General features: G+C 36.8%; 57 protein-coding genes, 1 pseudogene, 1 riboswitch and 1 other annotated feature (2 of these 60 running past the window's edge). Of the genes and pseudogenes, 20 read left to right on the top strand and 38 right to left on the bottom strand.

The window, feature by feature from the left end:
- From rpsD to IEU51_RS00715, 3 genes are all read left to right on the top strand, one after another.
- On the top strand, window positions 1-288 hold the 3' portion of the coding sequence (gene rpsD / locus IEU51_RS00725) for a 30S ribosomal protein S4 (RefSeq protein ID WP_186088219.1). Its footprint begins 315 nt before the window's first position; only the last 288 of its 603 coding nucleotides appear in the window; the start codon falls outside the window, past its left edge; its stop codon occupies window positions 286-288.
- Between the two features lie 178 nt (window positions 289-466).
- A complete protein-coding gene (locus IEU51_RS00720; protein ID WP_229713769.1) occupies window positions 467-1,582 on the top strand; it encodes a thermonuclease family protein in 1,116 nt (371 codons plus the stop codon).
- A gap of 165 nt (window positions 1,583-1,747) precedes the next feature.
- The gene (locus tag IEU51_RS00715) at window positions 1,748-2,290 is read left to right on the top strand and encodes a hypothetical protein (protein ID WP_186088221.1); all 543 of its coding nucleotides are present in this window, start codon (window positions 1,748-1,750) and stop codon (window positions 2,288-2,290) included.
- Here IEU51_RS00715 and IEU51_RS00710 read toward each other — a convergent pair.
- Entirely contained in the window at window positions 2,287-3,567 is a 1,281-nt protein-coding gene (locus IEU51_RS00710; RefSeq protein ID WP_186088223.1) for an amidohydrolase, read from the bottom strand. The two genes, IEU51_RS00715 and IEU51_RS00710, sit on opposite strands and share 4 nt — an antisense overlap.
- Before the next feature lie 13 nt (window positions 3,568-3,580).
- The gene (locus tag IEU51_RS00705) at window positions 3,581-4,204 is read right to left on the bottom strand and encodes an N-acetyltransferase (RefSeq protein ID WP_186088225.1); all 624 of its coding nucleotides are present in this window, start codon (window positions 4,202-4,204) and stop codon (window positions 3,581-3,583) included.
- A gap of 65 nt (window positions 4,205-4,269) precedes the next feature.
- Between IEU51_RS00705 and IEU51_RS00700 the strand changes: the two genes are divergently transcribed.
- Window positions 4,270-4,473, top strand: a complete 204-nt coding sequence (locus tag IEU51_RS00700) for a hypothetical protein (RefSeq protein ID WP_186088227.1) — start codon at window positions 4,270-4,272, stop codon at window positions 4,471-4,473.
- Between the two features lie 11 nt (window positions 4,474-4,484).
- On the opposite strand, the gene IEU51_RS00695 is transcribed toward IEU51_RS00700, so the two are convergent.
- Window positions 4,485-5,390, bottom strand: a complete 906-nt coding sequence (locus tag IEU51_RS00695; protein WP_186088229.1) for an alpha/beta hydrolase — start codon at window positions 5,388-5,390, stop codon at window positions 4,485-4,487.
- 187 nt (window positions 5,391-5,577) lie between these two features.
- Here IEU51_RS00695 and IEU51_RS00690 point away from each other — a divergent pair.
- Window positions 5,578-6,510, top strand: a pseudogene (locus IEU51_RS00690) (C45 family autoproteolytic acyltransferase/hydolase); the annotation flags it as partial.
- On the opposite strand, the gene IEU51_RS00685 reads toward IEU51_RS00690, so the two are convergent.
- Genes IEU51_RS00685 through IEU51_RS00670 form a run of 4 tightly spaced genes read right to left on the bottom strand, consistent with a single transcriptional unit; the run spans window position 6,507 to window position 10,088 of the window.
- Entirely contained in the window at window positions 6,507-7,697 is a 1,191-nt protein-coding gene (locus IEU51_RS00685; protein WP_186088231.1) for a DUF418 domain-containing protein, read from the bottom strand. The pseudogene IEU51_RS00690 and the gene IEU51_RS00685 overlap by 4 nt on opposite strands.
- A gap of 9 nt (window positions 7,698-7,706) precedes the next feature.
- On the bottom strand, window positions 7,707-7,973 hold the full coding sequence (locus IEU51_RS00680; RefSeq protein WP_186088233.1) for a hypothetical protein: 267 nt from the start codon (window positions 7,971-7,973) through the stop codon (window positions 7,707-7,709).
- A complete protein-coding gene (locus tag IEU51_RS00675; protein ID WP_186088235.1) occupies window positions 7,966-9,111 on the bottom strand; it encodes an MFS transporter in 1,146 nt (381 codons plus the stop codon). The genes IEU51_RS00680 and IEU51_RS00675 overlap by 8 nt, the downstream gene beginning before the upstream one ends.
- A gap of 35 nt (window positions 9,112-9,146) precedes the next feature.
- Window positions 9,147-10,088, bottom strand: coding sequence for a dipeptidase (locus IEU51_RS00670; RefSeq protein ID WP_186088237.1), 942 nt, complete (start codon window positions 10,086-10,088; stop codon window positions 9,147-9,149).
- 44 nt (window positions 10,089-10,132) lie between these two features.
- Here IEU51_RS00670 and IEU51_RS00665 point away from each other — a divergent pair, with 44 nt between their 5' ends.
- On the top strand, window positions 10,133-11,491 hold the full coding sequence (locus IEU51_RS00665) for a YjiH family protein (protein ID WP_186088239.1): 1,359 nt from the start codon (window positions 10,133-10,135) through the stop codon (window positions 11,489-11,491).
- Between the two features lie 87 nt (window positions 11,492-11,578).
- Window positions 11,579-13,108, top strand: a complete 1,530-nt coding sequence (locus IEU51_RS00660) for an amidase family protein (RefSeq protein ID WP_186088241.1) — start codon at window positions 11,579-11,581, stop codon at window positions 13,106-13,108.
- Window positions 13,109-13,162: 54 nt separating this feature from the next.
- Here the strand turns inward: IEU51_RS00660 and tyrS are convergent, their stop codons facing one another.
- Entirely contained in the window at window positions 13,163-14,428 is a 1,266-nt protein-coding gene (gene tyrS / locus IEU51_RS00655) for a tyrosine--tRNA ligase (protein WP_186088243.1), read from the bottom strand.
- 342 nt (window positions 14,429-14,770) lie between these two features.
- Here tyrS and IEU51_RS00650 point away from each other — a divergent pair, with 342 nt between their 5' ends.
- The gene (locus IEU51_RS00650; protein WP_186088245.1) at window positions 14,771-17,320 is read left to right on the top strand and encodes a transglycosylase domain-containing protein; all 2,550 of its coding nucleotides are present in this window, start codon (window positions 14,771-14,773) and stop codon (window positions 17,318-17,320) included.
- Between the two features lie 106 nt (window positions 17,321-17,426).
- On the top strand, window positions 17,427-18,224 hold the full coding sequence (locus IEU51_RS00645; RefSeq protein WP_308808161.1) for an ornithine cyclodeaminase family protein: 798 nt from the start codon (window positions 17,427-17,429) through the stop codon (window positions 18,222-18,224).
- 111 nt (window positions 18,225-18,335) lie between these two features.
- Here the strand turns inward: IEU51_RS00645 and IEU51_RS00640 are convergent, their stop codons facing one another.
- From IEU51_RS00640 to acsA, 6 genes are all read right to left on the bottom strand, one after another.
- Window positions 18,336-18,821: a GNAT family N-acetyltransferase gene (locus tag IEU51_RS00640; protein WP_186088249.1), complete on the bottom strand. Its 486-nt coding sequence runs from the start codon at window positions 18,819-18,821 to the stop codon at window positions 18,336-18,338.
- An 18-nt stretch (window positions 18,822-18,839) separates the two neighbouring features.
- The gene (locus IEU51_RS00635; RefSeq protein WP_186088251.1) at window positions 18,840-19,613 is read right to left on the bottom strand and encodes a CPBP family intramembrane glutamic endopeptidase; all 774 of its coding nucleotides are present in this window, start codon (window positions 19,611-19,613) and stop codon (window positions 18,840-18,842) included.
- A gap of 336 nt (window positions 19,614-19,949) precedes the next feature.
- Complete coding sequence (locus IEU51_RS00630) at window positions 19,950-20,132, bottom strand: hypothetical protein (protein ID WP_186088253.1); 183 nt, start codon at window positions 20,130-20,132, stop codon at window positions 19,950-19,952.
- A gap of 99 nt (window positions 20,133-20,231) precedes the next feature.
- On the bottom strand, window positions 20,232-20,429 hold the full coding sequence (locus IEU51_RS00625) for a hypothetical protein (protein ID WP_186088255.1): 198 nt from the start codon (window positions 20,427-20,429) through the stop codon (window positions 20,232-20,234).
- A 57-nt stretch (window positions 20,430-20,486) separates the two neighbouring features.
- Entirely contained in the window at window positions 20,487-22,154 is a 1,668-nt protein-coding gene (locus tag IEU51_RS00620) for a formate--tetrahydrofolate ligase (RefSeq protein ID WP_186088257.1), read from the bottom strand.
- A 172-nt stretch (window positions 22,155-22,326) separates the two neighbouring features.
- Window positions 22,327-24,039, bottom strand: coding sequence for an acetate--CoA ligase (gene acsA / locus IEU51_RS00615; RefSeq protein ID WP_186088259.1), 1,713 nt, complete (start codon window positions 24,037-24,039; stop codon window positions 22,327-22,329).
- Between the two features lie 100 nt (window positions 24,040-24,139).
- Here acsA and IEU51_RS00610 point away from each other — a divergent pair, with 100 nt between their 5' ends.
- The 3 genes from IEU51_RS00610 to IEU51_RS00600 are packed head-to-tail and all read left to right on the top strand — an operon-like array spanning window position 24,140 to window position 26,578.
- On the top strand, window positions 24,140-24,772 hold the full coding sequence (locus IEU51_RS00610; RefSeq protein ID WP_186088261.1) for a GNAT family N-acetyltransferase: 633 nt from the start codon (window positions 24,140-24,142) through the stop codon (window positions 24,770-24,772).
- A gap of 24 nt (window positions 24,773-24,796) precedes the next feature.
- Window positions 24,797-25,432 carry a CBS and ACT domain-containing protein gene (locus IEU51_RS00605; protein ID WP_186088271.1) on the top strand — a complete coding sequence of 212 codons (636 nt, stop codon included), beginning with the start codon at window positions 24,797-24,799 and terminating at the stop codon, window positions 25,430-25,432.
- 3 nt (window positions 25,433-25,435) lie between these two features.
- Window positions 25,436-26,578, top strand: a complete 1,143-nt coding sequence (locus IEU51_RS00600) for an acetoin utilization protein AcuC (protein WP_186088273.1) — start codon at window positions 25,436-25,438, stop codon at window positions 26,576-26,578.
- Between the two features lie 83 nt (window positions 26,579-26,661).
- Here IEU51_RS00600 and IEU51_RS00595 read toward each other — a convergent pair whose 3' ends face one another.
- The 9 genes from IEU51_RS00595 to IEU51_RS00555 form a co-directional block, all read right to left on the bottom strand.
- A complete protein-coding gene (locus tag IEU51_RS00595; RefSeq protein WP_186088275.1) occupies window positions 26,662-27,648 on the bottom strand; it encodes a LacI family DNA-binding transcriptional regulator in 987 nt (328 codons plus the stop codon).
- A gap of 118 nt (window positions 27,649-27,766) precedes the next feature.
- A complete protein-coding gene (locus IEU51_RS00590) occupies window positions 27,767-28,129 on the bottom strand; it encodes a YtxH domain-containing protein (protein WP_186088277.1) in 363 nt (120 codons plus the stop codon).
- A 22-nt stretch (window positions 28,130-28,151) separates the two neighbouring features.
- The gene (locus IEU51_RS00585) at window positions 28,152-28,598 is read right to left on the bottom strand and encodes a DUF948 domain-containing protein (RefSeq protein WP_186088279.1); all 447 of its coding nucleotides are present in this window, start codon (window positions 28,596-28,598) and stop codon (window positions 28,152-28,154) included.
- 80 nt (window positions 28,599-28,678) lie between these two features.
- A complete protein-coding gene (gene murC, locus IEU51_RS00580) occupies window positions 28,679-29,977 on the bottom strand; it encodes a UDP-N-acetylmuramate--L-alanine ligase (RefSeq protein WP_186088281.1) in 1,299 nt (432 codons plus the stop codon).
- 8 nt (window positions 29,978-29,985) lie between these two features.
- Window positions 29,986-31,677, bottom strand: a complete 1,692-nt coding sequence (locus tag IEU51_RS00575; RefSeq protein ID WP_186088282.1) for a DNA translocase FtsK — start codon at window positions 31,675-31,677, stop codon at window positions 29,986-29,988.
- Window positions 31,678-31,686: 9 nt separating this feature from the next.
- A complete protein-coding gene (gene ytpR, locus IEU51_RS00570; protein WP_186088283.1) occupies window positions 31,687-32,274 on the bottom strand; it encodes a YtpR family tRNA-binding protein in 588 nt (195 codons plus the stop codon).
- Window positions 32,274-33,092: a DUF1444 family protein gene (locus tag IEU51_RS00565; RefSeq protein WP_186088284.1), complete on the bottom strand. Its 819-nt coding sequence runs from the start codon at window positions 33,090-33,092 to the stop codon at window positions 32,274-32,276. The genes ytpR and IEU51_RS00565 overlap by 1 nt, the downstream gene beginning before the upstream one ends.
- Window positions 33,093-33,105: 13 nt before the next feature.
- Window positions 33,106-34,098, bottom strand: a complete 993-nt coding sequence (locus IEU51_RS00560; protein WP_186088285.1) for a PTS transporter subunit IIC — start codon at window positions 34,096-34,098, stop codon at window positions 33,106-33,108.
- A 6-nt stretch (window positions 34,099-34,104) separates the two neighbouring features.
- Window positions 34,105-35,178: a M42 family metallopeptidase gene (locus IEU51_RS00555; RefSeq protein WP_186088286.1), complete on the bottom strand. Its 1,074-nt coding sequence runs from the start codon at window positions 35,176-35,178 to the stop codon at window positions 34,105-34,107.
- Between the two features lie 69 nt (window positions 35,179-35,247).
- On the opposite strand from IEU51_RS00555, the gene IEU51_RS00550 reads away from it, so the two are divergent.
- The gene (locus IEU51_RS00550) at window positions 35,248-35,541 is read left to right on the top strand and encodes a hypothetical protein (RefSeq protein ID WP_186088287.1); all 294 of its coding nucleotides are present in this window, start codon (window positions 35,248-35,250) and stop codon (window positions 35,539-35,541) included.
- Window positions 35,542-35,552: 11 nt separating this feature from the next.
- On the opposite strand, the gene IEU51_RS00545 is transcribed toward IEU51_RS00550, so the two are convergent.
- From IEU51_RS00545 to IEU51_RS00510, 8 genes are all read right to left on the bottom strand, one after another.
- Window positions 35,553-36,746: a MalY/PatB family protein gene (locus IEU51_RS00545; RefSeq protein ID WP_186088288.1), complete on the bottom strand. Its 1,194-nt coding sequence runs from the start codon at window positions 36,744-36,746 to the stop codon at window positions 35,553-35,555.
- Window positions 36,747-37,602: 856 nt separating this feature from the next.
- Window positions 37,603-38,253, bottom strand: a complete 651-nt coding sequence (trmB, locus tag IEU51_RS00540) for a tRNA (guanosine(46)-N7)-methyltransferase TrmB (protein WP_186088289.1) — start codon at window positions 38,251-38,253, stop codon at window positions 37,603-37,605.
- Between the two features lie 13 nt (window positions 38,254-38,266).
- Window positions 38,267-39,058, bottom strand: coding sequence for a phosphotransferase family protein (locus IEU51_RS00535; protein WP_186088290.1), 792 nt, complete (start codon window positions 39,056-39,058; stop codon window positions 38,267-38,269).
- 245 nt (window positions 39,059-39,303) lie between these two features.
- Entirely contained in the window at window positions 39,304-40,131 is an 828-nt protein-coding gene (gene dat / locus IEU51_RS00530; protein ID WP_186088291.1) for a D-amino-acid transaminase, read from the bottom strand.
- Window positions 40,121-41,533: a dipeptidase PepV gene (gene pepV / locus IEU51_RS00525; protein ID WP_186088292.1), complete on the bottom strand. Its 1,413-nt coding sequence runs from the start codon at window positions 41,531-41,533 to the stop codon at window positions 40,121-40,123. The genes dat and pepV overlap by 11 nt, the downstream gene beginning before the upstream one ends.
- A 101-nt stretch (window positions 41,534-41,634) precedes the next feature.
- Window positions 41,635-42,264, bottom strand: a complete 630-nt coding sequence (locus tag IEU51_RS00520; RefSeq protein ID WP_186088293.1) for a hypothetical protein — start codon at window positions 42,262-42,264, stop codon at window positions 41,635-41,637.
- A 78-nt stretch (window positions 42,265-42,342) separates the two neighbouring features.
- The gene (locus tag IEU51_RS00515; protein WP_186088294.1) at window positions 42,343-43,038 is read right to left on the bottom strand and encodes a pseudouridine synthase; all 696 of its coding nucleotides are present in this window, start codon (window positions 43,036-43,038) and stop codon (window positions 42,343-42,345) included.
- On the bottom strand, window positions 43,035-44,669 hold the full coding sequence (locus IEU51_RS00510; protein WP_186088295.1) for a putative polysaccharide biosynthesis protein: 1,635 nt from the start codon (window positions 44,667-44,669) through the stop codon (window positions 43,035-43,037). Before IEU51_RS00510 ends, IEU51_RS00515 begins: the two co-directional genes overlap by 4 nt.
- Window positions 44,670-44,750: 81 nt before the next feature.
- On the opposite strand from IEU51_RS00510, the gene IEU51_RS00505 reads away from it, so the two are divergent.
- Window positions 44,751-45,998, top strand: a complete 1,248-nt coding sequence (locus IEU51_RS00505) for a BaiN/RdsA family NAD(P)/FAD-dependent oxidoreductase (RefSeq protein ID WP_186088296.1) — start codon at window positions 44,751-44,753, stop codon at window positions 45,996-45,998.
- On the opposite strand, the gene IEU51_RS00500 is transcribed toward IEU51_RS00505, so the two are convergent.
- The 4 genes from IEU51_RS00500 to IEU51_RS00485 all read right to left on the bottom strand — a co-directional run bounded on the left by IEU51_RS00500 (window position 45,995) and on the right by IEU51_RS00485 (window position 50,952).
- The gene (locus IEU51_RS00500; protein WP_186088297.1) at window positions 45,995-46,168 is read right to left on the bottom strand and encodes a hypothetical protein; all 174 of its coding nucleotides are present in this window, start codon (window positions 46,166-46,168) and stop codon (window positions 45,995-45,997) included. The genes IEU51_RS00505 and IEU51_RS00500 overlap by 4 nt on opposite strands.
- A 502-nt stretch (window positions 46,169-46,670) precedes the next feature.
- Window positions 46,671-49,079 (bottom strand): leucine--tRNA ligase, encoded by a 2,409-nt coding sequence (gene leuS / locus IEU51_RS00495; RefSeq protein WP_186088298.1) that lies wholly within the window; start codon window positions 49,077-49,079, stop codon window positions 46,671-46,673.
- A gap of 48 nt (window positions 49,080-49,127) precedes the next feature.
- Window positions 49,128-49,299: a binding site (T-box leader), on the bottom strand.
- Between the two features lie 14 nt (window positions 49,300-49,313).
- A complete protein-coding gene (locus tag IEU51_RS00490) occupies window positions 49,314-49,775 on the bottom strand; it encodes a methylated-DNA--[protein]-cysteine S-methyltransferase (RefSeq protein ID WP_186088299.1) in 462 nt (153 codons plus the stop codon).
- Window positions 49,762-50,952, bottom strand: coding sequence for an MDR family MFS transporter (locus IEU51_RS00485; protein WP_186088300.1), 1,191 nt, complete (start codon window positions 50,950-50,952; stop codon window positions 49,762-49,764). Before IEU51_RS00485 ends, IEU51_RS00490 begins: the two co-directional genes overlap by 14 nt.
- Window positions 50,953-51,059: 107 nt before the next feature.
- Between IEU51_RS00485 and IEU51_RS00480 the strand changes: the two genes are divergently transcribed.
- A complete protein-coding gene (locus IEU51_RS00480) occupies window positions 51,060-51,614 on the top strand; it encodes a class I SAM-dependent methyltransferase (RefSeq protein WP_186088301.1) in 555 nt (184 codons plus the stop codon).
- Between the two features lie 18 nt (window positions 51,615-51,632).
- Here IEU51_RS00480 and IEU51_RS00475 read toward each other — a convergent pair whose 3' ends face one another.
- Window positions 51,633-52,442, bottom strand: a complete 810-nt coding sequence (locus tag IEU51_RS00475; RefSeq protein ID WP_186088302.1) for an alpha/beta fold hydrolase — start codon at window positions 52,440-52,442, stop codon at window positions 51,633-51,635.
- A gap of 81 nt (window positions 52,443-52,523) precedes the next feature.
- Here IEU51_RS00475 and IEU51_RS00470 point away from each other — a divergent pair, with 81 nt between their 5' ends.
- From IEU51_RS00470 to IEU51_RS00455, 4 genes are read left to right on the top strand one after another with little or no spacing between them, the layout of a single operon-like run.
- Window positions 52,524-53,027: a gamma carbonic anhydrase gene (locus IEU51_RS00470; RefSeq protein ID WP_186088303.1), complete on the top strand. Its 504-nt coding sequence runs from the start codon at window positions 52,524-52,526 to the stop codon at window positions 53,025-53,027.
- Between the two features lie 33 nt (window positions 53,028-53,060).
- The gene (locus IEU51_RS00465; protein WP_186088304.1) at window positions 53,061-54,044 is read left to right on the top strand and encodes a proline dehydrogenase family protein; all 984 of its coding nucleotides are present in this window, start codon (window positions 53,061-53,063) and stop codon (window positions 54,042-54,044) included.
- 47 nt (window positions 54,045-54,091) lie between these two features.
- Window positions 54,092-54,466 carry a FluC/FEX family fluoride channel gene (locus tag IEU51_RS00460; RefSeq protein ID WP_186088305.1) on the top strand — a complete coding sequence of 125 codons (375 nt, stop codon included), beginning with the start codon at window positions 54,092-54,094 and terminating at the stop codon, window positions 54,464-54,466.
- A complete protein-coding gene (locus IEU51_RS00455; protein ID WP_186088306.1) occupies window positions 54,459-54,818 on the top strand; it encodes a fluoride efflux transporter FluC in 360 nt (119 codons plus the stop codon). The genes IEU51_RS00460 and IEU51_RS00455 overlap by 8 nt, the downstream gene beginning before the upstream one ends.
- A 166-nt stretch (window positions 54,819-54,984) precedes the next feature.
- Here the strand turns inward: IEU51_RS00455 and IEU51_RS00450 are convergent, their stop codons facing one another.
- Both IEU51_RS00450 and metK read right to left on the bottom strand, forming a co-directional pair.
- A complete protein-coding gene (locus IEU51_RS00450; RefSeq protein WP_186088307.1) occupies window positions 54,985-55,893 on the bottom strand; it encodes a nuclease-related domain-containing protein in 909 nt (302 codons plus the stop codon).
- A 58-nt stretch (window positions 55,894-55,951) separates the two neighbouring features.
- Window positions 55,952-57,130, bottom strand: coding sequence for a methionine adenosyltransferase (gene metK / locus IEU51_RS00445; RefSeq protein ID WP_186088308.1), 1,179 nt, complete (start codon window positions 57,128-57,130; stop codon window positions 55,952-55,954).
- 86 nt (window positions 57,131-57,216) lie between these two features.
- Window positions 57,217-57,329: riboswitch (SAM riboswitch) on the bottom strand.
- 131 nt (window positions 57,330-57,460) lie between these two features.
- Between metK and pckA the strand changes: the two genes are divergently transcribed.
- Window positions 57,461-57,671: the 5' end (the start) of a phosphoenolpyruvate carboxykinase (ATP) gene (pckA, locus tag IEU51_RS00440; protein WP_186088309.1), read on the top strand. Its footprint extends 1,364 nt past the window's final position; the window shows 211 of its 1,575 coding nt (coding positions 1-211); the start codon lies at window positions 57,461-57,463; the stop codon falls past the right edge of the window.

Genomic DNA, 57,671 nt, shown 5'->3' with positions numbered 1-57,671 from the left:
ACACAACGTCAAGCACGCCAATTAGTAAACCACGGTCACTTAACAGTTGACGGTCAACGTGTAGACATTCCATCATTCATGGTTAAACCAGGACAAGTTATCGCAGTTCGTGAAAAATCACGTAACCTAGATATCATTAAAGAAGCGATTGAGTACACTAACTTTGTACCAGAATATCTTTCATTCGATGCAGACAAATTAGAAGGTACATTCGTACGCTTCCCAGAACGCAGCGAATTATCAGCTGAAATTAATGAACAACTTATCGTTGAGTACTACTCAAGATAATAAATTTATTATTTACCCACAACTTCGGTTGTGGGTTTTTGTTTGGGGAAAATTGAGGGTACACTACTTTTCTATGATTAGCGCTTTATCTGAATTAAAGGGAATACTTTAATCAGAATTGTATAAAACATTATTATCATTTATAATTATGTTTTATCATATTATAGGAGTTTTTGAGTTGAAGAGGTATAAAGGTGTTAAAAGAATTACTCTTGCTGGAATTTTTCTCGGAGGTATTGGTTTTATTACATACTTATTAGGTTTTACTGTCATTTTAGGATCAATTCTAATGGCCTTTGATGACACTGATACTATGATATCCTCTACTCTAGTCACTGAGATTAGTGAATCAAACTACAACAACATGAAATCTCACATCATACATATAAATGAGCAAGAGCGTATAGCTAAAGAGAAGAAAGCAGCCGAAGATAAACACATCACGGAAAAGAAAAATGCTGAAAAGCGCGCTAAAGAGAAAGCTGCCAAGGAAAAAGAATTAGCTGAGAAGAAGAAAAATGAGAAAGCTGAAGAGGAAAAGCGTCTAGCCGAGGCTAAGAAGAAAGAAGAAGAAGCTGCTAAAAAGGAAGCTGAAAAGATCTCTAAAGAGACTGAAAAGAATGCTTCTAAGTACATCTCTCCTGTCGGTCTTGAACAAGTGACTGTCGCGCGATTCGTCGATGGTGATACCACTCGCTTCTACTACAACGGTGAGGATGTGTCATTTAGGTATCTGTTAATCGATACTCCTGAAACGAAGCACCCTCGTGTTGGTAAACAACCATTCGGACAAGAAGCTAGCGACCGTACTCGTGAGCTTTTAAGTAATGCACAGATTATCGAAGTTGAATACGACATCGGTGAGAAAACTGATAAATACAATCGTCACCTCGCATACATATATGCTGATGGTGTCATGGTAAATGAAGTACTCGTTCGTGAAGGGCTAGCTCAAGTAAACTATGTCTACCCACCGAACACTAGACACTTAGAGCGTTTAAAAGAAGCTGAACGACTTGCTAAAAATGAAGGAATTGGAATTTGGTCACTCGACTCTCCATTCGATGATCCTTCATTCCAAGAACCTGCATCAAGTTCAAGCTCGAACAATAATAACTCAAGCAACAATTCAAATTACAATACAAACACTCCACCAGCAAGTAGCAACACAACGGAGTTTTTTCAAAACTGTACTGAGTTAACTGCTGTGTATCCCAACGGAGTGCCCTCTGACCACCCTGCATATCAAGCAAAAATGGATAGAGATAAAGACAACTGGGCATGTGAGAGATAATTAATAATGTAGTTGTTTAAATCAACTTTACTCACTAAAATGCTTGCTACATCAATGTTTCGAGTATTTTTATTTTATGTTGACTCAGTCTATCACTGTACATATGATTGAAACTTATGCATTAATTCGATATATTAAAATAATAAAAAATTAAGGTGAATTTGTATGACTATCTATATCATTCTCATAATTTTATTTGCACTCATCTCCATCGCCTTCTTCACAGTAATGATACGAGATGCTTCTCGTGGACTAAGATCTGCTCGTTTCATGTTTTACTTTTTAGTAAGTTTCATGATCATGATTCTTTTCATGGGACTCAATATGCAAAATAAATTATTTCAAAATCCAGGTGAAGTCGCGGATAGTGTATTAAATGCACAAGTTCAAGAAGTAGTCTTTTCATATATTAAACAAAGTGATTATTATGAAGCGGATATGCTGAAAGTTCAAACGGATGGATATAAGAAAAACACACCTTTAAAACTTACAGATTACACCGTGACAAATATTGTAAAAAAACCTAAAGGTCAATACATCACAGTCCGTAAAAACGACAATACGTTTGTCATTTATGATCCTGCAGGAAAAAAGAGCGTGAAACTTGAACAAACCTACACATTCCAAGGTAGCCCAAGTATTTCACACCCTTTTATAATGAAACTGCATTATAAGGAAGAACCAGAAAAACGGTTCATTCTGTTTTAATCTTTATTTAACTCATTCACAATATCGATATAAGTAGAAATTGCGACACCAAGCACCGCTTCATCCACATCAAATTCTGGATGATGGTGCCCTGCTTTTAATTCATATGGGAAAGTCATGTACGTGGCTTTTCCATTATTTTTTTGCACTCTGTTAATCATATATGTCGCATCTTCTGAACCACCCGCTGGTCCTTCTTCATTCAACTGTGTGATGTAACTGTTGTTTACTGTTGCACGCTTAATCACATCAACGAGCTCATCATCACAAACTGCAGTTGACGCATTTCCCATCAAACGAATCTTGTAATCACAATCATACATAAGTGCTGCGCCTTTAATCACCGCTTCAGCTCGTTCATACATGTATTCCGTGAGTTCATCTTTTTCACCACGGACTTCACACATCATAAACGCGTAGTCGGGAATCACATTTCGTCCGCTACCCGCTTCAAGCTTACCAACGTTCAGACGCGTCGCACCATCTCTGTGTCTAGAGATCGCATTTAAATTGACAGCTGCATTACTCGCAGCAAGTAACGCGTTCTTCCCAGCGTTCGGTTCCGCACCCGCGTGCGCACTTTTACCATAAAATTCCACATCAAATTTCTTGGAAGATAAAAACCCTTTACTTTTCGCGTTAACCGTCCCGACCTTAAGTGGTACAAGACCAACGTGACTCGTAAAAAAGTAGTCTACAGTATCTAACCATCCTTTTTGAACATAGCCATTCGCGCCTCTTAAGCCTTCTTCCGCTGCTTGGAAAATGATTGTGTACTTCCCTTTTAACTCATCTTTGTTCGTATCTATATATTTTAATAGTGCGACTCCAATAGATGCGTGCGCGTCATGCCCACATGCATGCATTTCTCCATCGTGTTTAGATTTAAATCCTTCAACAAATGGAATATGCGAGTCTTTTTCTGCTTCAGTAATTGGTAATCCATCAATATCGAATCTAAATCCGACGTGTGGTCCTTCAACACCTGTATCAAGTACCGCAACAATTCCCGTTTCACCGTTTCTGATTTTGTCGAGCGTGTCTTTATCTACACCGAAACTTTCTGCACGTTCACAAGCTTTTAACAACTCCGCTTCAGATGGACGACCCATCTGTGCATTGATGTCTGTTGCATCACTACCTAAGTATAAAGTGAATGAAGTGTCTTCAACCTCTTTTAAGATTAAATATGTCGTGATCATTTCTGTAAATCCAACTTCAGGATATTGGTGCAGTGTTCTTCGTAGTGTCTTTGCTTCATCAATTAAAGTTTTCATTTGTTCAGACTCCTTATTTTTTATAATATGTGATAAACCCATTCACGAATTCAGTACCGATGTAATCTTTTCCGTGTTCAAACATCCAATCGAAATCATCGAATCCTACTTCAATCGGTTCACCAACTGGGTTTTTATTATTTCTCAAATCCATGTGTAAAATATGACGTCTTTTTCCACCGTATTTGTATTTCGTATTCACAATTTTGAGTCCAAGCTTTAAAGAGTTTTTAAGGCTTGGAATATTTAACGGCATCACTGTCGCAATAAGATGGTCAAAACGATCATCTTTCTTCAACTCTTTTAGGAGTATTTCTCCCATCTTAAACTGAAACCCTTTCCCACGTGCAATTGGATGAACGAGTGCAATTTCAGAATAGATCGTGCGTGATTTATCAACACCTGCATCATCTGCTAAGTGTTCTTCTTCGTCGACTGACGGAATATAAAATCCACGCATTGCAACGAGCTTATCATCAGAATAGACACCTACAGAGTAATTATCTGTAAGAATCGTACTCATTTCCTCTCTACTGATGCGCTCTAATGCTTCTTTAACTTCCATTTGTTCGTATATCTCTTCCTGCATCTCTAGGACAGCATCCAGTGCGTCAACAGTAATTTTCACAATTTCCATAATTTCACCTAATTCATGTTTATTTTTTTGTCATAGTGGCAATATACTTAATAGGAGATGGTGTTATGTCAATATTAGTAAGAATTCACGACACCAAGAATAGTGGAAATGAATACAAGCTCTTAAATGACTCTCTCATTGAAACTCACAACAAACAAATCGTTTATGAAACATTTTTAAATCAATATACTCATCGTAAACAAGATGTCGTGCTTGAATTTATTTATCCAAATCATAAAGAATATCTACTAACATTAGAAGAACAATAGACGCATATTTTTTATGCGTCTTTTTTTATGTGTGAATTTAGCCAGTTAAATAAAAGCGGCACCCATTCTTTAATGTTCACATTCTCTCTATTTACAATTTCACTTGCCGTACTCATACCATGTTCCCCACCAGAGAATACATGAAGTTCAAACTCTACACCTTTAGAGTCTAATTCATTTGCAAAATCGAGCACGTTCTTCACATAGACTAGCCTGTCTCCTGTCGTATGCCAAATAAATGTCTTCGGTGTATCTCTCGAGATAAAGTTCTTCGGAGTCGCTTTCTGTACTAGGTCTTCCTCTAGTTCCGTACCAAAGGTTACCCGTGTTGTCATTTTTTTAAAGTTTGGATCGACTGAACCACGTTTTTCTGCAATTTTCTCATTTAGCGCATAATCTAAAATCGGGTAACCTAAAACCATAAAGTTCGGTTTCGTCCAGTAACTCTCAAATCCTGTTAGCTCTCTTAACCATTCACTATTCCAATGGACTCCAAGTGTCGCAGCTAAATGCCCACCTGCTGAGAAACCAACAATTCCGACATGGTCACTATCTACATTAAATTTATGATTATTCTCACGGATGAACTTCATCGCATTCGCCGCTTCAATCAGTGGATTTGGAAACTCTGATCCAATCACGTCACTCTCATCCAGATTCATGAGATACTGATAGAGATCATTACGTGAATATTCACCGAGAATCGTACCGACAGTAGTATAGTTTAAGATAAAAACAGTATACCCTTGTCTTAAAAATTCGTAAGCAACAGCTTCCCCTTCTCTTTTAGAAACATATAAATAACTCCCACCAGGTAACAATAATACCACTTTTTGTGGTCCATTATTTATACCTGTTTCTCCTTGATACATAGTAAGCGTTGCTGTCTTACCTAATTCAAATTGTTCGATAATCAAAATAACACTTCCTAACTTATCACTATTTTATCATGTGTTTAAAATTTCTAATAATTTAACTATACTAGATATAGAGGTGCTTACAATGCAAAATATTGAAATATTTATAGATACATTTAGAGGAAATCACTACGATTATGGTGTTTATCAAGGAGCGTCATAAAAAAACACACCCTATTTTAAAAATAGAAACTATGAATGGAAAAAACGACGTCCTAAATTCAAACTCGACTATAATGAGACAAAAGCGATATATAACGCGTTCGCTCCATTCATTTGGGATGAACTCATGGGACTTCAAGACAGTCTAAAGCTCACAGATCACGAGACGCTTCTAAATCTTGCACATTATAGAACAAACCCTCGTCCATCCGGATGTAGTGTCTATGTCGATGACACTCATTTTATTCGTAACTATGATTATCATCCAAATACATATGACGGTAAAATTAACTTTTTCGAACCAACGGACGGTGGTATAGCATCTGTTGGTCCGGTGTCTCGTGTGACAGGAAGAATGGACGGTATAAACGCATATGGATTGTCACTGGGATACAACTTCATGAATCGAAAAGAACCACAAGACGGATTCGTGTGTTTTATCATCGGAAGGTTTATTCTAGAGCTATGTAAAGATATCGACGATGCGAAACATCTATTAAGAACACTCCCTCACCGTGGCGGATTCACGTACATTATTAAAGATGCTGAAGGAAATCACACGATTGCGGAAACGAGCGGTCGACGCGTACATTTCAGTGAGCAAAATGTGTGTACGAATCATTATTTAAATCTTGAAGAAGAAAATAGACGCTTCCTAAGTGAATCAAAAAAACGTTATAATATTGTTGAAAAAATCGAGAATCCAACAAAAGAAGAGCTGCTAAACGCATTTACAAGTAAAAATATTGGTCTTTTCGTGGATAATTATAGAAGCTGGGCTGGCACAATTCATACCGTATATTATGATTCTAGTGATCTTTCGATGGATATTCGTGTAGGCTCTGGCGAATTTAATCATCTATCACTACAAGACTTTTTAGACGGTCAAAATGATCATAAAAAAATAGTCAGTATCATAGATACTGACTTAAAATTTACAAATGTCGATTGGGATTAAGTTCTCTTAATCGATATTTTTGTTTTATACGTAAAACGTCTCCATAAATATTCAAGAGGACCAAATCTGTATCTCTTCATGTACCAGCGACTAAAAATCACTTGGACAATAAAGAAAATAATTGCGATGAGTGGTAAATATATCATATCGATTTTTCCAAACAGATTAAATCCGTAGAACAAAGTGACCATAACAACAGATTGCATAACATAATTCGTTAATGCCATCCTACCTACCGGTGCAAAGAACTTATTCAAACTTTTAAATGAATTAAATAAAAGAGCGAAAGCAGACAAGTAAAATATTGCCATTAACGGTCCACCAATCGTGTTCGATATACTGACGAGCGTCATTAACGCCATATCATCTACTCTATAGCTTTGAATATATGCAGTAAATAATTTAATTGGCAATCCTAAAATTAGAGAAACCAATGCAACTTTTACTAAGAATGGTCTGATTTCTCCAATTCTCTTATAATATCCTTTTTGTCCGATATATAAGCCGATTAAAAACATCATTAACACAAGTGGTAACATAAAGAAAAGTCCGACTAATGCAATGAGTGTGTACTCACTATTGAACTTCAAAATATCGAGATAATTCCCATTTGTTGCGACTTCCATGATGCCAGAGGGTTCTAAATACGCTTCACTGAACATCAATAAATCTTGTGTTTTATACATCACCCAATATAGGAGCACGATAAACCCAGTCATTAAAACTGAAATCGTTATTGCAATTCCTAAGTTCCATTTCGGTGGCACTTTCACAAATAGCATGAGTAAAAACCCAATCAATGCGTATGACACTAAAATATCTCCGTACCAAATAAAAATTGCATGTAAGAGACCTATGATGAGTAACCCGGTCATTCTTCTTCTGAATAGACGATTCGGTGCGCTGGTTTTATCTTTCGCACGATCTAAAAAGATATAAAACCCAAGTCCAAACAGAATTGAAAACAGTGTGTAAAAATTTGCTGTAACAAAAGTGTTAATTAGAAATAACGTAAACTGATTGGCTTTACCTTGAAACATTTCTGGTAGAGAAAAAAGCGATGCAATATCTAAAAACGGGCCTGCAAAACTCATGATATTCATGAGCAATATCCCAAATATAGCGACTCCACGAATAGAATCTAACTCACTAATACGCTCATTTAGCATGATTGGTTGATGTGTCATAAAGACCTCCTAAAATGGCATAAAGTCTAAACTATTGCCTGTAATAAAGTTATAAATATAGTAAATGATAAATAAAATGATCGCAAACATGAATAAACCCACAATTGCTTTAAAAAACTTGTAAAAAATCATGTATAAAGTATAGAGTGCTAAAATCACCAAATATGAATAAAGTACGTTCGTACCTGTAAATTCCAGATTGTATACGCCACTATAATTCATGATTCCGATGACAAGAAGAGTGAGAATAAATAACACAACGAGTCGTTTAATCATTTTGAATCACACTCTCTTTCTTAAGCATTGTGGATAATATGATTCCGATAAACACGACCCCTCCACCGAGCCACGGTGCGTAATCGATACTTAAATAAGTGATAAAGATTCCGCCAAATACAGCACCCAGACCAATACCTAAGTTCAAGCTCGACATATTCCAGCTGAACACACTAGATGCACTTCCTTTTACGCTTTTCACAAGTCCCATTTGAATTGCTGGACTCGTACTCCACTCAAATACATTCCATAAGTAAAGATTGATGTAGAAAAGAATTTTAAATGGATATAAGAATGGCATGATCATCATTGTAATAAAGAATAACGTTAACATGATCATGATTGCTTTTCTCGCACCAATCTTATCGGCAATATTCCCGCCAAAATACGTCCCTGTCATTCCACCAAGACCAGCAATGAGTAGCGCTATAGATACTTCTTGTAATGAATACCCATTTTCTGTCATAAGTGGGGAAATATATCCAATCACAACAAAGTTCCCTATTAAGACCAGCAATGTAATTGAAATATAGATAATCACGTTTCTCATCGACATGATTTGATCCGTATTTTCTTCTACGATGTCTGTTTTTACATTCGGAACCATTCTACTTAAAATGACAATCAAAATCACTGCAATAAGTGCGATGATAAAAAACACAGTTCTCCATCCAAAAATTGTCCCAACAAACGTACTGATTGGAATACCAAACACGTTTGCTCCACTAAACCCGAGATAGACGAGCGCTAACATCCGTCCACGTTTATGGGGTTCAGAAATCTCAACCGTGATATCTAAAATTTTAACGATGATTACAGCTGCTGCCATAGCGGTTATCACACGCCCTAAAGCGAGTGTCATAAATCCATTGGCCATCCCGAACACAATATTTCCGATGATAAACACAATCATCGATATTAAAATTACAGGCTTATCTGGAAACTTTTGTGTCGCTTTTATTAATATTGGTCCAAAGAGTGCAAAGCTGACTGCATAGACCGTGATGAGTTGCCCTGTCAGACTATAACTCATATCTAAATTTGAACTGATTGGTTCAAGTAAACCTGATACAATCAGTTCCATAATGCCGAGTAGAAATATACTCGATGTAAATGTAACTAATATTTTCTTATTCATAAAAATTCACCGTAAATAATCGTAACATATTATATTTAACAAAATCTTTCTAAAAAGTTATCGTGTGTTAATCTTTTTGTGAATGCTTCACCGTATCGTTCAATGAGTGCATTTACAAATGTTTGATAGTGTCCTGCATGCTGTAGTCCATCAACATATTCAGTTATCCCGTCAAAGTCTGATCCGAGTCCAATATGGTTTTCTGCACCAAGTTTAACTAGATGATCGATATGTTTAAATAAATCATCATATGTAGCAGTACCTTCAGTAATAAACGGCGGGCAGAATACAATGTTAACCATTCCGCCTTTATCTATGATTGATTTAATTTGTTCATCATATAAATTTCTCGGATGATCCATGATTGCGCGCGCATTTGAATGGGTCGCAATCACTTTATCTGCATATTTTATAACGTCCTTTACACCCGCTTCATTTAAATGGGACACATCAATAAGTACGTCATGTGCATTACACTCTTCAATCACTGATTTACCAAATTCTGAAAGTCCAGCATTTCTCGACTCCCCTACGCCGTCACCGACTAAGTTACCGTTATTCCAAACGAGCCCAAGCGATAAAACACCAAGTCTAAACAATGTACGTAATTTCACTAAATCATTACCAAAAGCGTCACTACCTTCAAGTGTAAGAACTGCACCATATTCATTTTCTTTTAAGTTATTAATTTCTTTTAAATTTTTGATATGTACCATATGCTTTTGTGTTAAGATATCTTTATGAAAGCGGTCTATTTGCTCTAACGCATGTTGCCACTTTTCATTGTCTGGTAATAGAGGGGAAATAAATATCGCATAAAATTGTACTTTAACCTTTCCTTCAATTCGACGATTCATATTGGTGTCGAGTTCAGGTGAGTTTAAATAATCAAGTGAACGATCTTTATAGAGATAAGTATTGCGGAAATCCGCTTGTAGTTTTAAAAGCGCATCACAGTGCGTATCTATAATATACATATTTATAATTCTCCTTTATAATTTCATCAAGGTGGTGTGCATTAATGAATAATCAAAATGATCAAAACAAAACAGCTTCATTCGGCACTTGGCTTAAATTTTTAGTGCCATCGTTACTCGGTATCTTTATCTTCATATTCCCAATAAAAGATGCGAATGACGAGTTGACAGTACCCGTTGCACTAATCGCAAACAATATTATTGAGTTAGTCGGCGATAATACAATCAATTATATCACTGTTTCTCTCATGGTTATATCAGCCATTTTAACTGTATTTTTTTCTTACATAAAAAAATCAAATAATCATATCATCATCGATTTATTTGAAAAAGGTATTGGCTGGAATATCGTTCGTGTACTGGGAGCAATCTTTGGTGTTCTCGTGTTAATGAATGTAGGTCCGATTCAAATTATTTCCGAAGATACAGGTGGCACGGTGTTAACTGGACTTATTCCTACACTGTTTGCTGCATTCCTAATTGCAGGGTTTTTACTCCCGTTACTACTCAACTACGGGTTACTCGAATTTGTTGGAACTTTATTTAGACAATTTATGAGACCTGTATTTACTTTACCTGGACGCTCTACGGTCGATAACCTTGCTTCTTGGGTAGGAGACGGAACTATTGGTGTACTCTTAACAAGTAAACAATACGAAGGTGGTTTCTACACGAAACGTGAAGCTGCAGTTATTGCATCTATGTTCTCAGTCGTTTCGATCACATTCACAATTGTAATCTTAGATTACTTAGATCTCATGAAATACTTTGCACCATTTTACATCACAGTAATCATCGCTGGTGTACTCTGTGCAATTATTCTACCGAGAATCCCACCTCTTTCTAAGATTGAGGATACGTATTATAACGAAAATAATGATTTCACTGAAGAAATTCCTGAAGCACATAATACATTCAGCTGGGCAACGCATCAAGCTTTAATCACAGCGAAAAAAGCTTCTGGTATTGGTGGAATTGCTAAAGATGGATACAAAACAGTACTTGATATGTGGTTTGGTGTACTGCCTGTCGTAATGGCAATCGGTACACTCGGAACTATCGCAGCAGAATACACACCAATCTTCACTTGGATTGGTGCTCCATTTGTACCATTACTCGAAATGTTAGGCGTTCCAGATGCACTTCTAGTGTCAAAAACTCTATTCATTGGGTTCACGGATATGTATCTACCTACTCTAATCATTGGTGCAGAATCTGCAGAGATGTCTAAATTTATCGTAGCAGCACTTTCTATTTCACAACTACTGTATTTATCAGAAGTTGGGGGCGTAATCTTAGGGTCTAAGATTCCTCTTGGCATTGGTAAGATGTTTATCATATTCTTAATGAGAACTGCGATTTCATTACCAATCATCTTAATTGCTGCATATATTATCTTTTAATTAAACTTGCCTCCGGGCAAGTTTTTTAGTTTGTCTTAATCTCATCTATAATAGAGAGTGATCATATTTTTTATAAGGAGCTTGATTATGTCGTTATTCACACATGATGCAACGTATTATAGTAATCAAATTAAAAGGAGAGAAGTCACTGCAACCGAACTCGTTGAACGTGCGTTTAAAAATATTAAATCACTTGACGACAAGTTAAACAGTGTCATTCACATACAAGAAGCTGAAGCTTTCGAGAAAGCAAAATCTTATGATGAACACATTGTTTCATTATCAGATAAAGAACGTGCTACTCTCCCACACTTTTATGGTGTCCCAATTCTAATAAAAGACCTTGGTCAAAGTGAAGAAGGACAACCTGCAATAAATGGTTCGAAATTATTTAAAGATAATATCGCTAAAAGTACAGACAACTTTGTTCAAGCAATTATTGATGCTGGGTATATTATTGTTGGACGTACGAACGTTCCAGAATTTGGATTTAAAGGATTAACAGACCCAGAACTATTTGGTCACACGTATTCTCCAATTGGCCACGGACTTTCATCTGGTGGATCATCTGGTGGATCATCTGGTGGATCAGGTGCAGCAGTAAAAGCCGGATTTGTACCTATCGCGACAGCTGGTGACGGCGGTGGTTCAATTAGAATTCCAGCAAGCTTCAATGGTTTAATTGGATTAAAACCAACGCGTGGACGCATTGTTACAGGTCCAGATGGATATAGAAGCTGGCAAGGTGCTTCAGTAGACTTTGTATTATCTAAGTCTGTTGCTGATACATTTGAAACATTAAAACTCACGAGCAATCAAGTATTAGAATCTCCATATCTCGCACCAGATCAGTTACCTGAAACAATTACTGCAACTGATAAAAAGCTTAGAATCGCGTACTCTCATAAATCACCAGTTGGTAGTGAAATTGAACAGGATGCGATTGATGCTCTAAATAAAACTGTTGAAATCTTAAAGTCATTAGGTCATGAAGTTGTAGAAGACGCGCCTGTGGTCGACGGTAAACGCGCAATGGAGACATACTTCCAAATGAACATGGTAGAAACAGCAGCGATGTTTAAAGGCATTGAATTGTCTATTGGAAGAGATATCACTAAAGATGACGTTGAGCTCGTCTCATACGGTATGTATAAAGCAGGCGATCGCGTTAAAGGATGGCAATACGTTCATGCGTTAAATTCTTGGGATCAGTTAAGTGCACAGTATCACCAATTCCTAGATAAAAACAACTATGACTTTTTCTTAACTCCTACAATTAATGGTACATCCGTGCCAGTTGATGCATTCGATATCAATGATGATATTCGTGACCGTTTAGAACGTATCGATGAGTTAGAAGACGAAGAAGCATTCGGTATCTTTGGTGAACTATTTACTGATAGTCTGGCTAAGATTCCATATACACAACACGCGAACTTAACGGGACAACCTGCACTATCACTTCCACTTTACGAGACAAAAGATAAACTCCCGGTCGGCAGTATGTTTGTCGCACGTAAAGGTGGAGAAGCTGCACTTTTAGAGCTTGCACTTCAAATCGAAAATGCAGGATTTATTAAATCAGATATTATAGACCTAAACGAAAATCCAATTTAAGACATGAAAAAACGACGTCATTCATTGTGACGTCGTTTTTACTTTTCATTTCATTTATTTGTAGTTTACAACTGTGTATTTTCTCTTACCTCGGCGGAATACTGTAAATTCTCCATCTAACTTATCGCTATCTGAAATCACATAGTTCACATCTTGTTCACGTTCACCATTGATGTAGATGGCACCATTTGTGATGTCTTCTCTTGCTTGTCTTCTTGAAGGAGAAATGCCCGCTTCAACAATCACATTCACAAGGTTTAAGTCATCATTAGAAACCGTTGCTGATGGTGCTTCTTTCATTGCATCTCTCAGCTGTTCGGTAGTTAGTGACTTAATATCTCCACTGAATAATGCTTTCGAAATGTTTTTCGCTTCTTCTAATGCCTCTTCTGAGTGAATGAGTTTCGTCATTTCATCTGCTAAAGCATTTTGTGCTTTACGTAAATGCGGTTCAGTTTTTACAGACTCTTCTAATGCTTCAATTTCTTCTTTAGAAAGGAATGTGAAAATCTTTAAGAACTTGATAACATCTTCGTCATTTTGGTTGATCCAGAATTGGTAGAACTCGTAAGGGGACGTTTTCTCAGGATCTAGCCATACATTTCCACCTTCAGATTTACCAAATTTAGAACCATCTGCTTTAGTTACTAGTGGAATTGTAAGACCTTCAGCATCCGTGATACCATGCGTTCTACGCATTAAGTCGATACCTGACACAATATTACCCCACTGATCTGATCCACCTACTTGAATTTTAACGTTGTTATGTTGATTTAAGTGCGCAAAGTCGATTGCTTGAATGATTGTGTATGTGAATTCTGTGAATGAAATTCCTGTCTCAAGACGGGACTGGATCGCATCTTTCGCTAACAGATAGTTTACTCCAACGTGTTTACCATAGTCTCTTAAGAAACCAATTAATGAAATATCTTTCAGCCATTCATAGTTGTTCACTAAAATAGCATCCGTTTCTTCACCTTTATCAAATTCAAAGATTTTGTGTAGTTGTTTCTCAATACCAGCAACGTTTAAGTCTAATTGTTCTTTAGAGATTAAGTCACGTTCGCTCGCTTTAAATGATGGGTCACCAATCATCCCTGTTCCCCCACCAACTAAAACAACTGGACGGTGTCCATACTCTTGGAATCGTTTAAGTACTAAGAATGGTACTAAATGACCAATGTGTAAGCTATCTGCTGTTGGGTCTGTACCACAGTATAATGAAACCACTTCTTCATCTACTAATTTCTCAATATTTTCTTCACTTGTTGTCTGGTATAAAAGACCACGCCATTTCAAATCTTTAATTAATTCACTCATATTCATGTCTCCTTCTGTTTTTATCTATTAAAATTAAATATAAAAAAACACCCATACTAGACGTATGGGTGCATAACACGGTACCACCAAACTGTTTTACTCATTAAAAACGATACAAAAAATGCAAGTGTATTCATAAACGGCTATGTATGTACTCGCACCACCCGTACACTCTCTTAAACATTAGTTCGTCACTACTTCTCTTGCTGTTTCGCATTATTAAATTCTTACTTATCATATAAACTTTTACCATGTTTGTCAAACGTCTAATTTTTAGGGTAGTAGATGACTATATGAAATGCATCTAATTATGATATAATTCAAAGAACTGGGGAGGTTGAAATGAAAAAGAAAACAAACATTGTTCACAGCGTTAAAAAGCTGTTTACACATGATGAAAATAAGAAAAACAAAATCCACGGAAATACATTTAAAGAGCGTTTCAAAACGATTGGACGACGCTTTAAAGAAACTGACCATCCCTTCAGATTTATATTTAACACGACTTACGATACGATTTGGAATGTCATATTATTTACAATTCTTTCATTAACATTAGTAGGCATTCTCATTTTTAGTATAGGGCTTGGTTATTTTGCAGCGCTCGTTAACGATGACGTGAACTATACAAGTGATGAAATAAAGACTCAACTGACTCAAATTACTGAAAGTACGAACGTAACATTTGCTTCAGGAGAAAACTTGGGTACTTTAAAATCAGATTTGATTCGTGAATCTATTGCTTACGAAGACATGTCAGAAAACGTAATGAACGCACTTATTGCAACAGAAGATGAAAACTTCTATGAACATAATGGTGTAGTTCCAAAAGCATTTATTCGTGCTTCACTACAAGAACTTGCTGCGAGTGAATCTGGTACAGGAGGTTCAACACTCACTCAACAGTTAGTTAAAAACCAATTATTAACAAATGATCCAACATTCTCTCGTAAAGCATCCGAACTATTGCTCGCATTTAAAGTTGAAAAATTACTTTCAAAAGACCAAATTTTAGAAAGTTATTTAAACGCAGTGTCATTCGGTCGTAATGCGAATGGACAAAATATTGCTGGTATTCAAAGTGCTGCGAAAGGAATCTTTGGTAAAGATGCAAAAGATTTAAATATTGCAGAATCTGCGTTTATTGCAGGACTACCACAAAACCCTTATGCATATACACCATTTACACAAAACGGAGCGCTTAAATCTGAAGAAGAGTTGCAGCTCGGTAAAAACAGACAATTATATGTATTAGATCGCATGCTTTTAGAAGGTGTCATTAATAAGGAAGAATACGATGATGCTGTTGCATATGATATTTTTGGCAACTTAACTAAAGATGTTTCAGTGCCAAACCAAAAATATCCATTCTTAACAGACGAAATTGAGCGTCGTGCAATTCAAGAATTAAAATATATCTTGGCTGAAAAAGACGATGTGTCGAAGGAAGACCTAGACCTTACACCACTTCTCAATCAAAAATATACGCAACAAGCAAACGATGCGTTAAGAAATAACGGATATAAAATTGAAACGACAATCAATAAAGAAATTTACGATACAATGCAAGAGGTTAAAAATAATAACTTCTCTTATTATGGCGACAGAAGTATATATGATTCCATTGACTCAACTGGAGAAGAAGAAGACCAGACGTTCCAACATGAGGTTGGTGCTGTTCTTAAGGACAATGAAACCGGCGCAATACTTGGTTTTATCGGTGGACGTGATTACGAGAATTCCGAAATCAACCACGCAACACAAACATCAAGAATGGCTGGTTCGACTATGAAACCACTCGCTGTATATGGTCCTGGTATTGACCGTGGGTTAATCGTTCCGGATACAGTAGTGCTCGATAAGAAGTTTTCAATTTATAACCCTGTTTCAGGAACAAGTTATTCACCTGAAAACTATGACCAAAAAGAATTTGGTTTAATTTCTGTGAAACATGCGTTAACGAACTCTTATAACTTAAGTACATTACGACTCTGGTCAGATGTACGTCTAGAAAACCCAAAAGAATACCTAGATAATATGGAAATTCCATTATCTAATTCATTATTCGATGAAAATGATATTGGTATCCCTTCTCTACCACTTGGTGTAAACAACTTAACGGTTGAAGAAAACGTCAACGCGTTCTCATCATTTGCAAAAGATGGAACAATGTCAGATAGTTATATGATTACTAAGATTACAGATCCTAAAGGAAATGTCGTCTATGAGCATGAGAACGAGAAGAAAAAAGTTTGGAAAGACTCTACTGCATATCTGATGACTGATATTTTAAGAGAAACATTTAGAACAGGTTCTGCTTACCACATCAAAGATTATTACCAAGCAATAGAAAGCTCATACCCTTGGGCAACGAAAACAGGTACGTCAGAACAATTCATCGATAGTTGGATGGTTGCGTACAACCCGAAAGTCACGCTAGGAATGTGGATGGGATATGATCGAAATATTCCACAAGTGTATAGCACAGATGACGATGATCACATCACAATTTACAACTGGAGAAACTTAGCCGATGCACTCCAAAACACGAACCCTGAACTGATGGGTTACGGTACAGATTACAAAAAACCAGCATCAGTTAAGACTGAAAAATTCTGTGGTATGCTCATGAGTAAAGAAGACGACTGTAAAAATACTGAAGATAAAGTCATTGAAGGATTAGTTACTGATGATACAAAATTTAGTAAAAAGAGCGGACTAAGTGACCAATCTGTACTAGACAGAAATGGTGCTAACTTTGATGATAAGTTGAAAGCATCAGACTTAAGAGGCACTGTGACTAGGAACTATGATGAAAAATATCGCATAGGTAACTCAGTACGAATCAATCGCCCGACACCAAAGACAAAATCAAGTAATAGTAAAGACTAATAAATTGAACCGAACTCAAAAGAGTTCGGTTTTTTGTGTTTTAAAAATCAATATAAATTATCTGTATGTTTATACTTACTAAATATTACATTTAAATGATGACAACGTGATGCTCTATATGCCATCCGTTGACGTGGAGTCTTTGTATTCATCTATTAAAATCATTTCCATCTATCCTAATAATAAAGATAAAAACATGCCAGCCACTCAAGCCGTTTCTGTGATTACTGAACTAGAATCAGGACAGAATGTGGCAACGTTAGAAGCGTCGTACCTTACGATACTTCGTACGGGAGCGATGACAGGACTTGCGACAGACATTCAGTCACGTAAAGATGCTAAAGTTTTGGGAGTTATCGGTACAGGCGGAATGGCATTTGAACAAGCGCTAGGTGTTCTAGAAGTCCGTGATATTGAGCGCATTGTGCTTTTCAATAGAACAGAAGAAAAAGCACATGCGTTTAAAGAGAGATTAGAAACATTTGGAGTAACTGCTGAGATTGAAGTTGCGAATGATGTGAACGCGCTAACTAAAGTCTCAGATATTATCAACACAGCAACAAACAGTACAAAAGCAGTGTTTGATCATGAATATGTGAAATCAGGCGCACATATCAACGGACTTGGCACGTATATGCCTCATATGAGAGAGATTAACGAAGAGTCAATCAAGGTAGCGCGTCACGTCATTTTTGATGATATGGACGCTGTCATTGTTGAAGCAGGAGAATTCATCCATGCGGTAGAGACAGGAGACTTCTCATGGGAAAAACCTGTGGCGCTAAAGGATATGATCGATAAAGAGATAGACCGCAGTGACACAGATATTACAATATTTAAATCAGTTGGAACCGCATATTATGATATGTCAGTAGCAATTGGTGCGTATCAGAAGTTGAAATAAATAGAAAAACCTCCTAATTTGGTTGTAATACCAGATTAAGAGGTTTTATTTAATTTCGTTAATACATAAGTTTGAACTACTCTCATCTTTAACTATAACTATTTACATACACTATATTCCTAATTTCATTCTAAATGTTTTCAATATATGGCCATCAAAGTTGTCACCATATTCGTCTACTACTTCAAACCCTTTTTTCTTATAAAAACTTAGCCCACTATTATTCTCTTTTTCAACATCAAGATATATCGCTTTTAATTTTGTAAGTTCAGAAGTACATACTTGAAGCAATTGTGTTCCTATACCATGACCTTGGTATTCTGGATTTATGTAAATCGCACTTAGTTCACTTTCGTTATTTTCATTTAGTGATGAAAAATTAATAAATCCGATGACTTCTCCTTCAACTTCTGCTACAAACATGTTTGAATTTTTTAATCGGTATTCCATCATATCATCACTATACGCATGCTTTAAAAAGTTATCTTGTATTTCGCGAGGAATAATTCCTTCATATGTAGCATGCCAACTTTTCTTAGCAACATTCTGAACCTCTTTAATATCTTCTATACTCATTTTTCGGATTAAATACTTCATATCAAATGCCCCTATTTCTTATCCTACTATCGACGCAAATATCACATGTAAGAAAATGTCTGCCGAGAAATGTGCGATCATCGCATATTCTAGACCTTTCTTCCAGTACAAGTACCCGAACCATAGTCCTAGGAGTCCATTTAAGACGAGCGCTCTCACAACTAGAATTGTAGTCAGCTCACCAAATACTTGAGCTGTTGCTGGTAGATGTCCTAGTCCAAATAACAATGCAGTCAATACAATAGCGGTAAAGTAAACACTTTTTGGTATGCTGTTTTTATCTTTTTTAAATATCACGGCAATGATCCAAACGATAAGTGTCATCACAAATAATCGAAGCATTAATTCTTCTGTGATTCCACCATATAAACTCGCAAGTACTCCTTGCCACCAAATAGTTTCTGTAACCTGTCCGCTTGGCATCTCAATGTTTGGAGTATATACAAACACATCAAGTAATATGACTGCTAGTGAGCCGATAACAGATCCTACAACCCCAATTAACATCCATTTACCTGAGATTTTCGGAACTTCCTTTCCATACACAAACCCATCGGAAATTGGTGCGCCTAACCCTACTCTATCTTGTAATCGCACTCCAATGAGCACCATTACAAAAAGTTGAATCACTTGAGCGATTGTGTTTACTGTCATTACAAAAGATAAAGAAATACCCTCTGGAATGAGTTCACTTGTCTGTAGTGTCGTCATTGAATATGGAATTAGCGCAATGATTCCGATAGTGCCTAGTATTGTAAGTATTAAAACTAACTTGAACTTCCATTTATTCAAACGATCATCTCCTGATCTTCTTTTTATTAGTATAGCTTAATTTTAATATTTCTATAATTATCATTCGTGTATTTACTAAAATAACTTTATAATAAAATAAAAAGAAATCTCACCGGAGGATACAGCTATGAGAGAAATATTGTATTTACTTCTGTTTTACATCTGTTTTGTAGGTTTCTATGCAACACTTAATATTAAGTTTGAATTAATAACATGGGATACATTTACTCATCAAATGATAATCTTCGGTTTTGGTGGTACGCTTAGTTATTTACTCCAAGTTTTTAGAAAGAGAAATCAACAAAAAAAAGACTAGCCATAGCTAGTCTCTAATTTTTATGAATTTTTATATTTTTGAAGAAAATAGAGTCCGAAGCCTCCAATAGAGAGTGATATTACTAGTCCAAAAAAAACATTTAACCAAGATGAACCTGGTAGTAATGGAATTATAATTCCGTCCATAAGTATATATAAAGCGACTACCAAAATGATATATATATTTTCTTTTTTTTCATCCATTTTAATCACCTAACTATTTCTACGAGAAACTCTATATAATCTTTTCTTCTTATCATTTAAAAGTTCACCTTTTGAGTAGTAAATCAATTTAACTTGAACCTACTTCTTACCTTTGTCTTTCTTCCTAAGTACGTATCTCGTCCATTCTTCGTATATAACCATCATCAGTATGAATGCGCCTGCTAAGAATGTGAACACAATGATGCGTTCTTTGTTTACCATATATACAAAGATAAACCCAAGGACAAATAATAGTGCCGCATAGGAATACAATAACTTTCTACTTCTAATTCTCATAATTACCTCTGAAATTTTGAAAAAAGCATACTTCCAAAGAAGTATGCTTTTAAGATTTTAGAATAAACCAGTTGACGTACCGTCTTCTTTAACGTCCATCGCATTCGCTGATGGTACTTTTGGAAGTCCTGGCATTGTCATAATATCACCAGTAAGTGCAACTACGAATCCTGCACCAGTCTTCGCAATGAGTTCACGTACTGTAACTGTAAATCCAGTTGGTCTACCTAATTTTTTAGGATCATCTGATAATGAGTATTGCGTTTTCGCCATACATACTGGGAAGTGACCCCAACCATTGTCTTCAATCTCTTTAAGTTGTCTCTTTGCTTTATCTGTGAAGATTACGCCATCTCCACCGTATACTTCAGTAACGATTTTTTCAATCTTATCAGCGATTGGTAGTTCGTCCTCATACAGGTGCTTGAAGTTGTTTTCTGTTTCAAGTGCTTCAAGTACTTGTTTAGCAAGGTCAATACCACCCTTACCACCTTTTTCCCAAACTTGTGTAAGTGCAACTTTTACGTCGCGCTCTTTACACCAGTCTAATACGAAGTTTCTTTCCGCATCAGTGTCTGTTACAAAGTCGTTTAATGCAACAATTGGTTCTACACCGAATTTACGAGCGTTTTCGATGTGTTTTTCTAAGTTAACGATACCTGTTTTTAATGCGTCAACGTTTTCAGCACCAAGATCTGTTTTCGCTACTCCACCATTCATTTTTAAAGCACGGATTGTTGCGACTAAAACGATTGCGTTTGGTTTGAATCCACCAAAGCGTGCTTTGATGTCCATAAACTTCTCTCCACCTAAGTCAGAACCGAATCCACATTCAGTTACAACGATGTCTGAGAGTTTACGTGCTGTGTTTGTTGCAATGATTGAGTTACAACCATGTGCAATGTTTGCGAAAGGTCCACCATGAATAAGTGCTGGAGTTCCTTCCATAGTTTGTACTAAGTTTGGTTTAATTGCTTCTTTAAGAAGTAAAGTAAGCGCGCCTTCTACGCCAAGCTCACCAACCGTTACAGGTTTTTTGTCGAATGTGTAACCAAATACAATTTTCGCAAGTCTAGCTTTTAGGTCCATTAAGTCTGTTGCAAGACAAAGAACTGCCATGATTTCACTTGCTACTGTGATGTCAAACCCATCTTGACGCGGTACACCTTGAGTTGGTCCACCAAGTCCAACCACTACATTTCTTAGTTCACGGTCGTTGATGTCAACAACGCGTTTCCAAGTAATACGTCTTTGGTCAATGCCTAGTTCGTTTCCTTGATGAATGTGGTTGTCGATAAGAGCAGAAAGTGTGTTGTTTGCTGCAGTAATCGCGTGTAAGTCACCGTTGAAGTGTAAGTTGATTTCCTCCATTGGTAATACTTGCGCGTATCCACCACCAGTTGCTCCACCCTTGATACCCATGACAGGTCCTAGTGAAGGTTCACGTAATGCTACCATAACTTTCTGATCTAACTGGTTAAACGCATCAGCAAGTCCAACTGTAACTGTTGATTTACCTTCTCCTGCTGGAGTTGGGTTCATAGCAGTTACAAGAACAAGCTTAGAGTCATCCGCATTACCTTTAAGGTTTTTGATGTCTACTTTTGCTTTATATTTACCATATAGCTCAAGTGCCTCATCCGGAATGCCTGCTTTCTCTGCGATTTCACCAATTGGACGGATTGTTGCTTTTGAAGCAATCTCCTGGTCAGTTAAATGTGCCATTCTTTCATCTCCTAAAGTCTATGTTAGATAAAGCTATCTTCAATACTTATTATTACATAGTTGTATATTTTAGACCATAGAAAACGGTTTTATATTCAAAACATTTAATTATATTGGTCAATTTGTACAAAAAAAGATAAAGACACGCATGTCTTTATCTTTAAAAATAATATTAATCGTCATCCATTGAAGATAAGTCTCCGGCATCGAGATTTAATTCCCAAGCCTTAAGTACACGTCTCATGATTTTACCACTACGTGTTTTTGGAAGTTTATCTTTAAATTCAATTTCTCTTGGTGCAGCGTGTGCTGCAAGTCCAAGTTTAACAAAGTCTCTGATTTCTATTTTTAGTTCATCACTTGGCTCATAACCTTCACGTAGCGCGATGAAGGCTTTAACGATTTCACCACGGATTGGATCTGGCTTACCGATTACCCCAGCTTCTTGAACCGCTTCATGCTCTAACAGTTTAGATTCGATCTCGAACGGACCAACTCTTTCACCCGCAGTCATGATTACGTCATCTACACGACCTTGGAAGAAGAAGTATCCATCTTCGTCCACATAAGCTGAGTCACCAGATACATACCAGTCACCGATAAAGTAAGATTTATATTTCTCAGGGTTGCCCCAGATTTCTCTCATCATTGCTGGCCATGGTGCTTTCATAGCTAAGTTACCCATGCGCATTGGTGGTAATTCGTTACCGTTATCGTCAACAATTGCTGCTTCAATACCTGGTAGTGGTTTACCCATCGCTCCAGCTTTAATATCCATTGCTGGGAAGTTCACGATCATGTGTGCACCTGTTTCAGTCATCCACCAAGTGTCATGAATTCTTAGATCAAACACTTTGTCTGCCCATTTGATTACTTCAGGGTTTAATGGTTCCCCTACTGAAAGCATGTGCCTTAAGTTAGACAGGTCATATTTCTTAACTTCTTCGTCTCCAGCTCCCATAAGCATTCTGAATGCTGTTGGTGCTGAATACCAAATAGACACTTTAAGATCTTCTAATGCACCGTACCAAGCGTCAGGTGAGAATCTTCCACCGACAACTACGTTTGTTGCACGGTTTAACCATGGTCCAAAGATTCCGTAAGATGTACCTGTCACCCAACCTGGGTCAGCTGTACACCAGTATACGTCGTCTTCTTTAATATCTAAAACATATTTCGCTGAAATAAATTGTTGGACCATGACATTATGAACGTGTAATACACCTTTAGGTGCACCTGTTGAACCACTTGTATAGTGTAAAATTAATCCATCTTCACGATCTACCCACTCGATTTCTAACTCATCACTTGCGTCTTCGAATGCTTCAGAGAAGTCAACAATTTTGTCGCCCTCTTCATGTTCACCAACAACAAATACGTGCTCTAAAGTATCGATATCCGCAACAGGAATTCTTGGTAGTAAATCAGGTGTTGTTACAACTGCTTGTGCCTCTGAGTCCTTTAATCGGTCTGTGACTGCTTTTTCCATGAAAGCCTCAAATAATGGACCCACAATTGCTCCTAGTTTCACAGCGCCAAGTAGCGCAAAGTATAATTCAGGTGAACGTGGCATAAAGATAAACACACGGTCTCCTTTTTTAATATCATGCGCTTTAAAAACGTTCGCTGCTTTATTTGTGAGTGCTTTCATTTCTTTGAACGTAAATGAACGCGTTCCGTTGTCATCACGATAGTGTAATGCAACTTTGTCTCCATGACCTTCATCTACATGTCGGTCGATTGCTTCGTACGCAATGTTTACTTTTCCTGTTTCAGACCAAGAGAAGTTTCTCTCAATATCGTCCCATGAAAAGTTCTTAACCGTTGCTTCGTAATCTTTCATATTCGGATTTTGATCAACCGATTTGTAAATTTCGTGTTCCATCCAATCACTCCTATGTATACTTTGGTTATTCTCAAGAACTATTATATAATGAACTTGAATATATTATCAAAATAATTAATTTAATTACGGAGGTGATTTTTTGATTCACCCTAAAAAATACTTCAAGGAATCCTATAATATCAATGGTCTTGAGTATGTTATAGAAGGTCCAATTTCTCCAGAAAAACTTAAGACTTACACCTTTGATTCTGAATTAACAGCATTTCGTAGACCAAAAGATCAGTTCGAAGCTTTGATAGAAATTGCCGAACTTGAAGAAGGTAGAATCATCGTTGCACAAATTGAAAATCATATCGTGGGTTATGTCACGTTCCACTTCCCAGATGAATTTGAACGCTGGAGCGAAGGCAACCATCCCTTTATTTTAGAACTTGGTGCTGTTGAAGTTGCTAAAAAACACCGTGGTGCAAAGTTAGCATCAAAACTTTTAATACTCTCTGTTAAAGATGAACAAATGGAAAACTACATTATTCTCACCACTGAATATTACTGGCACTGGGATCTTAAAAACACGAAATTGGATGTCTATGAATATAAAGATATTATGGTGCGGCTTATGGCGAAAGCTGGGTTTGAAGTATATCAAACAAATGACCCCGAGATTACGAGTCATCCTGCAAATACGTTAATGGCACGTATTGGAAAAAATATTGATAATGATAAAATGATTATTTTTGATGAAATCCGTTTTAAAAATCGATTCTTTTTTTAGTTTAATTTGAAGGAGTTATAACACATGTTAGTAAAAACCATTATGACTGAAAATGTTAAAACACTTAAAGAAACTGATACAATAGAACAAGCCATGACTCTTATGAATGCTTATAACATCAGACACGTTCCTATCGTAGATGAAGATAGACATGTCGTTGGACTTGTTACTGATAAGGATATTAACTTAGCATTACCCTCGATTTTGTCACAAGAAACAAACGTCACAATGAATCATAGCCTAAAGGAAATTATGAAAAAAAATATAATATCGACGAGTGAATATGACTTTGTAGAAGAATTAGCTGTAGACTTTCATCAATTTGATTTAGGTGCAGTCCCTGTTGTAAAAAATAGAAAGCTCATTGGTATTGTTACTCAAACGGATATTATGTCCGCGTTTATTGAAATTACAGGTATGAAATATCCAGGATCTATCATCGAAATTGATGTATTTGATAAACCTGGAATTGTGCATGACATTGGTCACACAATGAAAGAACTGAAAGTCCGTATTGTATCAATCACAATCTATGATAATAGAGAAAAACCAAATCATAAAGTTGTCGTCTTAAAAGTGAATGCGATGAATCCACAGAGAGCGATTGACGCACTTGTTGAAAAAGGATTCAACGTCTTAAACCCGCATAGGATGGAATAGATTATGAAACCTTTATATGTATATAGCGATGAGTTGTTAAAATATCGCTTTAGCGATACACATCCTTTTAACCAGATGCGTCTCAAGATGACGACAGACCTATTAAAGGCTGCTGGATTCTTGAAAGATAGCGATATTGTTGACCCAAGAGTCGCAACAGAAGATGAAATTAAACTTGTACATACTGAAGATTATGTAGAAGCCGTAAAACGCGCAGGTCACTTTGAATTAACGGACGAGGAACTGATTAACTTTGGTTTAAACACAGAGGACACACCTCAATTTGAGAACATGCATGAAAAATGCAGTATGCTTGTCGGAGCAACACTGCGTGCAGTGGACCTTATTATGAATGGACGAGCTAAGAAAGTAACATCGCTTGCTGGAGGCCTTCATCACGGATTTTCAGGAAAAGCGAGTGGATTTTGTATTTATAATGACGCAGCAATTGCGTGTGAATATTTGAGACAGAACTTTAACCAACGTGTTCTTTACATCGATACAGATGCCCATCATGGAGACGGCGTACAGTTTATATTCTATGATAATAAAGATATTATGACCTACTCAATCCATGAAACTGGACGTTACCTCTTCCCTGGAACCGGCCATGTCACAGAACGCGGTGTGGATAATGGTTTCGGATTCAGTGTGAATTTACCAGTAGATGCATTTACTGAAGATAATTCTTATTTAGAAGTGTTTAAAGAAAGTTTAGAGAGAACTGCAGAGATATTCCAACCAGATATTATTGTGAGTGTAAATGGCGTAGACGCCCATTATAGAGATCCGATGACTCACCTGTCACTGACTTCTAAGAGCTATGAAGAAATTCCGAGGTTTGTAAATTATATTGCAGATAAATATGCGCACGGGAAATGGTTAGCCCTCGGTGGTGGTGGATATAATATATGGCAAGTCGTACCAAGAGCGTGGGCACAAGTGTGGCTCGCGATGAACGATAAAGAAGCACCGACAGGACCGTTGCCACAAGCTTTTTTAGATGAATACAAGCCACTGTCAAAGCTCGAATTCCCAGAAAGCTGGCAGGACGACCTAGACGACTATATGAACATACCAAGACGACCAGAAATCACAGAAAAAAATCAATTAGTGTTAGATCGAATTATGATGTATTTAGAGTAGAGAAAACATTTCTCTGCTCTTTTTGTTTTTATCATATAAAAAACTGTAAAAATTGGACAAAGCAAAACACCCCAAGCATCAGCTTAGAGTGTCGTTTCTGAGTAGTTGAATTTGTATGGAAGTTCTACGTGCGTGATTTCTGTTTCTTCTTTGTTCATGAGTTTAGTAAGAAGTCTCATACCTACTGCGCCAATATCGTAAAGAGGTACTGCAATTGTTGAGAGTTGTGGTCGCATCATGTATGCGATTCTTGTATTTGAACAACTCATGATTTCAAGGTCATCTGGTACTTTAACATTATGATCTAAAGTACCGTGAAGCACGCCTCCTGCAACTTCATCTGAGATTGAAATTACAGCGTCTACTTTGCTATCGCTATTCACAAGGTTGTCGAATAATTCAATGCCTGCTTCGTATGTTAATGCATCGTAAGTATCTATTTTAGTTGAAATACCATGCGCGTCTAATTCAGCTTGGATTCTTTCTCCAATAACGTCTTCTAAGAAGCTATGGTATCCGCTCTTCACATATACGAAGTTTTCTCTGCCGCGCTTAATCATGTCACTCACTACTTCTCCTACTGCGTCTGGATAATTAATATTAACTGTCGACATATGTTTATGTTTTGAATATCCACACATTACAATTGGATTATCGTATTGTTCAATCACTTCATGAGTTGCTTCATCTAATGAACCACCTAAGAAAATGATTCCATCCACCTGGTTAGATGAAAGTGTCTCAAATGCCTTTAATTCCTTGTTCGCATCATTATCTGTATTAGAGATGATGATTTGATATTGGTACATTTCAGATACGTCTTCCAGTCCTTTAAGTATTGCTGAATAGTATAAATCTGATAGATCTGGAATGATTACACCGATTGTTTTCGTCTTTTTACTTGCTAATCCTCGCGCTACTGCGTTTGGTTTATAGTTTAAACGTTTAATAACTTCTTTTACTCTTCTTCTAGTATCGGGTTTTACATTTGGGTTACCATTGAGTACTCGTGATACAGTTGCCATAGAAACGTTTGCTTCTCTCGCAACATCATAAATTGTAATTGCCATTCTCTTGTTCCCTCCTCTATGAAAACGGTTAATATATATAATAACAGATTTCATAGTATAATTATCAATGTTTGCACATTTGTCACAAAAAAAATTCAGCACAACGGCTGAATCTTTTTTAAAGCTTAGACATATCAATGACATTTGAGTCATGTGCTTCACTTTTAATTGCTTCTTTTTGCAATTCAAGTGTCTCGTCATCGATTTTTTTAATTCGATTAACTTCTTCAAATTCTGCTTTTTTCTGTTTGATGCTATCTACAAGTTTTTCTTTCCCATCTTCGAACATGGCTTTAGGATCGCTTAAATCATCTCTAAGCGCTTGTCCTGATTTTGGTGCAAATACTAAACCTGCTACTGTTCCAACTACGATACCAAGTAGTAAACCAAAAGAGAAGTCTCTTCCTGTTGAACTCGTATCTTTTACCTCATTGTATTCATCAATACCATGAGTGTGTAAATCTCGATTATATCGTTCCATAGAACACCCCGACCTTTACTTCTTAATAACGTGATTTAACAGTTTTGTTTTGTCTTTGACGTTGGTTCCATTTGTCTGCAATTTCCATTGCAACGTTTGACCATTGTACCACTTGAGAAATTTGTTCCTCATTTTGAGAAATATTTGTAGTGATTGAGTTTGTCACTCTATCTACTGATGTGTTTAAGTTTTGAACTGAATAGCCAACACCTTGTACAGCATCTACTACTGAATTTAATTTCTCTACTTTACCTTGCACGTCTTCTACTAAGCGGTTACCTTTGTGTAGTAAGTCTGTTGACTCGCGTGTAATCCCTTGTATTTGACCATCAAGACCATTTAAAGTGTCTGCTACATAGTCTAAATTTTTCTTAACTGAGAATAGCACAACTGACAATGCAATACATAGTACTAAAAACCCTACTGCTGCAATTGCAAGTGCAATCCATCCTAACATACTCCAATCCATATTAACGCCTCCGCTATTCTTAAATGTGTATACTATTTATTAACCTATTCATAAGGTTTTTAAACATACAATTTTGATGTCTACGAAATTAGTTCTGTAAAGTGCTTCTCATACTTCTGTATGTCCCCTGCTCCCATGAATATGATCACTGCATCTTCATGTTGGTCAAGGTCTTGTAAATCATTTTCAGTCAATAATTCTGCGTCAGGTATCAAGTTTACCAAGTCTAAACTAGATAAACTGCCTGATTGCTCGCGAGCTGAACCAAAAATATTTACGATATATGCCTTATCCGATTTAGATAAGCTTTCTGCAAATTCATTTAAAAACTTCTCAGTTCTTGAAAACGTATGCGGCTGAAACACCGATACGATTTTTTTATCTTTATATTTTTTACGCGCAGTTTCTAGAGTTGCTTCAATTTCTTTAGGGTGATGTGCATAGTCATCGACAATAATGTAATTATGAAGCTTTGTTTCACTGAAACGTCTCTTTACTCCTGTATACGTTAAAAAGGCCTCTTTAATGTTATCTAGGTTAAGTCCTTCTAAATAACATATGGTAAGTACTGCTAAAGAGTTTAAGATGAGATGATCCCCAAACATTGGAATGAGGAGTGAGTCGATATACTCACCTTTAATGTAGAGATCAAAGCGAGTTCCCTTATCAATAACTTCTACGTTTCTTGCAGTAACCTCATAATCACCGTCTATACCATATGTATAAATCGGCACATCGAGTACGATGTCTTCAATATACTGATCTCCACCATATGCAATAACCGCTTTTTTAACTTGAGATCCCATTTCACGAAATGCAGATACAACATCATGAATATCTTGGAAATAATCCGGATGGTCAAAGTCTATATTTGTAATGATTGCATAATCTGGATGATATGCTAAGAAGTGTCTTCTGTACTCGCATGATTCAAATGCAAAGTATTCAGATCCGTCTTCACCAAATCCAGTGCCATCACCGATTAAATAAGTGGTTTTCTTATCCCCATTCATGACATGCGATAAAAGCCCAGTAGTCGATGTTTTACCATGCGACCCTGTGACTGCAATTGACGTGTATTGACTCATAAATTCAGATAAGAAAATATGATATCGAATCACTTTATATCCTTTATCTAATGCTTCTTTAATTTCTTCATGGTCATCTTTAAAGGCATTGCCTGCGATATATGTGAAACCTTCTTTTATATTGTTTTTATCGAAAGGAAGAATTTTAATACCTTTCTTCCTAAGTTGGTATTCAGTAAAGACTTCGCTCGTAATGTCTGAGCCCTGTACTTCATGCCCAAGGTCGAACAAAACTTGTGCGAGCGCACTCATTCCAGCACCTTTAATACCGATGAAATGAAATTTCTCCACAATTACACCTATCTTTCATCTTCTGTTTTAGAAATATAATCAATTATATCTTGTTTTGTTTGATCTTCGGCAATCGCAAGATTCAGCCTAACTGGCCGATTTGACGTTGGGATCGTTACTAATACATCATTACCCTTAATTAGCTTATCTGTACCATCAATTACAGTAGATTTTTTATCATAGTACGAAATTTTTGTCTGTAACATGTGTAAGAGTTCGTATCTAATGCTAATTTCAGGACGTGAATGATTCAGAATTAAGTGGATACCTAACGCTTTACCTTGTTTTAAAATTTGAACAACAGCACGCATTGCATCGACGTTATTACTTTCAAATAAATCTGCAACATTATCAATATAGACAATCATTGTGCTTTTTCTTGATTCACTTTTAACACGCGTGTTGAAACTCTGTATGTTTCTTACGTGTGCGCGTCTAAATTGAACGTTTCTCTTGTTCAACTCATCTATTATATCATGAAGCGCGTCATTTTCTAGAACAGACTGTATATTTCCGATGTGTTGAGGTAACTTTTCGTAATGGTTAAGTGACAATTCATCAGCATAGATTTTAAATTGGAATTCGTTAGACGTATGATTCATGAGCATTGATAATAATACACTATCTAATACGTTTTTGTGTTGCTCAGAGTCTCCATAAATTAGGATGTGTCCTGCTTTTCTTAACTCATAACTAAAAATTTTATTATCTACAGTCTTACCGAGCACAAATTTAAAATCATTTTTTCTTAGTTTTAGACCTGAATTCATAAATACAGATTTAAAATAAATTGGATATGATTCTTTAATCGGGAACTCGATTGCGATATTTTGATTACCGAGTACTTGTGAATATATACGTACATTCGGAATTTCTAAAATTTCTTCTAAATCTCTTTTCACTTCATCGATATGGGTCAGTTTAAAATTGGGCTCGAGCTTAATGCCGTAGCGGCCGATAATGCCGTTTGACTCAAAACTTGTAGCACAACCATTAACACCAACGGTTTCTAATATCTCATTGATGACACTGAAATCGTTCGTATTGTATTTAAGAAACGACATGTCTTGCTCTTTACCAAGCATGTTGATTGGTGGCAGTGTCATTGAAGGCCCGCGTCTCTTATCTTTATTTGAAAGATCAGCTTTAAAAGGAAGAGGCGCTTTCTTCTCTTCCTCTTTCAATGTCTTATTATTTGTTTCTTGTTGTTTATCTTGTTGATTCGATTGGTTTAGAGGTGAGATCGAAGAAGATAGACGATATGAATGACCCAACTTGCTCAAGCGTTTTTGACGTTCTAACTCGCGTTTTTCACGCTCTTTTCTCTTACGTACAATCGATTCAACCAGACTAGAATTATAGTTTTTGAACTTTTCTCCATAAATTTCTTTAGAGTTTAGTTCTTTACGGTGAGGGTTTTTCGTCCCATGGATGGCTGAAGGCACACGTCTTGCTTTAGTAATCGTGTGACTCGTTGGTCGTTTCACATTTCTTCTTTCATAAAATGTGTGGTTCGAGTCGTTCTTCTTTTCTCCATCACTAATAGATTCACGTCTCACAGAGTCATGCTTGGTAAAATCAATTTTTTCACCAGTATCCCCGTCCACTTCAAATGGGAATGGAAAACTTTCTCTCTTACGTAGATTTTCTACATTTTCATTATTAAATTGACGATCTCTCTGTGGTCTATTTCGACGCATTTCACTCACCTATTCTGCTTTAAATTCATCGCCTACATTATATGATTCTGGTAATACATAAATGCCATCTTCTTCTTGAGGCAGTCCTAATTCGCGTTTTGAGCAAATCATCCCGTTAGATTCTACCCCACGTAACTCAGATGGTTTAATATATAAACCATTTTTCATTACTGCACCAGGTTTAGCTACAACAACTTTTTGGCCTTTGTCCACGTTTTTCGCTCCACATACGATCTGTAATGTTTCATCACCAACATCAACAGTTGTCACGTTAAGACGCGTTGCATCTGGATGATCTTCACGCGTAAGCACATAGCCTACTACGAATTTTGGACTTAAGTCTGGTGTAATTTTCTCACTTCCAGCTTTCTCTAAAACTGTATTAATTTCTTCTAAAGCCGCTTCATTGCCTAACCCAGAATTTAAAGTGTCTTTACTAAATTTCTCACTTGCATCAAAAATGTTCAGGCCGACTGTTTCGCCGTTGTCCTTAATTACTGTTACCCCGTCAAGGTGAGTATATTCAGGATTTGTCGCACCTTTCAACGTAACTAGGAGCACATCTCCCACATGATTTTTATTGTAAGTAAGTCTCATTATTTTCCACCTTTATTCTTATTGTAGTCGCGTGCTTTTCCTAGGATAAACACAGGTTCAAGTTTTTTACTTCTGTATGAGAATGACAGGCTCGTGATTGGTGTCAACCCTTCTGCAAAGTACTGCATCATCATCTGTGCCATAATATCGTACCCTACTTCGTTCTTCACGTCTGCAATGATCAGAACATCTTGGTGAGGTAACCCGATCATCATTTCACCTTCTAATTTTCCATGCATATCATCTAAGAATCCTTTATTTAAAATTCTAGATGCATCGTATCCATCTTGATGACTGATGAAATAGAAGTCGTTATCTTGAACTGTCTGTTTTTTCACTTCTATTGGTAATTTACTTAAATTTTTAAACGCATGAAACTTAAGTGATTCTTCAGTAAGTTCGAACTTCTCTAAACTGTCTTCACCTAAAAGCTCATACCCTGTACCAAAATCTAGTGCATAGTATATATTTGTTTCTGCAGTATGCGCTTCGATAATGAATTTCGCCCCTGTTTTCATCTCTTTAGGGAAACTCGTACTTCTCACTACAGGATAGATGTGTTCTGTAATCTCGCGACCAATCTCTTCTCTACCCATGCGTTTTAATGTTTCTGTTACATAATATATTACTTCATCTAAGAACTTTTTGTCCTTATTTACCTTATTTAAAAGTTTATTAAGCTCGATACTTACACCCTCACGATTATCTTTACGTTCAATTCGTAGAGTTTCATTTTTTCTATCGAATTTTTCGTTAAATTCGAGTGTATCTGCTTTTAATTTTTGGAGTATCAAGTCTTTCAACTGTACTACATTCATTTAAATCCTCCGCTCATTCGCTACCTAAGTTAAGCTTTTGGTCACCATCTTTAATTAATCGATATGCATAAAGCACTCTATAAAGAATATATGTGACTACCGCTGGTAATATTATATGAAATATCGCTATTAATATCCATGTTTTAACACTCGGACCCATAGCTTCAATCGCCATAATTTGTCCAACCAGTCCACTTGTTCCCATACCAGCACCTGCACTGTTATTTTCCATTGGCCAAAACACTGCCATGATTGGTGCAATTATCGCACTCGCAATTGTTGGCGGTAAAATGATAAACGGATTACGAATGATATTCGCAACTTGTAACATAGAAGTACCTACACCAATAGATACAAGTCCAGAAACACCATTATCTTTATATCCAGTAACTGCAAGTCCTACCATGTGACAACAACATCCGATTACTGCGGCACCTGCTGCCAGTCCACTAATGTCGAGCATAATTGCAAGTCCAGCACTTGAAATTGGTGCAGTTAATACCACACCAAATACAACCGCAACAAGCATACCCATTAAGAATGGATTCTGTGTTGTGGCAAAGTTAATGAACTCTCCAATTTGAGTCATGAATTTTGAAACATATGGCCCAACAAATTGGCCAATATACACACCGATCACAATAGTTAAAAATGGACTAACAAGTATATCAATCGGCGTTTTCTTCTGGTAGAGTCTAGCGATTTCGATTACTACAATCGTCGTCACGTATGCACCAGCAACGCCACCTTCTAAGTATGCTGCATGCCCAACAATTACTGATGAAAAAATGATAAGCGGTGGACTTTTAAGTCCGACCGCTATCGCCACTCCAATAGCTGCACCTGCAAGTGACATTGCAAGTTCTCCTATTTCAGTTAGCGTACTAAATATGCCAATATATTGACCAACTGTCTTTAAAATTAAACCAACAATCAGTGAAGAAAATAGTCCAAGTGCCATGAAGCTCATGCCGTCAATAAACCATCTGCTGAGAAGTTTTCTCATGTTGTATTATCCTCTTAATAATTCTATCTTTTTAGAATCCACTTCTTTAACAAGTTCTGTTAATAAAGTTTTTGCATTTAGATAGTCTTCATAGTTAATGATTGAATGACTTGTGTGAATATATCTAGAACAAATACCTACGACTGCTGATGGTACACCTTCGTTTGAGACATGAATGCTACCTGCGTCCGTTCCACCTGGAGACGTATAATATTGATAGTCCACATTGTTTTTATCTGCAGTTTCTAGTAAGAATTCACGCATGTTTTTACGTAGAATCATTGTACGGCCCATAATTCTAATGAGTGTGCCCTTACCTAGTTGTCCAGTATCATTCTTTTTACCCATCATGTCATTGGCTGGTGAACAATCTACTACAAACGCAATATCTGGTTTGATTAAGTTAGAGCTTACCTTCGCACCACGTAAACCAACTTCTTCTTGTACGTTTGCGCCAACATATAAATGGCAGTCGAGTTCCGTGTCTTTTAACTCTTCCAATACTTCAAGTGCAATTAAGCATCCATACCTATTGTCCCAAGCTTTTGCTAAGAGTTTCTTGGAGTTTTCCATGATTTCGAACTTTACATCTGGAACAATTGAATCTCCAAGTTCGATACCCATTTCGTATACTTCGTCTTTTGAATCTGCACCAACATCGAATAGCATGTCTTTGATCTCTGTAGTGCTAGAATCTCCGCGGCGGAAGTGAACAGGTACAGAACCGATTACTCCTGTGATTTCTTTATTCTCCTTAGTTCTTAATTTCATCTTTTGGCTAAGTAAAACGTCTTTAGACCATCCCCCGAGTGGAATAAATTTTATGAGTCCATTATCTTGGATTTCTGTAACCATAAATCCAACTTCGTCCATGTGCGCTGCAATCATTGCGACCGGAGCATCTTCATTTTTAGATTTTTTCACTGCGAAAATACCACCGAGTCCATCAGTGATGATTTCAGCACCTAGTGCTTCGAATTCAATTCTTAAGTAATCTCTTACTTGATCTTCAAAGCCAGGAGCACCATGGAGTTCTGTTAATGTCTTCATGCGTTCTAAAGTTTTGTCTGTTAATTTCATTAAAAAAGCACCTCGTAAATTTATATTTATTTTAGATTATGGTAGACTAAAAACGAAGGAGGCTAAACTATGTCTAAACGTGTTTTTTGGTCTATTTTAATCAGTGTACTATTTGTTGTTCCAGCAATGTTATGGTTCATCACTTACCGTACAATCAATACTGAAAAGGTATTAAATAACTTGTATATGCAGTTTGATGGCATTTCTTTTGTATCGTTTGACTACAACCAAGCGGAACGTTTTGGTCTTGAACCTAACGTAATCAGTGGTGTATTACATGTTGAACAGAATGATGAGACACAAAAGTATAACTTTCTTGCTAACAAATATACAGGTGAAATCATGGAGATTACTATTCAGTAATCTCCAGTTTTTTATTTATTTTCACTTAAGTGTTTAAATGATTTTTCGATTTGCTTCATTGCATTTTCTATTTGCTCTCTTCTGAATCCTACGTTGAATCGTACATGCGAATTTGTAGGATCAAGATACATTTCACCCGGGCTAATCGCGAGTCCGCCCACTTCAACGAATGCTTTTTTAACTTCATCGTTTGTGAATCCCGATTTACTGAAGTCAATCCATGCAAGGTATGTCGCTTGTGGTATTTCTAGAGACATATAGTCACTTAGGTTTTCATCGATATAATTTTTCACGTAGACAAGGTTATCATGAATGTAATCATTCAGCGCATCCATCCAGTCACCACAATCATTATATGCCGCTTCAAGAGCCACTAACGCCAGTGATGATACCGTTCCGCAATGCAGTTGGTTCATAAGTTTCGTGATTTCTCTTTGAGTCTCATGGTCCTTAGAAATCGTGTATGCGAATGGAAGACTCGCTAGGTTGAATGATTTACCTAAACCTGTGATTACAATTGAATTTTTATATGTGTCAAAAAGATTTGCCACTGAGTAGAATAATTCTTTTGGACGAATAAAGTCTTTATGTATTTCATCAGAAACAAAGTAGACATTATTATCTTCACAGATTTTTAACATTTCTTCTTGCTGCTCTTTAGTCCAAATAAGACCTGTTGGGTTATGTGGATTACAGTGCAGATACACTTTCACATTATTCTCTTCAATAGTTTTTCTAAATTTATCAATATCAAGAGAATATTCACCGTTATTTAAATCAAGTGGACACTCGATTCTTTTTAGATTATTTTCTTCTAAAATCCCTACGAATGAGTTATATGTTGGGACAGTAATCATGACACTGTCGCCCGGCTCTGTTTTCGATTTTAAAACAGCAGAGACCGCAAATAGTACGCTTGTCGCATACTGAATATCCTCGTTATGTAATTCAAGATTGTGGCGCTCCGACCACCATTTTTTTATTGGCTCGTAAAATGAATCCGTTTGCCAAAGTGTGTAACCAAAAATTCCATTGTCAATACGTGCTTTTAATGCTTCTCTAATCGCTTCTGGCGTTTTTATATCCATGTCCGCAATCCAGAATGGCGCGAGACCCTTTTTACCAAAAATCATTTCCGTACCTTCATATTGGATACTGTATGTACCCTCTCTTGAAGTCACTTCATCAAAATTAAACTTTGTCATTCAAGCACCTCACATCTTTCATTTCTTTTTATTTTACCAAAGTTCTGTATAGACTTAAAATCAAATTGACATGAGATTAGGGAATTAGAGAGGAAATAGTGAGATTTGAAGTTTATCTAGTCGGGTCTTTTATGATAAAAACACGAACATCACGTGGATTCAGGGATATGTAAATTTCACGTGACGATTAAGTGTTAAATGTCATGTGGTTTCTGAAACTCCTAAATTAGACAAGACGATTAAGTGCTAAACATCATGTGGATTCAGGGATATGTAAATTTCACGTGACGATTAAGTGTTAAACAAGTCGTGGTTTTCATCTCACGCAGATTCCACGACTCGATTAAGTGATAAACAGGTCGTGGTTTTCATCTCACTACGATTCCACGACTCGATTAGGTGATAAACAGGTCGTAGTTTTCATCTCACGCAGATTCCACGACTCGATTAAGTGATAAACAAGTCGTGGTTTTCATCTCACTCAGATTTCACGACTCGATTAAGTGATAAACAGGTTGTGGTTTTCACCTCACTACGATTCCACGACTCGATTAAGTGCTAAACAGGTCGTGGTTTTCATCTCACTACGATTCCACGACTCGATTAAGTGATAAACAGGTCGTGGTTTTCATCTAACGCAGATTCCACGACTCGATTAAGTGATAAACAGGTCGTGGTTTTCAGCTCACTACGATTCCACGACTCGATTAAGTGATAAACAAGTCGTAGTTTTCATCTCACGCAGATTCCACGACTCGATTAAGTGCTAATCACGTTTATATTGTACGCCACATACTGGACTCTCATCTTAATCACAAAAAAATGCCCCTCAATTATGGTTTGAGGGGCGATCTGCTTATATTGAATCAACTGATTTAAAGTTTGCGTTGATCAGATATATTTTATTTCCGAGTGCTGAGAATTTGTTCTCGTACTCTGTGCGGATGTTGTCTTCTGGTTCGTTACTGTGCACGTCCAGATTGATTTCGTTGAAGTCCATACCGTATTGGTTCATAGAGATAAGGCTAAACTCAAATAAACCACGATTATCTGTCTTGAACTGCAAGTCTCCATCTTCTTTCAAAATTACTTCATACTGACCCAAAAAGTTTTCGTGTGTTAATCTTCTTTTTGCATGTCGATTTTTTGGCCATGGATCTGAGAAGTTTAAGTACACGCGATCAATTTCACTAGGATTAAAGTAATCAGTCAGTGTTGTTGCGTCAAATAATAATAATCTCACGTTCGTCAGATTTTTCTCTAACACTTTTTCTAATACGCGGATTAAAACATCTTTCGCGATCTCTACTCCAACAAAGTTTATTTCTGGATGACGCTCTGCAAGTGTTGTGATAAACGTCCCCATTCCTGTCCCTACTTCTAAATGGATGGGCTGGTCTTTATCGAAAAAGTCACTAATATTTTTAGTGTACTTTCCTTCAGTGTCCACAATATGTGCGTGTTCATTTAAAAAATCAATTGCCCACGGCTTATTTCTCATTCTCAATGTATATTACCTCTTATACAAATTTGTCTTTATTTAAAACATCGTTTAAGAACAGAATCCATTCGTTCATTTCTCTGAATCGTTTTCTGTCTTCGTACCATTGAACCATCGTGATTCCTTGTACGAGCGTGTACCACTTCATGCGCTGACGAAGATCAAAGTCAAGTGGTCTTCCGTATTTCGATAACCAGTCATCCCATTCACTAAAATTGACATATGTGTACAGTACCATTCCTAAATCAATCGCAGGGTCCGCAATCATTGCACCTTCCCAGTCTACTAAGAATAGTTCGTCTTCATCACTCAGTAACCAGTTGTGATGATTTACATCTCCATGGCAAACGCGACAAAATTCCGCATCAATCTTCGGCACTTTATTTTCTAAGTACTTAATTGAATCACGGACAATATGATGAGCATTAACTTTTGGAGAAAGGGAAGTTTGAATTTTATTTAATAAAATTTCAGGCAGCATTGGCTTCATACCAAGCTGTTCAAGTGTATTTAACAACTTATTAGAGGAATGAATTTTGTTCATAAGTCGTGCAACACGGCTAGAATTCATTTCAGTTTTTTTGAGCTCGCGACCATTTTTCCAATGTTGCGCAGTAACAACTTCTCCTGTTTCAATTCTCTTTGTCCAGACAAGTTGTGGCACAATTCCTTCCACTGACAATGTGGTTATAAAAGGACTTGTGTTGCGTTTTAAGAAAAATTTATCGCCATCAATTTCGGCCTTGTACGCTGATTTTGAAGATCCCCCTATTGGATCTAGCGTCCAGCCCAGTTGATAAAAATGGTCCACCGTGTTCACCTCACTTACTTTCGTCTAAAGAAAAAAAGTGCGCTAAAATCAGAGAAAAATTAGCGCAATTTTTGTGTTCGTATATAAATATTATAGTCTTTCTTACTTTAATTCAAGGACAAAAAAAGATTAGTTTTATAAAACATATGTTAATGAGTAGTCATCTACTTTACATACATTTATTTTTACAACTTTAAACATACGTTAATAAACGTTAATTCTCGTTAATCGAATGTATGTTCTTGTTAAATACCCGCTTCAAATGCTTTTTGAAGTTTTCTCGTGATTTCGCCACTCACACCGTCACCAATCTTTTCATCATCTACAGAGATCACTGGTGTAATCTCTTGTGTTGTTGAAGTGATGAACACCTCGTCAGCTTCTTTCAAGAAGTCCACCGTGAATGCTTTTTCTTTCACTGGAATATCAAGTGACTTTGCAAGTTTTATTACATATTGTCTTGTAATTCCATTTAACACAAAGTTATTTGCTTCATGCGTGTGTAAGACACCGTCTCTAATTGCGAATACGTTTGTTGACGTCCCTTCAGTGACAACGCCATCGCGGTGAAGAATTGCTTCAGTTGCCCCACTATCTTTCGCTTCCTGCTTTAATAACGTGTTAGATAGCAAGTTCAATGACTTAATGTGGCATTTTAACCATCTGTAGTCATCTCTCGTCACTGCTTTCACACCATCTCTCATCGCGTCAATTGGGCGATCCACTTTATTTATAAAAGATAAAACGACCGGTTGCACGCCTTTCTCTGGGAATAAGTGCGTACGCCCTTCAATCCCACGTGACACTTGAATATAGAGTGCTGCGTTAGGTAGCTTGTTTTTATCTTTCATTTGAATCATGATTTCTCGAATTTCTTCTTTGTCAATATCGATGCGAATTTCTTTCGCAGATTGAACGAGACGATCTAAGTGTTCTTCAAAAGTAAAGATTTCGTTGTCATAAATTCTTACAACTTCGTAAACACCGTCACCAAAGTAAACGGCACGGTCATTGTAGTTCACTGAAATCTTATCGTCATCTAAAAATTCACCGTTATAATAACTAATCTTCATTGTTTCCACCTCGGACTAAAATTCTGAAGAGTGCTTCTAAATAAATTGTTGTTGCTAAGAGCAACTCTTCAACTTTCATGCGTTCATTTTTTTGGTGCATCGTATCGAGACTGTCTTTAAACATCGCGCCGAATGCTACACCACGTTCCATCACACGTGCGTACGTTCCGCCGCCGATTGTGAATGGTTCTGTATCATCATCCGTATATTTGCGGTAAGATGCGAGCAGTGTTTTCACTAATGGATCATTTTTGTCTACATAGTGCGGCACCATGTGTGTTAAGTTTTCGACTTCAAAATGATGAATATCCAGTTTCTTTGTGAACTCTTCTAAAGCTGCTTTAAAGTCGAGTCCGACAGGATAGCGTAAGTTCACTCCATAATAACTTGAGTCATCATATACGTACTTCACCACACCAGTGTTTACGCTAGATGAACCCATCTCACTATGCGTATAGTCTATGCCAAACTGTTTAGCATCATAGTTATCCACAATAAAGTGATCCCCAAATGCAATGAATTTTAAGGCACGGTCATCAATTGTGATTGTTTTGAGGAAATTAATCATAAGCATCGCTGCGTTCACACCTTCTTGTGGTGTAGAACCGTGCGCACTCTTACCATAAATTGTGAGAGTAACTTCATCATCTTGGACAGATGACTCCCCTTTTTCACCTGTGTTTTTAAGGTAGTTTTCATACGCACTCACGATGTCTTCTACATGTGTTGATTTTAAAACTGCAATCGCACTTTCTGGTACCATGTTATACCTTTCACCCGAGTCAAAAGATAAAAGAACATGATCTCCAAGTGGTTTGATATCTGAATTTAATACGAGATCAAATGTTGTCATTCCTTTTTCCCCATAGATTAATGGGAACTCCGCATCAGGAGCAAATCCGGCACTTGGCATTTCCTCTTGTTTGAAATAAGCATCTGTACACTGCCAATCTGATTCTTCATCTGTACCGATGATGAGTCTCACGCGTTGATTTAATTCTAAATCTAAATCTTTTAATATTTTCATTGCGTAATAAGCTGCGATTGTTGGTCCTTTATCATCTTGTACACCCCGAGCTACGATGTAACCATCTTTAATTTCTGGTTTAAATGGATCTGTGTCCCAACCACTACCTGCTGGAACAACGTCAACGTGTCCTAAAATACCGAATAAGTCTTCACCTTGGCCAAGTTCAATGTGTCCGGCTAAATTTTCTACAACTTTTGTTGTCATGCCATCGCGTTCAGCGAGTGATAACATGTAAAGCAGAGCGTCTTTAGGACCTTGCCCTACAGGTGCATCTTTTGTACCTTTCGTTCTCACACTATCGATTGACAATAGTCCGAACAGGTCTTCCATAATCTTAGATTCATATTCTTTTACAATACTTTTAAAGTCCATAATTTATCACTCACTTCTCTCTTTTATGTTAATTATACAAAACCGTCTATTTGAACACAAAAAAACAAGCAGAAATTCTGCTTGTTTTCGATATCATATTATTATTTTTTGTCATCTGTTACGACATGAACATTGTAGTTTTCATTTACATCGCCTTGATCTTCAACTACATCCACGTCAGCCTCTACTGCTTTTTCTTGCGCTTTTTTTACTTCACCAGCAGATAATCCACCTTCACTTGCAAGCTTTTCTTTTTCTACTTTCTCATTTAGATGAATATCTGTATCAGGTGTTGTATAAGTGTCGTCGTCTTTATTTTTAACTTCGTCCACTTTCTCTTTTACTTTTGTTTTAGCTTCTTCTACTTTTTCTTTGCCTTGTTGTTTTAAGTTTTCGAATTCTTCAGTTGCGTTTGCTTTGAATTCTTCAGCTTTCGTTTTAGCATCTGCTTGAACGTCTTTTGCTTTGTCTACTGCCATCGCTTTTACGCCTTCAGCATATCCTTTTGGATCATTTTTCGCTTTTTCAACTTCAACTTTTGCTTGTTCAGAAACCTCTTCAGCTTTTTGAGTCGCCATAGACTGAACTGTTTTCGCATATCCTTTCGGATCATTTTTCGCTTTTTCAATTTCTTGTTTTACCGCTTCTCTATTTTCTGAAAGCTTTTTAACTCCTAAGCCAACTGCAAATAATGCACCGACTTTAACAACATTTTTAAAGAAATTACTCATAATAAATGCACCTCTTAAGATTTTGATAATTAGTAGCTTAGAAGTTATATACCCCAAGAGATGCATTTTATAAACATTTTAAATTAAGTTTTTTAGAAATTTTAATTCATCTTCAGTCACACGGCGATATTCTCCACGTTTAAGTAAATCGTCTAATTCCATTCCACCAAAAGAAATTCGTTCAAGTTCCACCACTTCATTATCTAGATATCTAAACATACGTTTCACTTGATGGAACTTGCCCTCACTAATCGAAAGATGAACGACTCTGTCACTCTTCTTCTCAGCCTTGGCAGGCTTTGTTGTGAAATCTTTTAATGGGATGCCGGTTTCAAGTCTCTCAATATCACGATCACTCACTGGCTTTTCTAATGTCGCTTTGTATGTCTTAAATATTTCTTTCTTTGGATTTAAAAGCTGATACGACAATTTCCCATCATTTGTTAAGATTAAAAACCCAGTCGTGTCTTTATCGAGACGACCCACAGGGAATAACTCGTCACTCTGTGGGTGGTCAATTAAATCAATAACTGTTTTTGTTGGACCTTCTTCCGTACTTGAGATGACGCCTTTCGGTTTATTAAGTAGAAAATAAATCCACTCTTCCAAAATGACGACGTCTCCGTCGACTTTTACCGTGTTTTTATCTTGTAATTTTAAATTGCGGTTCTTCACAATTTTTTCGTCGACCGCAACGCGTTTTTCTTTAATAAGCTTCGCAACTTCTTTACGTGAACCAAATCCTGCGTGTGATAAAAATTTGTCTAATCTCATAGGAATTTCAGGCGACGTCTAATTGAATTTGCGCGCTCTCCTAAGATTTTGTCTGCAAGTCCTGATTTAAATGTCAGGATGAAGTACACGATCACTCCTACAGGTACTGCTACCGCGAGTAATGAGACTGATACCAATCGATTTGTGATGTCGAAGTTCATCATGAACAAGAAGTACACTATTTCAACTGCGAGTAACATGACAATTCCGTATAGGACAATGTCAAACAGTGTTCCGATAATTTTTCTGAAATGAAATTTACCATATTTTTTGATAATGATGAAGTTTAGAATGACACCAATGAAGAGCGCAATGATCGTTGACATCGTTGCTCCGACTGTATAAAACTTCGTAATCATAGGAATGTTTAATAATGCTTTTGTTGCTAGTACAGATAAAACCACGAACACCGTTAAGTTTTGTTTATCGATACCTTGTACAATCGATGCGGTCATACTGAACAGTGAAATGATGATACATACGGGTGCATAGAACGTTAAGATTTTAATTCCCATTTCGTTAAAGCTATAGAATGCAGTATAAAGTGGTGCTGCTAAGATCATCATTCCGATTGCTGCAGGAATAACGAAGAACATTTGCATAACGACCATCGAACTTACTTGTTTCTCTAAATCATCGAAACGTTTTTGCTGGAAACTCTTCGTAATGAACGGCAGAATCGAAATTGCGAATGCACTTGCGAGTCCGACTGGAATCATTACGAGTTTTTGCGTTGTGATATTTAACATACCGAACCATGCGTCGCGATATTCTTCAGCAACTCCTGCGATTGCAAGTGCGTTGTTGTGTGTGAGCTGGTCAATGAACATTGTCATTGGGAACGTGATTCCGATAACAATAAATGGTACTGCATACGTGATAATTTCTTTATACATTGTTTTATAAGACAAGTTGATGCCTGTATGATCACTATCCACTTGCTTTTTAATCTGTGGCTTTCTTTTTCTCCAGAAGACGAATAAAACAAACGCTGCTGAGATTGCTGCAATAAATGCTGCGAATACCGCAACTTGGTTACCTAACTGGATGCTTCCACCAAGTACTTTAATTGCGATAAATGATCCACCAAGTAAAACTGTAATACGAACGATTTGTTCCACAACTCCAGATACACTTGTTGGTCCAAAGCTTTCAAATCCTTGGAAGATCCCGCGCCATGTTGCCATGAATGGAACGATGATTACTGCGAATGAAATAACGCGAATGATATTTGTGATATCTGCTTTATTCCATGCAAGTTCAGCGTCAGTTTGCGCGATGAGCTGTATATCTGCGATAAATGGTGCTAAGAACCATAATAATCCAAACACTAAAAATCCACTTGTGATCATGACAACTAGACTGGATTTGTAGAGTTTTTCAGATGTTTTAAATGCTCCGAGTGCATTGTATTTTGCAACGAATTTAGATACCGCTCCAGGTACTCCAGCCGATGCGACCGAAAGCATAATTGTGTACGGTGTATATGCATACCCGTATAATGCTAAGTTTTCCTCGCCACCCATGATGCCGTAAAATGGAATGATGTATAACATTCCAAGTAGCTGAGAAATGAATGTGGAAACTGTTAAAAATAAGGTTCCACGATACATTTTATTATTTTCAGACATGTATATACCTTCTTACCTATTAATTGCTAAGCTATATTATAATAGAAATGAAACTAATTTAAAACTTTAAGGAAGAGTTCTATGACACATACTATAGTAATCGGTGGCGGCGTAAGCGGTTTAATGGCTGCCGTCACCGCAAGTAAAAATAATAAAGATACGATTTTAATAGAGAAAAATAAAAACCTCGGTCGTAAGCTTCTAATCTCCGGTGGCGGTCGATGCAACGTGACGAACCGTTTACCATACGAGGAAATTATTAAGCACATTCCAGGAAACGGAAAGTTTTTGTACGGACCATTTTCTGTGTTCGATAACGAGGATATCATTCAGTTTATCGAATCACGTGGCGTGAAATTAAAAGAAGAAGATCACGGTCGCATGTTCCCAGTTTCAAATAAAGCAAAAGACGTACTCCAAGTTTTTTTAGATGAACTAGATAAAAACAACGTCGACATTCGCTTCAATACGATAGTAGAATCTCTCATCGTTGAAGCGGACAAAATAAAAGGTGTTCGTTTAGAGTCTGGTGAGATGATTGAAGCTGAAAATGTGATTGTAACAACAGGTGGTAAAAGTGTTCCGAAGACAGGATCAACTGGAGACGGTCATAAGTTTGCGAAAGCGAGTGGGCATACTGTGACGAAACTATTCCCTACTGAGGTGCCAATTCTTTCTGATGAACCATTTATTAAAGATGAGACGTTGAAAGGATTATCACTGAAAGACGTAGCTTTATCTGTATTAAAGAAAAATGGTAAGCCGAGAATTACACATCAGATGGATATGATTTTTACACACTTTGGTGTGAGTGGGCCTGCTGCCCTACGTTGTTCTCAGTTTGTTATTAAAGAACAAGAATCACAAAAACGTGAAGATATCATGATGATGATTGATTTTTATCCGGAAAAGTCGAATGGTGAATTAATAGAAGAATTAGATAGACTAGTGAAAGAAAACAAAGATAAGTCAATAAAGAATATCTTGAAGCCACTTGGGCAACAGCGACTGATTGATTTTATGGTTCATCATTTAGGAATCGATGACACGATTAATGGCCATAATGTGAGCAATGAAGATAAACGTAAAATTATAGAATTCTTGAAATCATTTAAATTCACGGTGAATGGTACGCAGTCGATTGAGAAGTCATTTGTGACAGGCGGCGGTGTGAACTTGAAAGAAATTACGCCGAAGACGATGGAGAGTAAAATAATAAAAGGACTCCACTTTGCTGGCGAAGTCCTAGATATCCATGGGTATACAGGTGGGTATAATATTACGAGCGCACTTGTGACAGGACATGTCGCAGGATTGCACTGTAGTTAATTGGACTTTTTCTTTGTTTGTTTAGATAAAATGTAACCAATAGAGATCAGCATGATACCAGGAATAAGACGGAATAAGAATAAATAGCCGCCAAGTTTTTCTGGAATTGTTATGGATATGATAATCATGATCACACTGATGGTTAATAATATAAGCACTTTATTATTCAAGAAATGACCTCCAAATCTCATTACATTATAACTAAAAGATATTATAAAATAAAAAGAGCCATCTGGCTCTTTTTTTTATCTTTTACCTATTCAACAATCACGCAGTATAGCATCAGTCTTTATTTACTTTTGAGTAATAAATGACATAACATATCACGAGTAAAATGATCGGAAATATAAGTAACACATGGCTATAAGCTGCGCTACCCGTATTCCATAATCCATGAAAATAAATCAACATCCAAAATGATGAGATTAGTAATAATATTTCTTCTATATGTTTCACTTATCCACCGCCATTTTGATTTTGTATGCGTTTTAATAATTAGTATTATATAATAATTTTTTTATTTTAGCTCGTTTATTTTTTTGCGACAAAGTCGGCTCAAAATTGAATCGTTTGTCGCTCAAAATTCAAAATAATTTTTCAACAAGATAAATCCAAAAACACCCGCTTCACTGAGTCTCTTTTCAGTAAAGCGGGTATCGTAATTTTATCTTATTAATTCGCTACGATGTTAACGAGTTTGCCTGGTACTACAATGACTTTACGTACTGTTTTTCCTTCGATCTCTTTCTTAACATCTTCGTGTTCTAATGCTTGTTTTTCTACTTCTTCTTTAGACAGGTCTGCAGACATCATAATTCTCGCTTTTGGTTTCCCAAGAACTTGAACTAGGATTTCTACTTCGTCATCTTTTGTTTTCTCTTCATCGAATGTTGGCCATGCTTCGTACGTTACAGTATCTGTACCACCAAGCTTGCTCCAAAGTTCTTCTGCTATGTGTGGAACGACTGGAGATAGCATTTGTACAAGTCCTTTCACATACCCGATGTTAACTTTATCTTGTTTATATGCATCGTTTACGAATACCATCATCGCAGAGATTGCTGTGTTGAAGTGTAAGTTCTCAAAGTCCTCTGTTACTTTCTTAACCATCATGTGGTATGATTTTTCGAGTTCTTTAGTCTCTTCTTCAACAATTGAAGATTTCACGTTACCTTCTTCGTCAATAATCAGTCTCCAAACACGATCTAGGAAACGACGTGATCCGTCTACTCCGTTTGTAGTCCAAGCGATAGATGCATCAAGTGGTCCCATGAACATTTCATATAGTCGTAATGTATCTGCACCGTGTGTTTGGTTGATGTCGTCTGGGTTAACGACATTTCCTTTAGACTTAGACATTTTTTCATTACCTTCACCTAAGATCATTCCTTGGTTGAATAGTTTTTGGAATGGTTCTTTCGTTGGAACTACGCCAATATCATAAAGGAACTTGTGCCAGAAACGTGCGTACAGTAAGTGAAGAACTGCGTGTTCTGCTCCACCGATATATAGGTCAACAGGTAACCAGTTTTTTAGCTTGTCTTTATCAGCTAACGCTTCATCGTTGTTTGGGTCAATAAATCTTAGGTAGTACCAGCAAGATCCTGCCCATTGTGGCATTGTATTTGTCTCACGACGTCCTTTAACTCCGTCTTCACGTACAACGTTTACCCACTCTTCGTTATTTGCTAGTGGTGATTCACCCGTGCCTGAAGGTTTGATTTCTTTCATCACTGGAAGTTTAAGAGGTAACTCACTTTCATCGACGGCAGTTGTCGTACCGTCTTCCCAGTGAATAATAGGAATTGGCTCTCCCCAATAACGTTGACGTGAGAATAGCCAGTCACGTAGCTTATACGTTGTTTTCTTCTCACCAAATTTTCCGTTTTCCATGATTTCGATTGCTTTTTGAATTGCATCTTCTTTATTTAAACCATCAAGTTCCCCGGAGTTGATATGTGGACCTTCACCAACATATGGAAGTTCTTCTCCACCTTCAACAACACGTTTGATTGGAAGGTCGTATTGAGTTGCGAATTCAAAGTCTCGTTCATCATGTGCAGGTACTGCCATAATTGCACCAGTTCCATAACTTACAAGAACATAATCTGCAACAAAGATTGGCATTTTTTCATTATTGAACGGGTTAATAGCGTAAGCTCCTGTCCATACACCAGTCTTGTCTTTTTGAAGTTCAGTACGCTCTAGGTCTGATTTGTGCGCAGCTTTCTCGATGTATGCTTCAACTTCAGCACGCTGATCGTCTGTCGTAATTTCTTCAACGAGTTTATGCTCAGGAGCGAGAACTGCATACGTCGCACCGTAAATTGTATCCGGGCGTGTTGTAAATGCTGTGAATGTTTGATCAGTACCTTCAATTTTGAAGTCGATGTTTGCACCTTCAGATTTACCAATCCAGTTACGTTGCATGTCTTTTAGAGATTCAGGCCAATCTAACTCTTCTAAATCTTCAAGTAAACGTTCAGCATATTCAGTGATTTTTAATATCCATTGTCGCATTGGTTTACGTACAACTGGGTGTCCACCACGTTCAGATAGGCCGTCAATTACTTCTTCGTTAGCAAGAACTGTTCCTAGTGCTTCACACCAGTTCACAGGCACTTCATCGACATAAGCTAACCCTTTTTCATAGAGCTTTAAGAAAATCCACTGTGTCCACTTGTAGTAGTTTGGATCTGTCGTATCTATTTCACGATCCCAGTCATATGAAAGACCAAGGTCTTTAATTTGACGTTTAAAGTTTTCAATGTTTAATTTGTTAAACTCATGAATATCGTTTCCTGTATCAATCGCATATTGCTCAGCGGGTAGACCAAACGCATCCCACCCCATCGGGTGCATGACGTTGTAGCCGTTCATACGCTTATAGCGCGCAACAATATCCGTTGCTGTGTACCCTTTTGGGTGTCCAACATGTAACCCAGCACCTGACGGATATGGGAACATGTCTAATACATAAAATTTTTCTTTACTAAAATCAGCATCATCTGTTTTAAACGTTTTGTTTTCGTCCCAGTATGCTTGCCATTTCTTTTCAATTTCACGATGGTTAAATGACATTTCATTTTCCTCCTAGATAAAATTAAAAAATCCCATTGTCAAAAAAGACAATGGGACGATCTATATGACCGCGGTACCACCCGCATTCACTTATATTAAGTGCAACTTCATTTATAAGATTTTATTTAAAAATGGACAAGTTCACTTAATTTCACTGTTAGTTTTCACCAGCCACTAACTCTCTAAAAGTGCGTTTTAAGCTACTACTTCCTATTCAATAATTATAATTCACTGCTACTTTTTTTGCAACTCAATATCTTCTAATTTCAGTAGATGACGTTTCATATCGAGCCCTGAACTATACCCACCAAGACCACCCGAAGATTCAATGACTCTATGGCACGGCACAACGATTGAAATCGGGTTTTTACCATTTGCATTCGCAACAGCTCGTGAATGATGCTCAGTTCTCACACGTGTCGCAAGCTCTTTATATGAGATGACTTCACCGTATGGAATTTCACGAAGTGCGTCCCAAACCTCTTGTTGGAACGGCGTGCCGTAGTCGTAACTTATTGGGAAATCGAACTCTGTTCTTTTACCATCAAAGTATTCATTCAGCTGCTTTCTGCATTCCTCTATCACGTCATCAGTATCTTCTGTCACTTTATTATCTGTTTTCTTTATCCAAATAATTGCTCCATCTTTAGATTCTATCTCTAAATAGCCGACTGAAAACTTCTTAACTGCTTTCATTTAACTCATCCTTTATATTTCGATCGAATATCGCAATGAAGTAATATCCAATCACAAGAATTACTACTATCAATATAAATAATACTCTCATATTGAATACATCTACAGCAATACCGCCTATTAGAGGACCAATTGCACGTCCGAGTGTTGCGGTGGAGTTCACAATACCCTGATATGCCCCTTGTTTTCCACTTGGCGCAAGTTGATTAGCAATGGTTGGAATTGCCGGCCACACAAACATTTCACCAAACGTTAGGATCATCATCCCAACAACGAATCCTGCAAACGTCGATTGGAATGCCGTAAAGATAAATGACACAATCATCAGTGTGAGTCCAATATACATTTGAATTTTTAAGTTATCGTGGAAGCGTCTTATAATCGGTGCAATCACTGGTTGTCCAACTACAATTAACAGACCATTCACGGTCCAGATTAACCCATACTGACTGAGTGAGATATTGAGGGATTGGATGTAAGTTGATAATGTTGTAATCCATTGTACATATCCTGTCCATGCTAAGAAAAACATCACACAAATCGTAAGTAGCGCATAGAAATATTTCTTTTGACGCTCTGTATTTAGTTGAATTGACTCTGGTATCGTAACCGTGACTTTATCTCTACCGTCGTATTTAAACTGCGTAACTGCAATGACTAAAAATACGAGGAATAATAAAAAGTTTCCTATAAAGATAAACTCAATATTTACTTCAGCAATAAATCCAGCAACTGCCGTTCCGATTGATACACCTAAGTTTTGAGCGAGATAAATCGCGTTAAACGTTTTACGACCACCTTCTGGCCACACAACTCCTGCCATCGCAAATATGGCTGGGGTAATCATCCCGTTCCCTAACCCATTCAATGTCATGAAGATCGCATAAAATGGCCAATTATGAAGTAGTACGAGACCAATTAATGACACAAATGTGATGATTGCACCTGTCATCACCGTTTTATATCCACCGACCTTATCAAACAGACGACCTCCGTACATGCTTCCTGCCATAGTGAAGAATGAGTTGAGCATCAACACAATTCCAGCAGTAGTGAGCGATTGACCAAGATATTGTGACATAAATATTGTATGCATTGGCCATAGAAAACTCATCCCTATAAAATTGATTGCCATACCAATGACAAGTACCCAAACCTTCTTAGGCATCTTAAACATGTTGTGACCTCCGGAATCTATTAATGAATTAATTATATGCGAATGTATAATAGATATATATAGGTTTTGAAGTAGTCCGAATATTAAATTTTGTAGGAGAATTGAAAATGCTAGATAGAGTTTTAGATGCTGGTAAGAAATATGCGATAGAAGTGATTGAAGACGGCGACATCGCCATCGACGCGACAGTTGGAAATGGACATGACACCGTGTTTTTATCAGAATTAAACAAGCTAAAAAAGATCTATGGATTCGACATTCAAGAAACAGCACTTGAGACGACAAATGAAAACATATCAAAAGTGAATACAACTACTGATGTGGAACTTATTTTAGACGGCCACGAGTACGTGAAAGAATATGTGAAAGAATCTGTAAAAATTGCATTCTTTAACCTCGGCTATTTACCCAGTGGAGATAAAACCATCACTACTCTTCCAGATACGACACTAACCGCAATAGAAAATATCTGTCAGTTATTAGAAAAGAGAGGCAGAATCATCATCACAGTTTACCATGGACATGAGAATGGTAAAGTTGAGAGAGACGCTCTACTCGACTATGTATCAGAGCTCGATCAAAAACAATTTAATGTTCTACAGTATCAGTTTATTAATCAAAAAAACAATGCCCCATTCTTGATCGTGATTGAGAAAAAATAAAAAGGCGAATCAACTGATTCACCTTTTTATATTAAACCCAATTTCAAATAATTGATCGTCTAAAAATCTCATTAAGTAATAAAGTGGCGTCTCTGTATCTTCACGTTGGAAGATGCTGTGCTCTACGTCAAATAATTTCACAGAGTGAAAATAACTTGTCTTCACTTGATTCACAAGTTTCATAGATTGTCTCACGTCTATGATGTCATTTTCTTCACTGTACATCACAAGTACAGGAATATCTCTAACTTCATCAATGTTTTCTCGCATGGCTTTCATTTCTAAAAGCACACTTTGATACCAACTGTAACTCACTTCACGAACGACGAGATCGTCTGACTGATAACGTTCTAGATAGTCTTTATCTGTTGTAAAACTATGCTCATCAAATCCGAGCTTAAATCTCGACTCATCACTCGTCATACGAATGCTTGATTTAAGTAAGTTTTTACGATTCATAAATGATTGTTTAAATACAAGTAGCGGATTCAGTAAAACTGCCCCGTCTATATTTGTCGTCTCTTTTCTCATTAATTCTAAAACAATTAACGCGCCGAGACCTTGCCCAATCACAAATGTAGGGACTTCATACGCATCCACAATATCTATCCACTCTTTAATGCGGTCTGTATATTGATTAAACGATTTAACATGTCCTTTATTTATACGAGTTGTTTGACCTGCACCAGGCAAATCTCCCATCAAACAATGATATCCTTCTTTGTTTAAATCACTAATTAATTTTAAATAATACTCATGGTGCTCCATCATGTCGTGAACAATGACCACGGCACCTTTAGGAGTGAATTCTGTCTCCCATTTCCACATATATTTTCTCCTTACAAATTAAAGTTAATTTGATATGATAAAGTTAAGTATAACAATATTGTTAAAGGAGTTCGATGTCAAATGTTAATTGAATATAAAGGACAAAATCCTGAAATTCATAGTAGTACTTTTATAGCTCCTAATGCTACAATAATTGGGGACGTAAAAATAGGTGAAAATAGTTCGGTTTGGTTCGGTACTTGTATTCGCGGAGACATAGCACCTGTACGTATTGGAGATAAAACCAATGTACAAGATCTTTCGGTCTTGCATCAATCTCCAGATATGCCGCTTGTATTAGAAGATAATGTCACTATTGGACACAGAGTGACACTACATAGCTGCACAGTTAAAAAAGGTGCTTTAGTCGGTATGGATTCTACAATTCTAGACGGAGCAATTATTCATGAAGGTGCATATATTGGTGCGGGTTCGTTAGTCACAGGGGGAACTGAAATACCGCCAAATACACTCGCTTTCGGTAGGCCAGCTCGAGTTGTACGTGAGTTAACCGATGAAGACAAGTTAGAAATGAAACGAATTAATGAGACTTATGTGAATCACATTCCACATTACAAAGGGTAAAAGCAATTATTTAAGCTATTGGAGGAACAAGCAATGCCAGTATTAAGAGATTTATTTATCGCTTTATCAGAGGTTAAAACTTTCAACGATGCATCCAAAAAAATGGGGTTAAGATTTGGTGCACAAAAAGTTGTTGGAGGAATTACGACTGAAGACGCCGTTAAGAAAATCAAGGAATTAAATAGAGACGGAATGAGTGTCACTTTTGATAACTTAGGTGAATTCATCACTGAACGTTCTGAAGCAGAAACTGAAAAAAATAAAATCATTGAAATGATTAGAGCATCAGATAAAGCAGGAATAGATGCACATCTTTCAGTTAAATTAACTCAAATAGGCCTTAACATCGATTACGACTTTGCTTTAAAAAACATTCGAGAAGTTATGGAAGCGGCTAAAGAAGCAAACATGTTTGTTAACTTGGATATGGAAAGTTATCCTAAAAAGATCGAAACAATGGAGATTTTAGACGAGTTATTAAAGGAATATGATAACGTTGGTACAGTAATTCAAGCGTATCTTTTCGATAGTCCTGAAGATGTATTAAAATATAAAGACGTTAGACTACGTATCGTTAAAGGTGCATATAAAGAACCAGGAAACATTGCATATCAATCAAAAGAGGATATCGATAGAAGTTTCTTCGAGTTGATTAAAACTCACTTAACAAACGGAACAGGATTCACATCAATCGCTACTCATGATCACAATATCATCAACAAAGTTAAAGCGTTCGTAAAAGAAAACAACATCAGTAAAGATAAATTTGAATTCCAAATGTTATACGGATTCAGAACGGATTATCAAAAAGAGCTCGTAAAAGAAGGGTATAACTTCTGTGTGTATCTGCCTTATGGACCAGACTGGTATGCTTACTTCATGAGAAGAATTGCTGAAAGACCACAAAACATTAATTTAGTGGTAAAATCAGTTACAACTAACAAGAAGTTCCAATATGGGGCTGGTGCAGCATTAGCACTTCTTGGTGCGTTATTCGTAACAAAACGCAATAAATAATTTTTAGAGATAGGTGTGCACATGTTGCACGCCTATATTTATTAGGAGTGAATCTCATAAATAAGCGATATTTATTTATATTCTTAGGTGCAATTATTGGCGCAACGTTACGCTTATTAGTCAATTACGGAATGATGGAGATCAATCTCCCCTTCCTATCAAGTACCTTTATCGTAAATATGGCTGGAGCATTCTTTGTAGGGCTCGCATACATGAAACTTAATGCAACTAATGCGCAATTATTATTTACGACAGGACTGCTTGGAACGTTCACTACATTCTCTGCACTCTCAATGGAACTATATTTTGGACTATACACAAGCCAATTCATATTTTTTAGCGTTTATCTTGTATTAAATATGTTAGGCGGACTCATTATGGTTTATTTAGGTGCAAAGATTGGAGGAAAGAAATATGAGTAATATATTTCTGACAATCATTGCTGCTGGTATTGGTGCTGTTGTACGTGACATTGTGAGTGAAAAAATGGACGGTAAGAGTAAGTTTGGTACGAATAGCATCAAGACAGTGAACTATATCGGAGCTTTCTTAATGGGTGTTGCTGTGCAGATGTTTATTTTGAATAGTAGTATGTATACTATCGTAACAGCTGGATTCTTAGGCGGCTTTACAACCTACTCTACTTTCGCGTTACAACAATTTAAATTACTAGAAGATAAAGACCTCGGTGGCTTTTTAAAATACACTCTAGAAACATTCTTCGCGACACTTGTATTATTTGCTCTAGGAATGATCATTGGTAGTATTCTTTAAGTGTTTTAATCTTAATACACTAGGGTATAGATAATGTGAAGTAAAGAGTATCTAGATGTTAAACTTGTATCTTGATAAGTAAAAATGCCGGATATTTGTCCGGTATTTTTTTATTTTCTAAAACAATAATGGCTAGTCCTAAATTTAGGACTAGCCATTTTTTATATTACGGGTTTAAGCTTAATAAGCGATCCGCAATCTCATCCAAGTCTTTAACCGTATATTGGAAGCGACCTTGGAATACATGCTTGTTGAAATATTCTTCTAATTGTTCTGGACCAACAAGTACTTTAACTGAAGAGTCTGTTGAGTAGTTCATAATTGTATGACCCCCATTATCTTTCGGGTTAAAGTAAATAATGGGTACTACATCGAATTGAAGTTTTAATACATTACGTAACTTTTCAGCCGTAATTTTTGTCTCTTCAATTGTTTCATTGTAGTAATTCACAGAAACTTTTTTGTCATCATCTTTTTCAAAGATTAATGTCTGTTCTTGTTTTTCATCTAAACCAAGGAGTTGGAAGATGCCTTCTAAATAAGGAATTTCGTCGAACTGACCTTCAGTCATACCATGTAAGATGTGACCTCTCCAATATTTAGAATCAATTAAGTAAAGACCTGTTCTTGTTAAAACTAAATGATCGATTTTACGTGTATTTGTGTAGTTTCTAGATGGAAGATAGATGTTAGACAAGATATACATGTCTGACTCTCTGATTCTCTCTTCAGTCACTAACTTATTCTTAAAGTTAAGTAAGAGTAAATCTGTTAAATACTCGCCTTGGTCTACAGTAAATTGCTGTACACTAGATAGTTTGTTATTTAAGAGAGTTGTATCATTCACATAACGTTCGTTAAGTTCTGAAACTTCTTTTTTATGTGAAAGTCTCGCTTCCTCTTCTTCTTTTTCGTATTTATTAACGATATCATTACGCTCTTTCGTGTAGCGGTCTTCAACTTGTTTCACTTCGTTGCGATGCTTTACGTAGTAGATTAAAAATAAAATTAATATAATTAATAACAACGCAGAAACTGCAATGAAAAATGGATTTGTGAAGATTTCTGTTGACATAAATTCTCACTCATTTCTTCTTTTTCAGTACATTAATTATACCAAAGTATGATTTAATTTAAACGTTTAAATAGCTTTTTAATGCCAACACCTTATTTGTGTTTTCCCAAGGAAGGTCAATATCATCACGACCAAAGTGTCCGTAGCTTGCCGTTTGTTTGTATATTGGACGTAATAAATCAAGTGATTCAATAATTCCATCTGGTGACAAATCAAACGTGTTACGAATCGCTTCAACGATTTTTTTATCTTCAACTTTACCTGTACCAAATGTATCTACTGAAATTGAAACAGGTTGTGCGACACCAATTGCGTATGCAAGTTGAATTTCACATTGGTCTGCAAGTTCTGCAGCTACAATATTTTTCGCGATATAACGTGCAGCATAAGCAGCTGAACGGTCTACTTTTGTAGGATCTTTTCCACTGAATGCTCCACCACCATGACGCGCGTAACCACCGTAAGTGTCAACAATAATCTTACGGCCTGTAAGTCCAGCGTCCCCTTGTGGTCCACCGATTACAAAACGTCCTGTTGGGTTAATGAAGTATTTTGTGTTTTCATCGATTAATTCACTTGGAACAACCGCTTCAATTACGTGTTCATGTAAATCTTTCTCGATTTCTTCAATTTCAATTTTTTCGTGGTGCTGTGTTGAGATAAGAATCGTGTCCACGCGAACAGGCTTATGATTCTCATCATATTCAACTGTAACTTGAGTTTTACCATCTGGGCGTAAATATTCTAAAATTCCTTCTTTACGTACTTCTGTTAGACGCTTCGATAATTTGTGTGCGAGGTGAATTGGAAGTGGCATGAACGTTTCAGTTTCATTTGTAGCGAAACCAAACATTAAGCCTTGGTCTCCTGCACCTGTTGCAGTTTTTTCACCATCTTTCGATTCAACTGCATTGTCGACACCTTGAGCGATATCAGGAGATTGCTCATCGATACCTGTTAATACTGACATTGTTTTGTAATCATATCCGAACTTTGCGTCCGTATATCCAATCTCTTTTACTGTGTTTCTCACGATTTTTGGAATATCTACATATGTGCTTGTTGTAATTTCACCAACGATTAAAGCAAGTCCAGTATTTACAACTGTTTCACACGCTACGCGTGCATTCTTGTCTTCACTAATAATTGCATCTAAAATTGCATCTGAAATTTGGTCAGCAATTTTGTCTGGGTGTCCTTCAGTTACTGATTCTGACGTAAATAACTTACGTTCCATTAAAAAAACTCCTTTAGAATATATTAGCTATCTCGATAAGCAATAAAAAAACCTTTTCTCACGCATGAGAAAAGGCAGACCCTTTCCTCTTATCGCTCAGAGAGTTTTAACACTCTGCATCCTTTAGCACCATTCTTCTAGTTAGAAGTGGTTGCTGGGCTTCTTCGGGGGTGTTCCCTCCACCTACTCTTGATAAGAGATAACTTGTCTTTATCCTACTAAATTAAGCAATATAAATCAAGAGCTATTAGGATAATCGCACTTTTACTCCACTAATTTTATGATATACTTTAATATATATGGACACATTTATAGTTATGGAGGATTCTGATGGAAAATACTGCGACCCTGATTGAAAAATTAGTCAATAAACAAACGACACATAATCAACTCTCAACTGCTCAACTTGTAGAGGCTTCGATTAGACGTAACGAGGGAAAATTAACAGATAAAGGGGCTCTTGCTGTTACAACTGGTAAGTATACTGGACGTAGCCCTAAAGACCGCTTTATTGTAAGCGATGCGAAAACTGAAAATACTG

This window comes from Phocicoccus schoeneichii (assembly GCF_014635565.1).
Taxonomy (GTDB): Bacteria; Bacillota; Bacilli; order Staphylococcales; family Salinicoccaceae; genus Phocicoccus; species Phocicoccus schoeneichii.
Note: the sequence above shows the minus strand (reverse complement) of the source record. Positions and strands in the feature narration are given on the sequence as shown.

Bases quoted from the DNA above. Each gene is read 5' to 3' on its own strand.
- IEU51_RS00715 (WP_186088221.1), top strand. From the start codon at position 1,748: ATGACTATCTATATCATTCTCATAATTTTATTTGCACTCATCTCCATC.
- IEU51_RS00710 (WP_186088223.1), bottom strand. From the start codon at position 3,567: ATGAAAACTTTAATTGATGAAGCAAAGACACTACGAAGAACACTGCAC.
- IEU51_RS00705 (WP_186088225.1), bottom strand. From the start codon at position 4,204: ATGGAAATTGTGAAAATTACTGTTGACGCACTGGATGCTGTCCTAGAG.
- IEU51_RS00700 (WP_186088227.1), top strand. From the start codon at position 4,270: ATGTCAATATTAGTAAGAATTCACGACACCAAGAATAGTGGAAATGAA.
- IEU51_RS00685 (WP_186088231.1), bottom strand. From the start codon at position 7,697: ATGACACATCAACCAATCATGCTAAATGAGCGTATTAGTGAGTTAGAT.
- IEU51_RS00680 (WP_186088233.1), bottom strand. From the start codon at position 7,973: ATGATTAAACGACTCGTTGTGTTATTTATTCTCACTCTTCTTGTCATC.
- IEU51_RS00675 (WP_186088235.1), bottom strand. From the start codon at position 9,111: ATGAATAAGAAAATATTAGTTACATTTACATCGAGTATATTTCTACTC.
- IEU51_RS00670 (WP_186088237.1), bottom strand. From the start codon at position 10,088: ATGTATATTATAGATACGCACTGTGATGCGCTTTTAAAACTACAAGCG.
- IEU51_RS00665 (WP_186088239.1), top strand. From the start codon at position 10,133: ATGAATAATCAAAATGATCAAAACAAAACAGCTTCATTCGGCACTTGG.
- IEU51_RS00660 (WP_186088241.1), top strand. From the start codon at position 11,579: ATGTCGTTATTCACACATGATGCAACGTATTATAGTAATCAAATTAAA.
- tyrS (WP_186088243.1), bottom strand. From the start codon at position 14,428: ATGAGTGAATTAATTAAAGATTTGAAATGGCGTGGTCTTTTATACCAG.
- IEU51_RS00650 (WP_186088245.1), top strand. From the start codon at position 14,771: ATGAAAAAGAAAACAAACATTGTTCACAGCGTTAAAAAGCTGTTTACA.
- IEU51_RS00640 (WP_186088249.1), bottom strand. From the start codon at position 18,821: ATGAAGTATTTAATCCGAAAAATGAGTATAGAAGATATTAAAGAGGTT.
- IEU51_RS00630 (WP_186088253.1), bottom strand. From the start codon at position 20,132: ATGGATGAAAAAAAAGAAAATATATATATCATTTTGGTAGTCGCTTTA.
- IEU51_RS00625 (WP_186088255.1), bottom strand. From the start codon at position 20,429: ATGAGAATTAGAAGTAGAAAGTTATTGTATTCCTATGCGGCACTATTA.
- IEU51_RS00620 (WP_186088257.1), bottom strand. From the start codon at position 22,154: ATGGCACATTTAACTGACCAGGAGATTGCTTCAAAAGCAACAATCCGT.
- acsA (WP_186088259.1), bottom strand. From the start codon at position 24,039: ATGGAACACGAAATTTACAAATCGGTTGATCAAAATCCGAATATGAAA.
- IEU51_RS00605 (WP_186088271.1), top strand. From the start codon at position 24,797: ATGTTAGTAAAAACCATTATGACTGAAAATGTTAAAACACTTAAAGAA.
- IEU51_RS00600 (WP_186088273.1), top strand. From the start codon at position 25,436: ATGAAACCTTTATATGTATATAGCGATGAGTTGTTAAAATATCGCTTT.
- IEU51_RS00595 (WP_186088275.1), bottom strand. From the start codon at position 27,648: ATGGCAATTACAATTTATGATGTTGCGAGAGAAGCAAACGTTTCTATG.
- IEU51_RS00590 (WP_186088277.1), bottom strand. From the start codon at position 28,129: ATGGAACGATATAATCGAGATTTACACACTCATGGTATTGATGAATAC.
- IEU51_RS00585 (WP_186088279.1), bottom strand. From the start codon at position 28,598: ATGGATTGGAGTATGTTAGGATGGATTGCACTTGCAATTGCAGCAGTA.
- IEU51_RS00575 (WP_186088282.1), bottom strand. From the start codon at position 31,677: ATGCGTCGAAATAGACCACAGAGAGATCGTCAATTTAATAATGAAAAT.
- ytpR (WP_186088283.1), bottom strand. From the start codon at position 32,274: ATGAGACTTACTTACAATAAAAATCATGTGGGAGATGTGCTCCTAGTT.
- IEU51_RS00565 (WP_186088284.1), bottom strand. From the start codon at position 33,092: ATGAATGTAGTACAGTTGAAAGACTTGATACTCCAAAAATTAAAAGCA.
- IEU51_RS00560 (WP_186088285.1), bottom strand. From the start codon at position 34,098: ATGAGAAAACTTCTCAGCAGATGGTTTATTGACGGCATGAGCTTCATG.
- IEU51_RS00555 (WP_186088286.1), bottom strand. From the start codon at position 35,178: ATGAAATTAACAGACAAAACTTTAGAACGCATGAAGACATTAACAGAA.
- IEU51_RS00550 (WP_186088287.1), top strand. From the start codon at position 35,248: ATGTCTAAACGTGTTTTTTGGTCTATTTTAATCAGTGTACTATTTGTT.
- IEU51_RS00545 (WP_186088288.1), bottom strand. From the start codon at position 36,746: ATGACAAAGTTTAATTTTGATGAAGTGACTTCAAGAGAGGGTACATAC.
- dat (WP_186088291.1), bottom strand. From the start codon at position 40,131: ATGAAGATTAGTTATTATAACGGTGAATTTTTAGATGACGATAAGATT.
- pepV (WP_186088292.1), bottom strand. From the start codon at position 41,533: ATGGACTTTAAAAGTATTGTAAAAGAATATGAATCTAAGATTATGGAA.
- IEU51_RS00520 (WP_186088293.1), bottom strand. From the start codon at position 42,264: ATGAGTAATTTCTTTAAAAATGTTGTTAAAGTCGGTGCATTATTTGCA.
- IEU51_RS00515 (WP_186088294.1), bottom strand. From the start codon at position 43,038: ATGAGATTAGACAAATTTTTATCACACGCAGGATTTGGTTCACGTAAA.
- IEU51_RS00510 (WP_186088295.1), bottom strand. From the start codon at position 44,669: ATGTCTGAAAATAATAAAATGTATCGTGGAACCTTATTTTTAACAGTT.
- IEU51_RS00505 (WP_186088296.1), top strand. From the start codon at position 44,751: ATGACACATACTATAGTAATCGGTGGCGGCGTAAGCGGTTTAATGGCT.
- leuS (WP_186088298.1), bottom strand. From the start codon at position 49,079: ATGTCATTTAACCATCGTGAAATTGAAAAGAAATGGCAAGCATACTGG.
- IEU51_RS00490 (WP_186088299.1), bottom strand. From the start codon at position 49,775: ATGAAAGCAGTTAAGAAGTTTTCAGTCGGCTATTTAGAGATAGAATCT.
- IEU51_RS00485 (WP_186088300.1), bottom strand. From the start codon at position 50,952: ATGTTTAAGATGCCTAAGAAGGTTTGGGTACTTGTCATTGGTATGGCA.
- IEU51_RS00480 (WP_186088301.1), top strand. From the start codon at position 51,060: ATGCTAGATAGAGTTTTAGATGCTGGTAAGAAATATGCGATAGAAGTG.
- IEU51_RS00475 (WP_186088302.1), bottom strand. From the start codon at position 52,442: ATGTGGAAATGGGAGACAGAATTCACTCCTAAAGGTGCCGTGGTCATT.
- IEU51_RS00470 (WP_186088303.1), top strand. From the start codon at position 52,524: ATGTTAATTGAATATAAAGGACAAAATCCTGAAATTCATAGTAGTACT.
- IEU51_RS00465 (WP_186088304.1), top strand. From the start codon at position 53,061: ATGCCAGTATTAAGAGATTTATTTATCGCTTTATCAGAGGTTAAAACT.
- IEU51_RS00455 (WP_186088306.1), top strand. From the start codon at position 54,459: ATGAGTAATATATTTCTGACAATCATTGCTGCTGGTATTGGTGCTGTT.
- IEU51_RS00450 (WP_186088307.1), bottom strand. From the start codon at position 55,893: ATGTCAACAGAAATCTTCACAAATCCATTTTTCATTGCAGTTTCTGCG.
- metK (WP_186088308.1), bottom strand. From the start codon at position 57,130: ATGGAACGTAAGTTATTTACGTCAGAATCAGTAACTGAAGGACACCCA.